The sequence below is a fragment of the Steroidobacter cummioxidans genome (genome assembly GCF_003104955.1).
This window is the reverse complement of the sequence record NZ_LSRW01000044.1, coordinates 57,672-115,342: the sequence shown is the minus strand read 5'-3', so window position 1 is coordinate 115,342 and position 57,671 is coordinate 57,672. Positions and strand designations below refer to the sequence as shown.

The following is a 57,671-nucleotide window of genomic DNA, read 5'->3' as shown; positions in this document are numbered from 1 at the left end:
GCCCAGGCGTCAGTAGATGGCGAAAGTGGTCAACGACGTCTGAATTGGTGGATAGCAGGTCGAGTACTTTGCGGCCGCCCCACACAGCCACGTTTACGCGTCTCCCGCCTGTCGACTTCCGGACTAGCTTCCGGATTGCGTCAAAGCTTCCTGTTTCAGGTGTGCCGCTGGGCTCGATGTTTGTAGCAATGATCCAATTATCCGGCCAAGTGCGCCTTGAATGGGGAGCGCTAAAGGCGGCAATCTCGTCTTGCACCTGCTCGATCAGCCACTTTTGCGGATCTTTTGAGAGATGCGGCCTTAGAAACTTCGATTGAATATACCAAATGCCTTTCCAGTGCTGTTTTGCGCTCGGGTATGGGGCTTCACCTTCGAAAAATCCATCACGCCCACCGTCGGCGCCTGGACCGAAACCGGTCGCGCCGAGCCCCAAGGTTTTCAACGCTAGGAAATTAACGAGATTCTCGAATGCCTGGGAGCCGAGACCAGAAAGGTCATAGAGATTATCCATAGTCTTCCCACGCGATTTGCACTCGCGTTATTAGTATTGTCCCATCAAAGTCTGACAGCCTGGCTGAAGCATGATCGAGTAGCAGTCAGAGTGACCGATCAAAGAATCGCGAGGCTAGCAGCCGGAATTCAAAAATAGCTGACAAACGGTGCGGACTCCAGCATGAATTTTGTGGAGCCATTGATCCGTGGCTCAATACAGCCAAGGATCGGTCCCGGATGCTGTGTTGAATGCGTTCTCAGCCGTTGGAGGCAGATCGACGTCTTTGACACTACGACCGCCGACTTGCCGCCGTTGCATAACGCTGGAATTGTGGCGATATTCGCCATTGATGATTTGTTCTTCGGGAAAGGATTGAGACGGCCCTGGCCTTTGGTGCTTGCGAACTCCGCCGCCTTCTGCGTTCATTGAAAAATGAACATCAGGGCCATTTTCATCCATCGACGGCGACTAAGAGCCGCGTTGCATGCGGCGCTCGCCGTTGGCACGCACGCAGCAGGCGAATCAACCAACTTAGGCGACTCTACCAGCGATTGATCTTCTGTTGAGTTGGTACGCCGTTGACGACGGCCGGTTTGGCAGCGCGTTGCAGGACTTGATCATCGCCGCAGTGATCGCCAGCGAGCGATTGAGGTATCGCCGATACCAAGGCCATGAGAGCCGATAAGAGGCAGGCGAGCGGGGCGCAAGCCCGGTGCGATGATCGACCTTACATGACCACGAAATAGCCGTGGTCGAGCCTGCGCAGCCCGGCGAAGCAGAGGGAGTTTTATAGAGAATTTTATAGAGGCGGAAACTTCGTAATCGCCTCGAATCGCTAAGTCGCGGAATCTACAGCAGGAAAGTGGTGGGCCGTATAGGACTCGAACCTATAACCAACTGATTAAGAGTCAGCTGCTCTACCAATTGAGCTAACAGCCCACGTGATCGTGGTGTGCGGCGTAGTGACTGAGTGTCAGGCGCCGTCTACGAAGACGTAAAAGTGTAACAGATCTTTCCCAACTACCCAACGCAACCGCAGCGATGCGAGTGCTCATCGAGTGGGGTGGACGATGGGGCTCGAACCCACGACGACCGGAATCACAATCCGGGGCTCTACCAACTGAGCTACGTCCACCATTGCATTCGATAGTGGCTCCGCCTCGCCGACCCTACAAGAGGGCCCCAGCCGCTGCGGGGCGCAGAGTATATACGAACTCGCCGCGAACACTAGACGCTAGAGGCAATTCGATCACAACGGCGCGGCGGATGGCGCGCCCGGCAGGACTCGAACCTGCGACCCTCGGCTTAGAAGGCCGATGCTCTATCCAGCTGAGCTACGGGCGCGTCGCGTCAGGCCGATGTCCCTGACCGATTCCCACTACGGCGCCAGACGGCGAAATCAGCGGGAAAGGGTGGATTGGTCGGAGCAGCACGATTAGCGCTGTTCCGGCAACCAGGGGCGCAGATGGTACGGATCCAGCTCAGGTAAGTCGAGGAGTGGTCGGGAAAATTCGCCAAGTGTGGAGGGCAGCGTCCGGCTGCTGAGGGGTGGTGGATCGCAAGTCATTGATTTGTGTACAAGCACGGGGTGGCGACGCGGCTGTAGGGAACGGCGGGCGTGTCTGGCGGCAGTCGCCAGGGAGCCGCTATGGATCGTTGATGTCGATGACGTCGGCAGGGCGAACCGAGGCATACAGCGCGGCAACCAGCTGCGCGCGATTGCGTAGCACCGCGCGCTGATTGATCGAGCCCTTATCGGTGATCTCGCCGTGATCGAGGGAAGGAGCAGAGGGCAGTAAATGTGCGCGCCGGATGTGGCGCGTGCTCATTGCATTTTGCCATGCATGCTCGCGCAGGCCGGCCTGGAGCTTGTCCTTGATGACGGCATCGCGAGCGATCTCTTCGTGCGACGGTGTGTGCGAGAGTCCCAGCGCGCGTGCACACGCCGCCACATCCGGAACGATCAATGCGGTGAGGTAGTCCGCATCGGGGCAGGCAACCACTACGTCTTGTGCGATCGGCGCGAGCTGCGCGATCAGTTCGGCGCGCAGGGGACCGACGCTTACCCAGCTGCCATTCGACAGCTTGAAGTCCTCGCCGATGCGGCCGTCGAATACAAGGCCGCGCGCGGGATCGTTGTGGTCAAGCAGGCGCACGGCATCGCCGAGGCGATAGAACCCTTCGTCATCGAAAGCGGCGGCTGTGAGTGCGGGCTGGCGCCAGTAACCGGGCGTGACACTGGGGCTGCGGACTCGCATCTCGAGTTTCTCGTCCACCGGAGCCAGCTTTACCAGCGAGCCATTGACAGGCAGGCCGACCACGCCGGTGCGACCCATGGCAGGTGTTGTGAAGGTCACTGCGGGTCCGGTTTCCGTCGCGCCTAGGCCGGATAGCATGGGAGTTTTCAATCGACGTTCGTGCAGAGACATCGCGTCGAGTGCATCCCAGGTGTGTTGCGCGAGGGAGGCGCCCGCGAAGAAGTAAGCGCGCAGCCGCCGATAGAAGCGTCGGCGCAACCCATCATCCTCGCGCAGGTGCTGGGCGAGCATTTCGAAGCCCTTCGGCACATTGAAGTACACCGTGGGTGAGATCTCGCGCAGATTGCGAATCGTTTCTGCAATACCTGTCGGCGATGGTTTGCCGTCGTCGATGTAGAGCGTGCCGCCATTGCTCAGCACGAGCCCCAGGATGTGGCTGCCGCCGAACGTATGACTCCAGGGCAGCCAGTCGACGACCACAGGCGGTTCGTTCACAAGGAATGGCATGGACTGGCGCTGCATTACCGCATTGCTGCATACCATGCGGTTCGTCGTTATCACGACCTTCGGCTGGCCGGTGGAGCCGGACGTCAGTAAGAACTTTGTGATGGTGTCGTGGTTCGTGGCCCGATGGCGTGCGTCGAGCTCGCTCGTCACAGGAGACTCGAGCGCGGTCAGGGTTGTCACTCCGCGATCGGCTATCGCTGCATCCCCGACGATCTCGATGTCGCGCGCTACGACTCTCATCAGAGTGCGCGCGAAGGAAGGTGTATCGAACGCAGCGATCAATCCCGGCGTTAGCAAATCGATCACATAGCGCGCCCTGTCAAGATCCGCCGACGCGAGCGAATACGCGGGTGACATCGGACAGAACGGAATCCCCACCCACATCGCCGCGAAGCTGAGCAAGAGATGTTCGATGCTGTTGCCCGACATGATCAGGATTGGTCGCTGTTCCGACAGATTCCTGATCGTCAAGCCGGCTGCCACGCGACGTACGCGATCGAGCATTTCGCAATAGCTGACATTTTTCCAGTCGCCGCCGTGAACGCGTCGAGCGACCAGGGTTCGTTCCGGAGCGACGCCGGCCCAATGTGCTAGCCAATCCATGAGCCGTGCTGGATATTCGGGCAGCGCGCCCTGTGGCTGAAGCAGGATGGAGCCGTTGGGTCTGGGCTCGAATCGTGTGTGGAACGGATCGGCGGTCCAATCGAGCTCATCCTTAGCCATGCCTGTCTCGTCCAATTAGTACGTAACACATACTATTCGTGTTGCTAACGAAATCGCAAGCCGCTACATTCCGCCTGTCTCGGGCTGTTTCGGAAGGATCGATGTCGCGCAACTCGAAAACAAAGATGGATGATCTGCCGGAAGCGCTGGACGGTTTGCTCACCGAAGACCTCGAGGGATTTCTCGGCTATCGGTTGCGCCGCGCGAACGCGGCGATGCACCGGCACTTCATCGCCGCGGTGGAGGATCTGGGCCTCACGCAGAAGCAGGCTGCCGTGTTGTGGCTCATCAATAGCAATCCCGGCGCTGCGCAGGTATCCGCCGCCGATACTCTCGGCATGGATCGTGCGACGACGATGGCGATCGTCGACCGGCTGGAGGAGCGTGGCCTGCTGATTCGGAAACAGTCGAGCGCCGATCGGCGCCGCCAGGAGCTCTATCTCACGCCCGCAGGCCAGAAGATGTTGCGCAAAGCCAAGGCGCGCGTGGCCAAGCACGAAGAACGCTTCACATCGTTGTTCACGGCCGCAGAGCTCGAATTCTTGTTTGAGGCATTAAGGAAGCTGCGCGATGTCACCTGACAACTCTGTGGATCGTATGCTGTCGGTCATTTTCGTGACTGTCCTCGGCCTGATGCTTTGCTTGCCGGCAGGCGCGCAGGCACAGCAGCACATTACAGCGTTCATTGCAGTCAACGTGCTGCCCATGGACTCGGATCGGGTGATGCCTCGCCAAACGGTTCTGGTCGAGAACGGCAAGATCGTCGCGATCGGCCCGAAGCTTGCCGTACCGAAGGGCGCACAGATCATCGATGGCGAGGGCAGCAGGTTTCTCTCTCCCGGGCTCGCCGACATGCATACGCACGTCGATACGGCTGAAGAGCTGGCTGTCTATCTCGCCAATGGTGTAACCACGTTGCTCAACATGGGTGAAGCATCTTCGGCCTTCATGGGGCAGATCCGACCGGCGGTCGAGCGCGGCAAGTTTCCGGGGCCGCAGGTCTACGCCGCATTCGTCGTCGATGGCTCGCCTCGATATGGTCATTTCGTGGTGACTACGCCGGATGAAGCCCGCTGGGTCGTGCGGCTCGCAAAGACCAACGGCTATGACTTCATCAAGGTCTATAACAATCTTTCAGTGGAATGCTTTCAGGCTCTGATCGAAGAGGGCAGGCGCCAGCAGATTGCAGTCGTCGGCCATGGCGTGTCACAGGTCGGGCTCGAGCGTCAGCTCGCGGCGGGTCAGATACTGGTGGCTCACACGGAAGAGTTCATGTACACGGTGTTTTCCAGTTTGAACGATCGACCGCCGAGCCCGGAGCAGATTCCGGGCGCGATCGCTTTGATCAAACGTCATGACGCCTTCGTCACTGCGGACCTGAATACATACGCGACCATCGCCCGCCAATGGGGCCGGCCGGCTGTCGTCGATGCCTTCATGCAATCGCCCGAGGTCCGGTATCTGTCCCCGAATCGGCGCATCGAATGGAGAGCGGCGGGCTATTCGAAGCGAACGGGCGACCTTGCCGCCAAAGTGAGTTTCCTCTCACGGTTCACCAAGGACATGAGCGATGCGGGCGTGTCACTCGTTGTCGGTACCGATGCGCCCACCATTCCAGGTCTCGTTCAAGGTTACTCGCTCCATGACAATCTTGGCGCGCTCGAGCGCGCTGGCCTGACTCGATACCAGGTGCTTTCGGCGGCCACTCGCGTGCCGGGTGAGCTCATTCGCCAATCCGTGCGTTCGGCGGCTCCCTTCGGGACTATCGCTCTCGGCAGTCGAGCCGACCTGATCTATTCCGCAAAGAATCCACTCGACGATCTTTCGGCCCTTCGCGAGCCGCTCGGCGTCATGGCGAATGGGAAGTGGTACTCGCAAACCGATCTTCGGGCGCTTCTCGATGAGGTCGCCAGGAAATACCGAGAGTCGGAATGATGAGGAGAGCGATGTGAGCAATCTTTTTGGCTGCAATCGAGACCAAGGAAACCATCATGAAAATCAGTGTTGAAACCACCGTTGCCGCGCCGATCGACGCGGTCTGGCGTGCCTACACGACTCCGGAGGACATCAAGAAGTGGAATGCTGCGTCTGACGATTGGCACACGACCGCTGCCACCGTCGATCTGCGCGTCGGCGGCGCTTTCTCCTCACGAATGGAGGCGAAAGACGGCAGCATGGGATTTGACTTCGCGGGCACCTACACGAATATCGTGGAGCACAAGCTGATTGAGTACTCCTTCGGTGATCGCGTGGCGCAGGTCGAGTTCACTGACAGCCCGAAAGGCGTCAAGCTGCGCGTAACGTTCGATAGCGAGTCAACTCATTCCATCGAACAACAGCGCGACGGTTGGCAAGCGATTCTGGACAATTTCACTCGCCACGTCGAAGCAACACGGTAACTCGGCGCTCGCGTCGGTCGGTTCGAGCGGGGCACTCGCCGAGTGCTCCGCTGGTTCTGGGCCAGGTGGAAAAGATATATTGGTGCAATCGCCTGTGCTATCGGCTCGCAAATAACTCCTAGCGTCGTGCAGTGCGGGCCTGATCGAATGCCCCTGCATGAGAGTACTCGTTGTTGCCTCGGCACTGATCGGTCTCACGACCTGCCCGTCCATTGCGGACATCGTTCCCGCCAGCACGGCAGCTCAGCTCAAAAACGGTCGCCTCGAAGCGGCCGAGCAAGCATTCTCTGCGTTGCAGTCGTCATTTGAGCAGGGGCGGTCAACGGAGTTCGACCTGCTGGATAGCTACAAAGTCTTCTACAAGGAGGACGCTGCCCTCGCCGCCGCACTGGATGAGTGGATAGACGCATATCCGCAGTCCTCATACGCCTATCTGGCCAGAGGTGTTTACTACCGAAAGCGTGGCGAGGAACGTCGCGGCACGAATTACGTCGCCAAGACGCCACGAGCCGACCTGGCCTACATGAGCAGCATGTTCCAAAAGGCAAAACTGGATCTGGCCAAGTCGCTCCAGCTCAACAACCGATCCTATATTGCAGAGCTGCACTTGCTGAACATCGCCCAGTTCGAAGGCGACGTTCTGGCTGCCAGGCAGGCGCTCAGCAATGCAACGGACCTGCTTCCATCGAACTTCCTGGCCCGCGCTTGCTACACCGTCAGCCTCACGCCCCGATGGGGAGGCTCCTACGCTCAGATCGACGCATTTATTGCTCGCTGCCGTTCACAGGGAGTGGCGGAAGAGACGTTGGCGTTGCTCCAGGCGATCAAACTCGAGGATCAAGGGCACAGAGCCGAAGAGCTCGGCCGGACTGAGGAAGCCATGGCGTTCTACAAACGGGCGCTGCCGTTATCGAGGTCAGGCGGCCCGCGCTTTCGCAGGGATTATCTTCAAGACACCATGAGGTTCTGCCGGCATTACCAATTTGGCGGCGCCGATTGCTCGTAAGGGCTCCAGGTTTGTCGCAGCCGCGGCGCTCCTCATTCACAGCACCGACCCAGGAACACTTGGAGCACAAACAATGTGCTGCATGCGAGTCGCGACATATCCGCGCCTGAGCGCCGGCGAAGCCAGAGTATATGCACGAAGCGCTCTTGCTTTGCTTGTCGCAACGATCCTGGCGGCATGCGCCACCAAGCCCAACTCAGAAGTCGCGCGTACGCAATGCGTAAGCGCACTCGGCTACTGCTCGCGTTCAACCTGCATCGCTGCTGGGGGGCGTTGGAATAAGTATGGTCTCAAAGGAAACGGGATGTGCGATGTTGCCGCGAAGGATGCGGGCGAGAAGTGCGATGCAGATGCAGAGTGTGAAGGGCGCTGCGAATTTGCGCGCGATGTTGCATCAGCTGGCAGTTGGAGTGGGCGGTGCTCGCATTCTTCGACCGACATCTTTCAATGCGGCGGCGAGATTCGGGATGGTGTGGTGGCCCCCATTATCTGCGAGTAGTTCTGCGAAGTATCCGCTCCAGTCGGTGACTGATGAGCCCGGCCCCAGAGCGGGACCGGGCCGAAGGATCAGGCGACCTGGGTGAACCTGCCGTTGTTGAAGTCGTCGATCGCCTGGCGGATTTCCGCCTCGCTGTTCATGACGAAGGGGCCGTAGCCGACGATGGGCTCGTCGATCGGTTCTCCGGTTAGCACCAGCACCACCGCGTCGTCATCTGCGTGAATTGCTACATCTTGGCCGTCACGGTCGAGGAGCAGCATCTCTGCCGCACCTGCCGCTTGCGTGCCATTCACGATCACTCGTCCATCGAGTACCACCAGCATGGCGGTGTGCCCCTCGGGAAGATCGAGCGTGAAATCCGCATTCCGAGTCAGCCGCAGATCCCAGACGTTGATCGGCGTGAACGTTTTCGCCGGGCCTTTTGCGCCCAGAAGTTCTCCGGCGATGATTCGTGCCTTGCCTGCGCTAGCGGGCAGATCGACGACTGGAATATCGGCGGTCACGATCCCCTGATAGGCGGCCGGGGTCATCTTGTTCTTGGCCGGAAGATTGACCCACAGCTGCACCATCTTGAAGGGACCGCCCGTCTTCGCGAAGGTCGGCGAGTGGTATTCCTCGTGCACGATGCCGCCGCCGGCCGTCATCCACTGGACGTCGCCGCGACCGATGGTCCCGCCATTGCCGGCGGAATCCTTATGCTCGACCTCGCCCTCATAGACGATGGTCACGGTCTCGAAGCCGCGATGCGGATGCTTCCCGACGCCGCGCCGGTGAGGGGTCGGCTCGAACGTATGCGGGCCCGCGTAGTCGAGCAGCAGGAACGGGCTGACGTGCGCGCCGAGGTCGTTGTAAGAAAAGAGCGAGCGAACTGGGAAACCGTCGCCCACCCAGTGGCCGCGATTGTTGCCATAGCGGCCAAGGACTTTCTTGCTCATCTGAATCTCCAGTGATGGCCCCAGTGAGGATGGCCAGTGCTGGGGACATAGATAGCATCGGGACGAAGGTTGTAAAAGATTGCGAAACTCGACGCAGCGTCCTATAAAAAGGACGATGCAGGACCTCAACGATCTCTATTACTTCGTGCAGGTGGTGGAACACGGCGGCTTCGCGCCGGCCGCGCGAGCGCTCGGGCTGCAGAAGTCCAAGCTCAGTCGCCGGATGCTGGCGTTGGAGGAGCGTCTCGAGGTCCGTCTGCTCAACCGGTCATCGCGACGGTTTTCGGTGACTGAGCTAGGGCGGGAATACTACGAGCGTTGCGTCGCCATGCTGGTCGAGGCCGAAGCCGCCGATCAGGTGATCGCCGAGGCTCGCGCCGAACCGCGCGGCGTGATCCGGGTCAGCTGTCCGATTGCGTTGCTCGGTTTTCAGCTCGGCGCACAGATAGCGAAGTTCCTGGCCGAGAACCCCGCGGTCGAAATGCAGTTGGAAGCCACCAATCGCAGGGTCGATGTGCTGGCGGAAGGGTTCGATGTCGCTATCCGCGTGCGCTTTCCACCGCTCGAGCCGACCGACCTGGTGATGCGCAAGCTCGACACGAGCACCCAGTGCCTCGTTGCGAGTCCTGCTCTGGTCAGCGCGGGGCTGCGATTCCCTGCCGATCTGCACGATCTGCCCAGCCTCGATCTAGGGCCGCCTCATCGCGATCATCAATGGCAGCTCGAAGCTGCAGACGGCAGAACCGCTACTGTTCCGCATCGGCCGCGCCTGGTAACCGACGACATGGCTGCATTGCGCGAAGCGGCCCTCGGGAGTGTTGGCATCGTCCAGTTGCCGACGATGATGGTCTGGCGGGACATCGACGCAGGACGTCTCGTCCATGTGCTGCCTGAATGGCGGCCACGCGCGGGAATCATCCACGCGGTCTTTCCGTCACGACGCGGGCTGTTGCCATCGGTGCGTGCGCTACTGGACTTTCTTGCGCGCGAGTGCGCCGCTCAGCGGCAGCATGCAGCCAATACGCTTGGCAGGCATGAAGGGTGAGCCACCTCATGAGCGGCTCACAATAGCCGACCACAAGGTCAGGCGCCGGTGTGCTTCGCGATCACCGCATCGATGTCATTCAGCTCGGTCACCTCGGCCAACATGACGTCTGGCGGCCCAGGCGTGTAGTTGGGAAAGTCCGCGGATAGCAGCCGCGCTGCTTCTTCGAAGCTGAACAGTGTCGAGAACTTCTCCGCGTCGGCGCGCGTGTCGAAGAACACACTGCTGATCGCGATGTATGGCAGCAGCGCGGCAGGGTTGCCGACGTTGGCCGTGGGCGAGTACACCATCAGCTTGCGCGGCTTCAACTGCAAATGTTTGAAGGTCTGGCTCAATCCCAACGGCAGGTGCACGTCGAGGAAATGCTGCCGGTCGAAGCTGCCGCCCGGCCGGTTGGGATACATGAAGGCCACCATGTACATCTATGCGAACTCCCGAATGCGTGGCGAGATCATGCGGATGCCGTGTCGTTCGCGATTTGCTCCTGCTGGAGCAGCTCGCGATTGATGCGACGGGCGCGCTGCTGGAGCATGTCACCGCCAAAGGACACAGGCTGCAGCGAGAACAAGTCGACATTGCCGATGCGGCGTTGCTGGGCTTCGAGCACCGGCTTGTCCTGTTCGAAGATCGCCTTGACTCCGCCGACAAAGGCGCGCGTCAGCTCCGGATCGCCGTAGTTCTTGACCGAGCGATAGAAATAGTGCGACGACGTCGCCGTCTCGGGCGTGATGGCGTGCATGTTGCAAACTTCAACGCCTCGTTCGCGACCAAGGCCGGCCTGGCGTGCATTCAGCAGAAACGACGTGAAGGACGGCGCGCCCCAGCTGACTTCCATGTCGAGGTCGATGGGGTCGGGATAGGTGTCGCGGCCCAGTGAAGTCGCGACCATCCAGCGATAGAACGGGCCGCCAGTCGCCATATTGAGCGAACGCATGCGGAACACGATGCGGCGTCCGGCAGTGTTGTGAGTCATGTTTCCATCGATGTAGTCGGTGCCCGGCTTGGCGTTGCGATAGATGCGCATCTCCTCGCCGCCGAACGACTCCGGATGCACGTATTCGGCGTGAGTGATGTCGAACAGATTGTCGTTGATGAGGTTGTAGTTGGCCTGGATAGATTCGAAGTGACCATAGCCGCCATGCCAGTCGACATGATCGCTGCGATAGAAGAAGTCTGGAATGCTCGTCTCGTCTGCCGCGAGCGCGGGATCACCCATCCAGATCCAGATGTAGCCGTGCTTCTCGAGCGTGGGATAGCTCGCGACGCGCGCTTGCGGTGGCACGATGTTCTGGCCGGGGACCAGAGCGCAGGCGCCGGTCGCATCGAACTGCGCGCCGTGATAACCACAACGCAGATGCTCGCCGATCACCTTGCCCAACGACAACGGCGCGAATCGATGCGGGCAGCGATCGTCGAGTGCAACCACCCGTCCCGACGCCGTACGAAACAGCACGATGGGCTTTTCCAGAATGGTTCGCGCAAGCGGCGCGCCCGACAGTTCGTCGGGCTCGGCCGCGATGTACCAGGTATTCCGAATGAACATGGGAGTCACCATTACAGGGTGTAACGCACGCTCAGCCCGTACCAGCGCGGTTTACCCGGCGTGAGCGAGTTGGAGCCGGTGGCGTTGGAGAGGTCGTAGCCGATGGTGTAGTAGCGCCGGTCGGCAAGGTTGTTGACGAACGCGTCCACCTGCCAGTGCGAGTCGGCGCTCTCCCAGCCGACGCGCACGTTGGCGAGCACATACGAGGGCAGGCGCGAAGCATCGAAGTTGCGGATGTTGTCGTAGTACTCGGAGGCGTAGTTCGCGCTCACCTGGGCGGATACGTTGCCACCGAGCACCTCGCGTGCGAACTGATAGCGCGCCAACGCGGACACTTGTTTCTCCGGAGAGAAGCTCGGTTTGGAGTCCTTGAACACGCCGGGCCCGAGTTGGATGTCGTAGAGCCTGGCGTCCAACAGAGCGAAGCTCAGCATCAGATCCAGGCCGTCGGTCGGCGAGGAGGCCAGTTCCAGCTCCATGCCCTTGTATTCGCCGTCGATGTTACGAACGTAGCCGGTGACCTGCGTGAAGAAGAAGCCTTGATAGTCCTCGTAGTCGTAGTAGTAGAACGCGCCGTTGAGGCGAGTGGTGCCGCCGAGCAGGCCGCTCCACTTGAAGCCGGTTTCGTACGACGTGAGTATTTCTTCGTCGTACGGAATGTCCTGTTGCGGGAAGCCGCTGCCGAAGGTGGCGGGCGCGTTGTAACCACCGGCCTTCACACCGCGATTGACGCCGCCATAGAGCATCAAGTCATCGATCGGGCGCCACTCCAGTTGCAGTTTGCCGCTCCACAAGGTTTCGTCCTGCTTGTGGTTCGTGCGCGGTTGCACGTTGAACAGCACCACGCTGGTGTCGAGCGTCTTGGGCGCGGTGTTCAGGAAGAATGTTTCTTCGCCGGTGAAGTTCTTGCGCTCACTGATGATGCGCGCGCCGCCGATCAGGGTCAGCGTGTCGGTGAGGTCGTATTCGACCTGGCCGAACGCGGACGTTGACCGGGTGGTGAGATCGGCCAGTGCCACATCTTCCCATGGGACGCCGGCCAGAGGCTCGAACAGGCTGTTGGGCTCGGCGGGCAGCGAGAACTTGGACTCCAGGTCTACATACAAATAGTACAGGCCGGTGACCCAGCGGCTGCGGCCGCCGGCCAGCTCGCCGTTCAAGCGCAGCTCCTGGCTGAACGTGGTGGCGCTGGCATCGAACAGCACTTCGACGGTCGAGGCCGGGCCGCCGTCGGCGGTGATGCCCTGAAACTTGTCGAAGTCCTTGAAGTCGGTCACCGAGGTCAACGTGACGCCGCCGAAATCCCAGCTGAGCTTACCGGTCAGGCTGTAGGTGTCGGTGGTGTTCAGATCCTTGAACATGAAGTCCATGCTGCAAGAAAGATTACGCCGGTCGTGCTCGGTGCAGCTCGGGCCATACAGATTGCCGCCGGCAGGGCGCAGCAGATCGGCGTCGAACGACAGCGGGTGGTCGATGGGCGTGCCGTCCGGGGCGGCAGCTTCCCGAGTCTCGTTTGCCCCGGCGCGGATCGTGCCGACGTGATTTCCGGCAGCGTCGAACACCGGCACGGTCGGCAGCTCCAGAAACGGGCCCGGGTTCTGCTCGGTGCGCATGTAAGAGGCAGTCAGCAGGAAACTGCGCGAATCGTCTGCACCGAATTGCAGCTGGCCGCGCACGCCGAACGTGTCCTCGTCGAACGTGCCGACGTTGTCGGCCAGATTGGGCTGGCCGTTCAAGGTGGTTGCGCGATTTGGATAGTCGTTGTCGATGATCGGGTCGAAGCGGCTTTGCAAGACCGAGAGTCGACCTGAGATCGAGTCGGTGATGGGGCCGCCGAACGCCGCTTCGATGCGCAGCTGGTCGTACGAGCCGGTGGTCACATCGACGAAGCCCTCAGCCTCGCGGGACGGGCGCTTGGACAAGTAGTGCACCAGACCGCCAGTGGCGTTGCGTCCGAACAGCGTGCCTTGCGGCCCTTTGAGCACCTCGACGCGGTCCAGATCGAAGGTCCCGAACAGCTGACCCTGGCCGAAGGCCACGTAGCTGTCGTCCACATACACCGCGACCGGTGCTTCGGTGTGGTCGTTGAAATCATTCTGCGTGACGCCGCGAATGGTGAACAGCGTTTTCTGGCCACCGTTGTTGCCACCGATGTGCACGCCCGGGGTCATGGCCGCGATGTCGACACTGTCCTCGACGCCTAGCTTCCGCAGCTGGTCGCCGGAGTAAGCCGTTATGGCGATACCAACGTCCTGGATGTTCTGCTCGCGCTTCTGCGCGGTCACAGTGATGACCTCTAGCACGCCTTCTGCATGGGAGGGCAACGTGCAGGCCAATGAAATGCAGACCAAGGAAAAGCAGGCCGGGGTGGCACGACTGGCCAATGGTGCCGGCCTGGATTCGATGCGACCGTTCGGCCGGTAGCGGGATGGCATGCAAACATCCGTCGGTGAGTAAGGAAGCACCGAAGTCTATTTTTGACCACGGAGGGTAAAAACGGTCGCAACGGCGACAGAGTGTTGAAGGATAGAGAACAATGGGCATGGGGAAGGCCGTCAGTCGTTGGGACTTGATGGAAGCATTCGTGCAGGTGGTGCGGGCCGGCAGCTTCTCCGGTGCCGCCGATCGCGCCGACGTTTCCAAATCGCTATTGAGCAAGAAAGTCTCGCAACTGGAGCGGCACCTCGGAACGCAGCTGCTGGTGCGGACTACCCGTCGCATCAATCCCACCGAGGCGGGCCGGGCGCTGTTCGTGAAGTGCGAGCGGCTGTTCAGCGATCTGGAAGATGCCGAGCTGTCCGTTCTGGATCTCGACGTGAAACCCAAAGGGCACGTGCGCGTGGTATGCACCGATGTGTTAGGTGAACAGTATGTGGCACTGGCCGCCGCGGAGATCTGCGCCTTACATCCAAATTTGAAAGTCGACGTGCACGTGACAATGCGCACCGTCGATCTGGTCGCGGAAGGCTACGACCTCGCGATTCGCTACGGCCAACTCGACGACTCATCGTTGAAGGCACGCCGCTTCTACGAGTTGCCGCACGTGGTATGCGCTTCGCCGACTTATCTGTCGCGCTATGGCGTGCCCAGGAGCATCGAAGAGTTGCGACGGCACAATTGTTTGGTAGCGACTTTCGAGCCGTGTGCCAAGTGGTACTTCAAGGTCGATGGCGGCGAGATGGGCATCGACTTGCAAGGCAACTGGCGAAGCAACAGCGGCTCGGCGTTGATTACTGCGGCGGTGGAGGGCGTTGGCATCTGTCGACTGCCACATCTATATGTGCGCGACTATCTGCACCGCGGCTTGCTCGTGCCATTGCTAGAGGAATTCCGTTCCGCGCCGCTGCCCGCCTGGATCGTTTATCCGAGTGCCGCGCGCACGCCGGCACGCGTGCGCATCTTCATTGACTATCTGTGCGACAACATCGACCGCTTGTTACGGCCTAGAGGAGACCAACAACTCGATGGAAGTGCGGGTTCGCTTCTCGTACCTTGAAGCCCCTGGGACGATTCGACTGCACTCGGGGCACGGTGTTGATCTGATTGAAAAGCAATCGTCTTCTCGAAGAGGAGAATGTGATCGCCACAAACCACCAGGAGGTCGCACCGCTCTTTTCCTTCCGAGTTGGCGCCGGTTCTCTCGTCAATAAGCAGGTGGCGTGAGGCCAGAGGTTAAGGAGTGCCTGCTCCATCAACGGACTAGGTGTCTCTCGGATTCCGTTCCTCCGTTGCTCTTACAATTGGCGCATTCATGAGTTGCAGTTTGTAACTACGACGAATGATGAGCCGGAGTCGGAGCCCTTTGCTTGCATGAAGGCCTCGATGCGCGCACCCTGCCTGGCGTGAATGCCACATCAAAAACGAGTGAGATGCCGGCCGGCCCGATCACACTGGGCGAACTGCTCTATGCAGACCCGGGAATCGCTGCCGTGAGTGAAGGGGACTGGCTTGCGCTGGTTCGTGCCATTGCAGCGAGCGAAACTTCTGCGCCCGACCAAGCGACCGAGATGCGCAGCCCCGACCTTCGCGACACAAATGCCTCACGCGACCAGCAGACCATCCCGGTCGCTGAAGGGCATCTGCGCGTCGGGAAACGTGAAGTCGACAGGGGCGGAGTGCGCGTGCGCTCCTATGTCGTCGAGGAACCCGTGCGCGAAGAGGTAACTCTGCGCAACGAGCGCGTCAAGGTGCAACAGCGTTCCGCCGCGATATCGCAATGCCTCTGCGACCAATCCGAAAGCGGGTGAAGAGTGTCTGCGGCAGCCGTCTATTCGCGAGATAGGGCCGCGCCTGATCTTCGGGCATGTAAGCCAATCCAAGGCCCTGCACGGCCGAGGTCAGGCGCAGGGATCGCTCGATGCGGCTCAATCGAGCTTCGCAGACTCGCGCTCGTTTGATTCGCCTCGCCTGTCGCCATTCGAGGGATGAGCCATTCCGTCTGGTTCCGCGCTGAGGGAAAACACGAACGCGCCGACGCGCGCGAAGTCGATGAACTCATCCACCATGTCGCGCAACGGCTCATCCGCGGAGTGCACAATAGCAGCGTGCGCCCGGAGCATACCGCTGAAATATGAAGAACGCTTTGCGATGCCAAGTGCAGTTGCCCACGCAGTCGCGTCGTCTGCTTCGATTCGCTTGCAATCCTGAATGCCGCCAGGTTGATAGTTGTGCCGTATGGCCAGCGGCGGTGTTCTTTGCCTCGAAGTCGTCACATAAGTCGAGCCTCTGGGATGCCAGCCGAAGGTCTGGCCAAGATCACTCAGAAATTCCCAGGTGGTGACGGGACAAAGAAAGCGGCGCGCGTCGTACTGGGGCGATTCTCGGAGTGCAATGATCGTAGTGGTCGACATCGAACTGTCACGCGGCTGCGATCGCGCCCTGAAATATTGAATACTGTCGTGGAACGTCTCTGACCTCTGCAGGAGCTCGGCCGCGAGGGTCCTGTGCAAAGCGAGTCACATGGGAATAGCCGTGCAGCTCTCCGCTCCCGAGATACATCGGTTCAATGACAGTAACGGCCCAAAAGATCGATCCGCCTGGCTGGCGATGCCATCCCTGTTGTGTGGTCGAGCCGTGAAGGCATGCAGCGAGGAGGTCGCGATCCGGTCGAAGAAGCGCTACGTCCTGCGGCAAATAAAACTGCGACACGAGAGACTCCGCCGCGGTGGGTCGTAGGTAGGCTGTGCGCCGCCGGTTGTCATGCGGGCAAGATGACACAGCAAAATCGCTCGATCGAGGGGGATGAGCGTACGAGAGTGTGCGCCTCGTCGAGGCATATAGATAGTGAAATCGTGCTGCCAGCGGTCGGATTGGGAGCGCCGGGAATGGAAATTCGGCGATTACAACGACTTATCGCCTGATGCCTCGGGGTTCAGCAAGTGAGCGCGAATAGGAGTAGGTGCGCGACCCTTTCATGACCTGGTGAAAAATACATGAATTGGATATTGGCTGAGAGCAACTGGGCGCAGTTTCGCGGCACTGTCAAAGCGCGCTGGCTGAAGTTCGACGATGAGCGGTTGTGCGCCCTACGCACAGCCTGCTGCCGTTTTTTTTTTCGTTTCTTTTCTTTTCTTTTGCTGGTCTTCGCGACGCTTCGGGACCGCGAGGAGCGCTGTCGGCATATTTACCTATCAAATGACGACTGAAGGGCGCACACTGCATATCGGCTCGGTTCACGGAGAACGATCTGCGCATTGACCGCCTTGCTGGTTGGTTTGTTCCCATCATGGTTTTGTGGCTCGTAGGTGCCCCGGATGGGAATGCGCTTCGAATTCCGCAGTAATGCCCGACAACGCTCGCCCGCGCGACTACGGCTATGAGCAAAAGAGCGGGCGTTGCATTCTCATCACCGTCCACGCAAACGCCTATTTGGTGGCGCGAGGATCTACGCAACCCTTCATCGAAGTGCTGACGCAAACGTGGCGCAGCGATGAGGCTGCGGAATTGAATCGAGAGGCCGCGGTACTGGCACAAGGAGAGTGGCGGAAGGGTGAGGTCATCCAGCTCAAAGCCTTCTTGCACGGACGGACGGCACGCAGCTGGCAACATGCCGATGAGTGCGTAATGCACCTCGCGGCTCAGTTGCATCGCGACCCTGCGTCGATCCGCGACAAAGCAACCGAACTCGGCTTAGGTGTCGCGGTCGATTGTCGATTCGCGCGGCAATTCAACCTGGGGCGCGAGGAATGATCGAGGTCGTTTGGATTTCATCGCCCTAGATAGAGGAAATGACTGTGAGCAATACTTCAGAATATGCCGGTACGGTGGGAGGGCTCGAGCAATGACAGCCTCTCGCCGAACGTTTGAGTCTTCCTTCGCTGCGCCGGGCACGGTGGCTGAATTTCGTCTGCAAGTGCAAAGGGCCGAGCAAGAGCGTGTGGCCCTTCGAGATAGCGAGCTGGAAGCGCAGGTCTCACCTGCAAAAAATCCGCGGGAGCGCATCGAGGTCTGGGAGCGGCTACATGCATTGCGCCTGCCGCGTGCGTCGAATCATCTGCTCCTCGCAGTGATTGCCAAGCAAACTCAGCTGACCATGGGCGAGGTACATGAGGAGCAAGTTCGCAGAGCTGCGGTCAGGAACAGCAAGCCGCATCCGTAATGCGGCTGGAGAGGCCGCACACGTCGACGTGCTTGCGCGCTCGCAGGCCGCGATGGGGTTCGTGCCCTGGGAGATTACATACCGGTGCCACATTGAATCGCTGCCGTCAGGCGCGGGCGCGCGCACGATCTCATCAGCGTGGGTGACGCTACGAGTTGACAGGGCGGTCGTCGTGCGGACTCCGTGGCGGCTCCATTCGCCTGTCGGCCAAGTTGAACTTGGACTCCAAGCAACTTCGAGGCAACGAGCGCCGAGGTCGTTATTGAACTACGAGGTGGGATTTGGGGTGGACGAAGCGCCGGCGTCGCTATCCAGTCGCATGCATGCTCGAAATGACTTGGTAACCCCGCAAAACCGCAGGTTCAAATCGGGCTAAGTGACTGATTTATAAGGTGACTTGGTCGGGGCAGCAGGATTCGAACCTGCGACCCTCTGCTCCCAAAGCAGATGCGCTACCAGACTGCGCCATGCCCCGACGGGACGCGCATGTTACCAGCTTGGCGTCAGGCCGCTACTACAAGCCGCGTTGCGCCGGTTAAGTCATTGATCTCGCGAGAGAAATACTGGCTGGCCGATTGGCGCCAGCCCAGGCGCTTGCCGCGCTTTCGGCGCGAGTTGGGCGGCAACGCCGGGAAATTCAACCCAGCGCTTTGAACAACAGCTGCACGCCGACCACGATCATCAAGACGTAAATGATCGTGATGAATCGCTCAGCGTCGACGCGGCGGACGAGCCACACCCCGAGCAACGTCGATGCGATCGCGAGCGGCGTCAGCACGGCCGCGGCCATCAAGTTCTCGCGCGTGAACTGGCCCAGTGCCAGGTAAGCGGGAACCTTGGACAAATTGATCACCGCGAAAAAGATCGCCGTGGTGCCCACCAGCACCGGAGGCGACAGGCCCTTCGGCAGCACCCACATCTGGAAGGGCGGTTGGCCGGCGTGCGCGACCTGCGAGGTGAAGCCCGAGGCAAATCCAAGCATCGCGCCGAGTGCGCGAGGTGCACTGCTGGAAACCGGCACGCGACCGCCGCGAGAAATCCACAGTCGATAGCAGGCGAACACAACCGAGATGGCGCCGAGGACCGCGAGCACGATGGTTGCGGAGACTTTCGCTGCCAGAAAATAAGCCGCGACGATGCCGACCATCGCCCACGGGATCATCAGCGCCAGCACCTCACGATCCCAGTTCCGTCGAAACGCCCACACACCGACCGCGTCCTGGACGACGAGCACTGGCAACAGGATTGCCGCCGCCTGCACGGGCGAGATTCGCAGTGCGAGCAGGGGCAGGGCGATGGCGCCCACGCCGGCGAAGCCGCCTTTCGCGAGTCCCATCAGGATCACGGCGGGTATGGCGAGCAAATAAAACGTCGGATCCGTGAGCATTCAACGATTGCTCGTCACGAGCGCGGCTGGAGGGCTGCGCATCTTGCCATGGGTGGGGCCTGAGGCCGAGTGCAATTCATGCAAAGCACAATGCGCGGTGACCAAAATAAAACCGACCCTCGACTGCCTTCGTGACTCCGTGAGGACTAGACTGCCCCGTCCGTTCTCCACCGACGAGACTCTCATGCAGTCGCTTACGCCAGCATCCGCGTCGCGCGAATATCGCGGCAGCGTGCCAATCGATGGCTACGTGCATAAGTTTCGTTTGGAGGCGCGAGAGGAGGCGGCGGCCGAGAAATGGCCGCAGCTCGATACCAAGCCGACCGTCAGTCTCCCTGGGTTGCTCGGCAAATTTGTGCTTTCTGCCATCGCCTTGGCTGGCATCGCCGCCGGCGCGAGTGTGCTGATCTAAAAAAATGCTCAATCGACGTTTGTTTCTCGGCGGTGCGTTCGCCACCGCCGCTACGGTCTCTGCTGGCCTGCATACACGTCCGCTATTGGCAGAGAACGCATCGACAGCGCCGCGCGCATTGGTCGATTGGCACAGTCACTACGTGTCACAGGCGGAAATGAAATTCCTCGCCACGCGCGCTCAGCCGCCCAAATTGGTTACTGGCGCGGATGGGACGATTCAGCTCGACAACGCCACCACCGTATCCGCCATTGGCGGGCCAAGCGCCTTTGCGCCGTCGGACATTCAGGCACGTCTGCGCAATCTGGATCAGAACGGTATCCAGCGACAATTGCTCACGCACACGGTCGCGTTGGGATTTGATGCGAGCCTGCCGATCGAAGAGCAGCGCGCGTTGTATCGTGCATTCAATGACGAGTTGGCCGAAGTCGTCGTGAAGAATCGGCCGCGCTTTCTCGCCGTGGCGGCGTTGCCAGCTTCGGATCCCGTCTGGGCTGCGCAGGAATTGGAGCGCGCACATCGTGAGCTTGGTTTCATCGGCGGCTCGCTGCCACTCAACGCATTCGCCACGCTGGCCGGTGCGAGAACGCTGAAGCCGTTGTTCGATACGGCGCAGAAACACAATAGTCATTTCTTTATTCATCGCGGTCCAGCGAGCGATCGTGTTCCCGGACAGCCGCCCTTGGTGGTGCCGGACGACACGGCGTACGCTCGTTGGAATCTCATCAGCAACTCGCATCTCGCAGCGGGCGCCATCACGCTCGGGTTGACCGACTTTCTCGATGCATATCCGGATGTGAGCGTCGAGATCATCATGCTCGGTGGATTCTTCACCCATTTGTTCGACAGCATCATTCCGGCGGCACGCGCCAATGGCGTGGCGGACCCGCTGCAGAAGCTGCGTCGAATTTATATCGATACGGGCCCGTACTCGGTGCGCAATGCCGGCTGGGTCCGTTACGCGTGCGACAAGATCGGCGCGGATCGCATTCTCTTTGGCACTGACTATGGCGTTGGCGGTGGGCAGCGCGGTGACGTCGGGCCGGCGCTGGCGACGCTAGATGCCACGCTGACGCCCGAGCAACGTCAAACGATCTATTTCGACAACACGCGTGCACTGCTCGCAGCCAAGGGACTGAGCTAGGCGTCGTGGCGTCGTAAGATTCACAACACTGCTCATCCGGAGAATTTCCATGTCACGCCGTATCGTTCATAGCTGTCTGCTAGCCGCAGCGGCTGCGGCACTCACGTTGCTGGGCGGTCCCGTCCAGGCGAAGAACGTCAATCTGCTCAATGTTTCATACGACCCGACGCGGGAGCTCTACGAGGAGTACAACAAGGTCTTCAGCGCCTATTGGGAAAAGAAGACCGGCGACAAAGTGACAATCAAGCAATCGCACGGTGGCTCGGGTAAGCAGGCGCGCTCGGTGATCGACGGCTTGCAGGCCGATGTGGTCACGCTCGCGCTGGCTGCGGACATCGACGGCATCGCCTCGCATGGAAAATTGCTGTCGAACGACTGGGCCGCTCGTCTGCCGCACAACAGCTCGCCGTACACGTCGACCATCGTGTTCCTGGTGCGCAAAGGCAATCCGAAGGGCATCAAGGATTGGGACGACCTGGTGAAGCCAGGCATTTCAGTCATTACGCCCAATCCGAAGACGTCGGGCGGCGCACGTTGGAACTATTTGGCCGCATGGGGCTGGGCAATGAAGCAGCCCGGTGGTAACGAGGCGACCGCGCAGGCCTTCGTGCAGAAGCTCTATAAGAATGTGCCGGTGCTGGACAGCGGCGCTCGTGGCTCGACCACGACGTTTGCTCAGCGCGGCCTTGGGGATGTGTTGCTCGCATGGGAGAACGAAGCGTTCCTTGCATTCAAGGAATTCGGTGCCGACAAGTTCGACATCGTCGCGCCCTCGGTCAGCGTGCTGGCAGAGCCGCCGGTTGCAGTGGTCGATAGGAATGCCGAGCGGCACGGCACGAGCGCGGTGGCGAAGGCCTACTTGGAATACCTGTACGCCGACGCTGGTCAGGAAGTAGCAGCGAAGAATTACTATCGCCCGACCAATCCGGAAATCCTCGCCAAGTATGGCAAGACATTCCCGAAGATCGGCACGCTGGTGACCATCGCGGACTTCGGCGGCTGGACCAAGGCGCAGACCACGCATTTCGCCGACGGCGGCGTGTTCGACAAGATCTACTCGCCCACAACCTGACGCGCGAGGCGCACCTGCCGCCGAGGGGCGGCGTGCAAATGTCGTCAGCCAGTCGGTGCAAACGTATTCAGGCGACGGGGCACCGGGTCGGCGTGCAAAATTATGAGGCCGAAGGCGGCAAGCTCACCAAGATTGCGCCCAAGGTCCTGGTCGAGCAGCAGAAAAATGCTCGGGCGGCGGGTCGGCGCTGAGTTGTGCTATAGAACGTCGCGAGGGATTCAGCCCACGAGGTGAAGGCAGCAACATGAGCAACAAAGAAGCACAAAAATTTCCGCCAGAAGTCTGGAAGCTGTTCGACAAATACGTGCACGGCGCGATCTCGCGGCGTGAGTTCATCGACGGCGCTTCCGCGTTCGCGGTCGCCGGCATGAGCGGCGCGGCGATTCTCGATGCGCTCAATCCGAGGTTCGCCGAAGCCCAGCAGATCGCGCCGACGGACAAGCGGATCAAGGCCGAGTACGTTGAGATTCCCGCGCCGGGGTATGGAAAGTTGCGCGGATATCTGGTGAAGCCGGCGTCGGCGAAGGGCAAGCTGCCCACGGTGCTGGTAGTGCACGAAAACCGGGGTCTCAATCCGCACATCGAGGACGTGACCCGGCGCGTTGCGCTCGAGAACTTCATCGCGTTCGCACCGGACGCATTGTTCCCTCTCGGCGGCTATCCCGGCGACGAGGACAAGGCGCGCGAGCAGTTCCAGAAGTTGGATCAGGCGAAAACGCGCGAGGATTTCGTTGCGGCCGCCGAGTATCTGAAGAAGTTGCCCCAGGGCACGGGCAAGGTCGGCGTCACGGGGTTCTGCTATGGCGGCGGTGTTGCCAATTTCCTCGCCACTCGCTTGCCCGATCTCGCCGCAGCGGTACCGTTCTACGGCACGCCGCCCGAGCCGGCAGAGGCGGGCAAGATCAAGGCGCCGTTGTTGCTGCAATTTGCAGAAACGGATGAGCGCATCAATGCGGCGTGGACCGCGTCGGAAGCGGCACTGAAGGCGGCCGGCGTGAAGTACCAAGCGTACATCTATCCGGGCACGCAGCACGGGTTCAACAACGACACGACCCCGCGCTATGACAAGGAAGCGGCGGATCTGGCGTGGAAGCGCACGATGGATTTCTTCAAGGAAAATCTGCGCGCGTCCTAACCCGCAGTCATCGGTGACCTGCGCCGCCCAATCCAGGCGACGCAGGCCACCGGAAGTCACCTCAGCGCTATCGTGCCGCTGTCGTCGCCGGCAGCGAATTCAACGCTGGCCTCACGCCGCGTGAGAACACGAAGCCATTGAATCGATCCCAGTTGATCGAAAACGTCATCACGCCTCGAAAGTTGTTGTAGCCACTCGCGCGTCGGAGCACGTAACGCCCGCCATACGATTGGCCTCGAACGAGATAGTTGATGGCCTTGGCCACCTCGGCTGGCGGCGTGTAGCCACTACCGGCCGCTTGGGGCGAGGAGGGCAGGCCGATCATCACTTGATCCTCCCGCAGCGGCGGAAAGAAGCGATCCGGATTGCCCGCGACCGGGAAGCCGATCATCAGCATTTCCGCCATGGCCACTTGGAAATCGGCAGTCGCGGAAGCGTAAGCCACGCCATCGAGACCCAGCACCGTGCCGGTGTTGTAGTGCTGCACGTGAATGAAATTCAGAATGTCGCGCACGCCGTGGATCACTGGCAAATACGCGCCTGCCGCGCCTCCGTAAGCCTGGAAGCCCACTTGCACATAGAACGTTTCCGGAGCCATCGACAGGATGAAATCGCTGCCAAAGCGTGACTTCAGCGTGCGCAGTGCCGAGATCAAGTTGATGACCTTCGGCGTCGTGGGCGCACGGAAATCCAGGTCGCCCGCGTTCAAGCTCAGCGAACTGCCCTCGAAATCGATGTCGATGCCGTTCAGTCCGTACTGAGTCACGATGCCCGCGACCGAGTTGATGAAGTTTTGCTTGTCGGCTTCAGTATTTAATTCAACGGTCGTATTCGCGCCGCCGATCGACAGCAGGACTTTCTTACCTTCGCGCTTCAGCTGGGCCACGTCCGACTGGATCTCCGCTGCGGAGGTGCGCGTATCCGGAACGAACTGAATCAGCGAGCGGCTGCCGGGCGCCGATTCGGCGAAGGAGAGATTGACCACATCGAAGTCGCGCGACACATCGCGCAGTTTGATGAACCCCGAGCCGTTCTCGAAGTTGTGCCAATAACCAACGAACGTGCGACCCGGCACCGGCCCGCCGCCGCCACCGCCATTGTTATTCGGCAGCGTCGTCGCGCTGACTTGATTGCTCGGAGCAGACAAGTTGCCCGCAGCGTCGCGCGCGCGGACGGAATAGGTGTATGTGGTGCTCGGTGACAACCCAGTCGATGTAAACGTCGTCGCAGCACTGCCTGTCAGCGTCGTTGCATTCTGAACGATGTCGTAACGAGTCACACCGACGTTGTCGCTCGATGCATCCCAGGCGAGCGAAACACTCGATGACGTCGTGCCCGTGATTCTCACATTCGTCGGCGCAGTGGGCGCCTGAGTATCGCCCCCATTGCCACCGCCGCCAGTGTCGGCACCGATGTTGAGCCACAGCGCTGGCGTGTTGATCGGTTCCCACGTGACGATGGAGGTGTGCGCCTGACGGCACTGATAGATCGTTCCTTGATAAGTGACCTTCGAGTTGACTGCATACGCGGTGTTCGGCGCCCAAGCGGGAATCGATTGCGCCTGAGACACCGAGCAGAACAATGTCATCGCCGCCAGCAACAGCAGCGACAACAACCATTGACGGTTGTGAGCAAGTGATGGGTTCATGAACATCCTCGATTGGGATCGGCGCAGGCGTGCGCCGAAGGGCTGCGCAGGCGTCAGTGCCACGCCAGGGGATGTTCGCGATCGTTCCGCCCACAGATGCAGGCGGGGTTGAGGTCAATTGGCGACGGGGGCGGGCGGGGCCCGGACCGGCCTCCAGCCAGCCCGGTTCTCCGGCGTTCTCGAAGAGCTAAGGCCGCTCGGGTATACTCCGCGGCCCCCGCGAGGGCGGGTCGGCCAAAAGCCGGCCGGCCCAAGGCTCTGGCTCATATATATGTGTATGGGTAAGGAGTCGCGGGGGACGGATTGCGAAAGTGGCGGAACTGGTAGACGCGCTGGATTTAGGTTCCAGTGGGTAACCCCGTGAGGGTTCGAGTCCCTCCTTTCGCACCAACAGGCGCCTTCGGATCGAGGCGGGCGCCGCAGACATTACTCAATTCCTGACTTGAGGCAGGTTTCGACCATGCAGGTTTCAGTTGAATCGACCGGCGCCCTGGAGCGCCGGATGGAAGTGCAGGTTCCGGCCGAACGCGTCGAAAAGGCCGTCGACGAGCGGCTGCAGCGCATGAGCCGCACGGTGCGTCTGAAGGGGTTCCGCCCGGGCAAAGTGCCCGTCAAGGTGGTGCGCCAGCAGTTCGGCCAGCAGGTCCGTCAGGAAGTGCTGGGCGATGTCATGCAGAGCACGTTCAACGAAGCGGTTGTGCAGGAAAAGCTGACGCCGGCCGGTGGCCCGCGCATCGAGCCGATCAACCTCGAGCAGGGCGCGGACCTCAAATACCGCGCGATCTTCGAGGTTCTGCCGCAGATCGAGATCAAAGGCGTCGAGAGCCTGAATGTCGAGCGTCCGGCCGCCACGGTCAGCACCGCTGACGTGGATGCCATGATTCAGAACCTGCGCGAGCAGCGCCCGAGCTACGCGGAAGTGGAGCGCGCAGCCCAGGACACCGACCGCGTCACCATCGATTTCGAAGGCACCATCGACGGCACGCCGTTCGAAGGCGGCAAGGCCGAGAGCTTCCCGGTCGATCTGGGCGCGGGCCGCATGCTGGCCGATTTCGAAGCCGGTCTGCGCGGTGCCAAAGCGGGCGACAAGAAGGACATCGAGCTGACCTTCCCGGCCAACTACGCCGCCAATCTGGCCGGTAAACAGGCCAAATTTGCCGTCACCGTGCACAAAGTCGAAGAGCGCCAGCTGCCCGAGCTGAACGACGAGTTCGCCAAGATCTATGGCGTCGAAGAGGGCGGCATCGAGCGTCTGCGCTCCGAAGTGCAGGAGAACATGGAGCGCGAGCTGGGCGAAGCGATCAAGGCGCGCGTCAAGAAGCAGATTCTGGACGGCCTGCTCGATTCCAATCCGATCGAGTTGCCGAAGTCCATGGTCGACGCCCAGGTGCGCGAGCTGCAGCTCGACGCCGCCCGTCGCATGGGCGCCCGCGATGCCTCGCAGATTCCGCCGCCGGACGGCTTCCAGGACCCGGCGCGCCGCCGCGTGGCCCTGTCGCTGCTGATCGGCGAGATCATCCGTAACGCCAACATCCAGGTCGACCAGGCCCAGGTGCAGACGCGCTTCGAGGAGCTCGCCGCGCAGTATCCGGACCAGGGGCAGGCCCTGCAGCAGTACCGCTCCAACCCGCAGTTCCGTCGGCAGATGGAAGCGGCCGTGCTCGAAGATCAGGTGATCGACTGGCTCACGCAGCGCGCTCAGGTGGCCGACAAGCCGTCGACTTTCAAGGAAATCATGAATTTCGGCGCCTAATTCAGGGCGGGAGCAGCGTGCGGCGGTCGCTTTTGCAGGGGCACTTGCCTCTTCTAAACTAACCCCCACACACTGCTCTCACGTTCCCATCACTACTGAAAGTCAGCACTCATAGATGGCCACCATGAATCTTGTCCCGATGGTCGTCGAGCAGACCGCTCGCGGCGAACGCGCTTATGACATCTACTCGCGGCTGCTGAAGGAGCGCGTGATTTTCATCGTGGGCCCGATCGAGGACCACATGGCCAACCTGGTGGTGGCGCAGCTGCTGTTCCTGGAATCGGAAAATCCGGACAAGGACATTTCGCTGTACATCAACTCGCCGGGCGGCTCGGTCAGCGCCGGATTGTCCATTTATGACACCATGCAGTTCATCAAGCCGGACGTGAGCACCATGTGCGTCGGCCAGGCGGCCAGCATGGGCGCCGTGCTGCTGGCGGGCGGTGCCAAGGGCAAGCGCTACGCTTTGCCGCACTCGCGCATGATGATCCACCAGCCGCTGGCCGGCTTTCAGGGTCAGGCCTCGGATATCGACATCCATGCGCGCGAGGTGTTGGAAACTCGCGAGCGTCTCAACCGTATTCTGTCCAAGCACACCGGCCAGACAGTCGAGCGCATCAGCAAGGACACCGACCGTGACAACTTCATGGGCGGCGAGGCGGCGGTCGGCTACGGGTTGATCGACCGCGTGATGGAAAAGCGGGGCGAGCCGGCGCTGGCGGTAGCCGCGGCAGCCGGTCGCTAAAGGGCCTATTGAAGGCGGCCTCCGACGGCCTCATGAAGGGTCGGGTAGAGGCGCACCGGGTGGGGGTTTCCCTGCTCTCCCCAACGGGGGAGAACCCTGCAAAAAGGCCGGAAAGGGCGTCTTTGCAGCCTGGTGGCGGCGCGTGCTATATAGCCCGGACGCAATAGTGTCGCGACCGTGACGCGATTTCGTAACACGCTGGGACGGCGAGAAGAGTCTGATTCGTCCCGGTTTTCGAGGGTAATGCATGTCCGACGATTCCCGCGGCAAACACGACGACGGCAAGCTTCTGTACTGCTCGTTCTGCGGCAAGAGCCAACACGAGGTACGCAAGCTGATCGCCGGCCCGTCGGTGTTCGTCTGCGACGAGTGCGTGGAGCTCTGTAACGACATCATTCGTGAAGAGCTCGAAGAACGCGCCGAGCGCACACGCGACAAACTGCCGCGCCCGCACGAGATCAAAAAGGTCCTCGACGAGTATGTGATCGGTCAGCCGCGCGCCAAGAAGGTGTTGTCGGTGGCCGTGTACAACCACTACAAGCGACTGCAGACCAAGACCTCGGAAGCGCGCGCCAAAGACGAAGTCGAGCTCGCCAAGAGCAACATCCTGCTGATCGGCCCGACGGGCTGCGGCAAGACGCTGCTCGCCGAGACGCTCGCTCGCCTGCTCAATGTGCCGTTCACGATTGCCGACGCCACGACGCTGACCGAAGCCGGTTACGTCGGCGAGGATGTCGAGAACATCATTCAGAAGCTGCTGCAGAAATGCGATTACGACGTCGAGAAGGCGCAGACCGGTATCGTCTACATCGACGAAATCGACAAGATCTCGCGCAAGTCCGACAACCCGTCGATCACCCGTGACGTGTCGGGCGAGGGCGTGCAGCAGGCACTGCTGAAGCTCATCGAAGGCACGATCGCCTCGGTGCCGCCGCAGGGTGGTCGCAAACATCCGCAGCAGGAATTCCTGCAGGTGGACACGAGCAACATCCTGTTCATTTGCGGTGGCGCGTTCGCGGGTCTGGAAAAGATCATCATGAACCGCACGCAGAAGACCGGCATCGGTTTCACCGCCGATGTTCGTCAGACCTCCGAGCGTCCGCACGGCTCCGACGTATTCCATGACGTCGAGCCCGAGGATTTGATCAAGTTCGGCCTGATTCCGGAATTCGTCGGCCGTCTGCCGGTGGTGGCGACGCTCGATGAGCTGGATGAGGCCGCGCTGGTGTCCATCCTGCTCGAGCCCAAGAACGCGCTCAGCAAGCAGTATCGCAAGCTGTTCGACATGGAAGGCGTGGAGCTGGAATTCCGTACCGACGCGCTCAAGGCGGTGGCGAAAAAGGCCATGCAACGGAAGACCGGCGCGCGCGGTCTGCGCACCATTCTGGAGAATGTGCTGCTCGAAACCATGTATGAATTGCCGTCACTGCGCAACGTGCAGAAGGTTGTGGTCGACGAGCAGGTCATCCTCGGAGAGAGCAAGCCGTATGTGCTGTACGGCAACGCCGACGACGGCCGTCTCGCGGCGGTCGAAGAGCGCCGGCCCACCGGCAGCGATCACTAAATAGCAAACGACCCACCGCTTCGTAGGCGGGGCGGTGGGCGTCTCTCAGTAAAATCGGGCGCAATCAGCCCAACCCTGTAATTCGCGTTCGTCGCGACACGCACCGCCTCACAGTTTTTCCATACATCGGAAAACCCGAGGGCATTTGCGTGGCACAGAACTAGCAGGGCTGCTGCGCTTCCGGTATTTTCGGTTCGACCTGATCTTTCTTTTTTGCGGCGCCGGTAGCTCAGTGCCGGCGCTCACTACAAGGTAAAGCGCGTGAGCACCGATATCCCTGACGCTCCCGAATCCGACAAGACTCCGCCGGCGGCGCTGCCCGTCCTGCCGTTGCGCGATGTCGTCGTTTATCCGCACATGGTCATTCCGCTGTTCGTCGGCCGTGAGAAATCCATTCTCGCCCTCGATCAGGCCATGCGTTCCGGCAAGCAGATTTTGCTGGTGGCGCAGAAGCAGGCCGACGTCGACGACCCAAGCGCACAAGACCTGTACCGCCTCGGTACGGTTGCGACCATTCTGCAGTTGTTGAAACTGCCCGATGGCACCGTGAAGGTGCTGGTCGAAGGCGCCGAGCGCGCCAAGATCGAGAAGCTGGTCACCGGCCAGTATTTCTCAGCCGACATCAGCCCGTTCAAAGACATCGAGCAATACGACGAGCGCGAGATGGATGTGCTCGCGCGCTCGGTCACCTCGCAGTTCGAGCAGTACGTGAAGCTCAATCGCAAGGTGCCGCCTGAAGTGCTTACTGCGCTTGCGGGCATCGAACAGCCGGGCCGCCTCGCGGACAACGTCGCCGCGCACATGTCGCTCAAGCTCGACGCCAAGCAGAAGGTTCTGGAGATCCAGGACGTGCGCAAGCGTCTCGAGCACATCCTCGCGCTGATCGAAGGCGAGATGGATGTACTGCAGATCGAGAAGCGCATCCGCGGCCGCGTCAAGCAGCAGATGGAGAAGAGCCAGCGCGAGTACTACCTGAATGAGCAGATGAAGGCCATTCAGAAGGAGCTCGGCGAAATCGAGGACGCGCCGAACGAGCTCGCCGAGCTCGAGCAGCGCATTCAGAAGGCCGGCATGCCGAAGGAAGCGCGCGACAAGGCGATGAGCGAGCTGAACAAGCTGAAGCTTATGTCGCCCATGTCCGCCGAAGCCACGGTGGTGCGCAACTACGTCGACTGGCTGGTGAAGGCGCCTTGGAAAAAGAAGACCAAGGTGCACAACGACATCAACCTCGCCGAGAAAGTGCTCGACGAGGATCACTACGGGCTGGAGAAGGTGAAGGAGCGCATCGTCGAATACCTCGCCGTCCAGCAGCGCGTGAAGACGCTGAAAGGTCCGATCCTGTGTCTGGTCGGTCCACCGGGCGTCGGCAAGACGTCGCTGGGTCAGTCGATCGCGCGTTCCACGAATCGCAAGTTCGTGCGCATGTCGCTCGGTGGTGTGCGTGACGAAGCGGAGATTCGCGGTCACCGCCGCACGTACATCGGCTCCATGCCGGGCAAGATCATTCAGAACATGGTCAAGACCGGCGTGCACAATCCGCTGTTCCTGCTGGACGAGATCGACAAGATGGCCATGGACTTCCGTGGCGATCCGTCATCGGCGCTGCTCGAGGTGCTCGATCCGGAGCAGAACTCGACGTTCGCCGATCACTACCTGGAAGTGGACTTCGATCTGTCCGAAGTGATGTTCGTGTGTACCGCGAACAGCCTGAACATTCCGGCGCCGCTGCTGGATCGCATGGAAGTCATTCGTCTGCCGGGCTACACCGAAGACGAGAAGGCCGCCATCGCGCAGCGTTACCTGCTGCCGAAGCAGATGAAACAGAACGGCTTGAAGGAAAACGAGCTGAAGGTTTCCGAGAGCACCATCATCGACATCATTCGCTACTACACGCGCGAGGCCGGTGTTCGCAACCTCGAGCGCGAAGTGTCGAAGCTGTGCCGCAAGGCTGTGAAGCAGTTGCTCACCAAGGGCGAGCCGGACCACATCTCGATCACGCCGAAGAATCTGTCGAAGTATCTCGGCGTGCGTCGCTTCCGCTATGGTCGTGCCGAGGAGCAGGATCACATCGGCCAGGTGACGGGTCTTGCCTGGACCGAAGTGGGCGGCGAGCTGCTGACCATCGAGTCCGCGATCGTTGCCGGTAAGGGCAAGCTCACGCACACCGGTCAGCTTGGCGAGGTGATGCAGGAGTCCATTCAGGCCGCCATGACCGTCGTACGCAGCCGCGCAGCCGTGCTGGGTCTCGACCCGGACTTCTACCAGAAGGTCGACGTGCACATTCACGTGCCGGAAGGCGCGACGCCGAAGGATGGCCCGAGCGCGGGTATCGGCATGTGCACGGCGCTGGTCTCGGCGCTCACCAAGGTGCCGGTGCGCTCGGATGTCGCCATGACGGGCGAAATTACTCTGCGCGGACAGGTGCTGCCGATCGGCGGACTCAAGGAAAAGTTACTCGCTGCGCACCGCGGCGGCATTCGCACGGTATTGATCCCGGACGACAACACCAAGGACCTGGCGGAGATTCCGCAGAACATCAAGGACAGTCTGGAGATCAAGCCGGTGAAGTGGATCGACGAGGTGTTGCAGGTAGCACTCAAACACATGCCTGCACCGATCTCGGCCGCTCCAGAGCCGTCGCGCGGCAATGACAAACCGCGTGCGCGGCGCGTCGCCAAGCGCGCTAACAAGCAGCCCAGAGCGCATTGACAAGGTCCGACACGAGGGCCGGAATCAAACAAATTGCATGATTCCGGCCCGCTTCGGCCTGACAACCGTCTAAAATTACCCGACAGCATTCGCGGCATCGCGCTTCCTTTCTCCGCCGCGCGCTGCTATAACGCGCCCCCGTTCCTGATGTGGTCGTCGGGGGCGAGGCTTTCTACAAGAAGGAAACCGGATATGAACAAAGCGGAACTGATCGACGCCGTGAGCACCAAGACGGGCCTGCAGAAGGCCGAGGCCACGCGTGCCGTCGATGCGGTTTTCGATGCCGTCACAGGCGCGCTGAAGGCCGGCGACTCCGTGTCGCTGCTCGGCTTCGGCACGTTCGTAGTGAAGGCCCGTGCGGCCCGCACCGGTCGTAATCCGCGCACCAACGAGCCGATCGAAATCCCAGCGACAAAAGTTCCTGGATTCAAAGCTGGTAAGGCGCTGAAGGATGCTGTAAATTAGCGCGCCTTCGAAACGGGGGGCTTAACCAGCCACTCGGTCATCTGGGTTCTGATTGAGCGGGTTACGCGAGTACTGATAGTACGAACGGGTGCTTAGCTCAGCGGTAGAGCGTCGCTCTTACACAGCGAATGTCGGGGGTTCGATCCCCTCAGCACCCACCAACTCCCTGACAAGAGTTGCACCCGTAAGGGTCGAAGCATTGCAAAGGTTCTAGCGGCTGGAGCGGTAGTTCAGCTGGTTAGAATACCGGCCTGTCACGCCGGGGGTCGCGGGTTCGAGTCCCGTCCGCTCCGCCAGTTCCTTTGTGATGTTTGTTTCGCCACCGACGAGTAACACGCGGTGGCGATTGCTCAGCCCACTGTCACTGCCTTCCTTGCTTCCTGCCCGCACTCGCTCGGGCTTGCAAATTCCACCAGAAAATCGCGCGAAAAATTCGCGCCGATGCGCTTCAAGCTGGTTTGAATTGCCTCCGACTGTCGGCTACGTTTCTGCCAATCACTGCGCGTACGTACTGCGCGCGTTGCGGTGACAACTTGGTTGATTCGCGACAGACAATAAAGGCTTACATGCTAAGGCAATACCAATCTGCAGGGGGCGTTCATGCGCCATCGAGCTCATTTCGGCAACGGTTTCGCCGCTCGGCGAAGGTGACTGTTGGAGTCGCCTTACTGTTGGCGACTGGGGTGAGCCGGGCAGAGCTACCCATCGAGCCTTTTTGGCAATCCAAAGCCAACACCGAGCGTGAGGCTTGGGTGCCGATGCCACTGCCGCCCGGCATCAAGGTCATGCCGACGGAACTGGAAGGGCCCGTGTTTGCGGATGAGAAGGGCATGACCCTTTACGTCTGGCCACAGCAGGGCTTGCGCAACGGCAGCCTCGGCGATCGGGCGAAGAGCGGTGTTTCTACCTGTGACGACACTGTTTATAAGGAAACGTCGGGGCTCATGAGCCCGTACCCGCCAGGCTTCCTGCTGCCTGAATACGAGAAGCGCCGCAGCTGCGAGCAGCGGTGGCCGCCGAAGCTGGCGCCTGCTGACGCCAAGCCCGTCGGCAAGTGGACCATCATCAAGCGCAAGAATGGCCAGACGCAATGGGCCTACGAAGGCTTGCCCGTCTACAGCTCGGATCTCGACCGTGAGCCGGGCGATGTGCTCGGCGGCACCAAAGCCATCATCGTGGGTGAGCAAGGCGCCGTGCGCTTTCCGGTGGGCCCGCCGGCCGACGTGCCGCCCGAGCTGGATATCGTGCCGTTTCGCACCGGCCACATGGTGATAACGAGCAAGGGATATTCGGTCTACAGCTCCGACGCGGATGCTCCGAACAAATCCAATTGCAATGCCGAGTGCCTGAAACTGTGGGAGCCGGTGGCTGCTCCGCAGATCGCGAAGCCTCACGGCGAATGGACCATCGTCGAGCGCTCTCCCGGTGTGGGGCAATGGGCGTTCCGCGGTAAGCCGCTCTACACCTATCGGCTCGAAAAGCAGACTCGCAGCATGACCGGTAGCGACAATCCGGGCTGGCACAACGTCTTCACTCAGCGCGCTTATTCGCCGCCGTCTGAATTCACGCTGCAAGACTCGCGCATCGGCCAGGTGCTTGCGGATGCGAACGGCAAGACGATTTATCTCTATCACTGCAACGACGACGCGCTCGACCAGCAGTCATGCGATCACCCGGACTCGCCGCAACAGTATCGTCTTGCGATCTGCGGAAACTTCGATCCGAAGGTGTGCCAGGAGACTTTCCCGTATGTGAAAGCCCAGCCCGGCGCGAAGGCGGATAGCTCGCTGTGGACGGTGATCAGCATCGATCCGAACACCGGCAAGCGTGCGACACAAGGTCAAAGCGGCGCTATTTCCGTGTGGGCATATCGCGATCGCCCCGTTTACACCTACGGTGGGGACGAGCGCCCGGGCGATGCCAACGGCGACAACTACGGTGAGTTCAACGGTGCCCGCAACGGCTTCAAGGCCTTCTGGGTGCGCGACGACTATCGCCACAACGCGATGGGTAGGGCGTTGAAGGAAGTGACTGGCCGCTGACCAGGGAGCCCCTGGTGACGGTGGGTCAGACTCATTGGATCAAGCGGTCGTGCAGTGGTCACGACCGCGCGGCGCAATTGCAGGTAACGCTCGAGTACGCCAGGTGCGCGAGCGCATGATCTAACGTCGTGCGTCTTGCACGAGTATCTCCAGAAAGACTTTGCGTGCGTCAGCGGGCGTAGCAGGATCGGCGGCAAGCTCCATCATGCGTTCGCTTCTCTGCGCTGTCTGCCTGACGACATAGACGTTGGCTCCGACAAAAGCGAGCAGAATCACGCCGCAACCGACGACTTCTGCGATGCCCGGCCCAGCCAGCAGGGCGTGTGCCGTGAACCCACTGACTTGCTGCGTTATCGAGATGAAACCTCCGATACCGAGGAACGCGAAACCGGCCGCCGCCATTGTGAGTTTGAACCTGGCCAGGGAGCGTCCCAGCCGAAAGAAGCCGAGCGTGACATCCGCCAACTGTCGTACGTGCTGTAGCCAGCGAGGATCAGGTTGGGGAGTCGATACTGCTGGCAACTGTGCCGGGGGAGCCGATGGGTCGAGATTGAGGCTGGGCGTGTAGCTGGGCGTTTCCGTTCGGGCTCTGGTAGAAATGGTCATATGTTTTCCCTAGCGTCTCACCTATACGCAAGTAGCCATTGGCAGATGCTCTCTCGTAGCAGAACATGGCGATCCCCATCCCCAAGCTGAGGAGCAGGGTAAAGGCATCGAACAAAGTCAGCTCGGCTCGAGGCAACACCACAAGCAGGGTATAGCCGAGGCACAGGAACAACCCCAAGGACAGCCACTCATAGCTTCTCAATCGCGATTTTTCAGCCAGGGCAATGGCCTCCATGGTTTGCCTTGCCAGCCGGGTCGCATGATCGGCGCCAGGCCCGGCTGGGTCGCCGCTGCTGCGTAACAGAGATTCGAGCCACGACAGCGCGGCCTCGGTGGCGCTCTGCAATCGTTCCGATCTCGAGTGGGCAGTGTCTGAACTGGTGCTGCTGGTTTTTCTCAGCAGTTCTTCCGCGTCGGCAAGCACCTGTCGCAACTGGTCGGCTTCGTCCCCAAAAGATCCCCGCTGTGGTGATTCTGGTCCAATTCGACCTGGCATGATGCGCGTTCTCCTGCGAATAACCTGAGCATCATCGCGATATCGTTCGGTGCCATTTCGAGCCGATCAAAAGAATATTTCAATAGGCGCCGGAGTGACTCGTCCGATGTGTGTTTCATGCCGCTCAATGCGGTAGATGAGATGAGCGTGCCGAATGGCCTGAGTATCAGGCAGTGCGATGGAATGTTCCAACGAGAGTTTTGCCGCGATGCACAAGTCAACTGATCGAGCGCTTTCCGGGGCAGCTACCGCTCCGGCAAGCGTTCACGGCGAATGGCGCTGTGCTCGGTAATGTCACAAGCGGCGGTGTAACCGTGTATGGATATGAGCTCGCTCCGGCACCGTGACAGGCCTGGGTGATGCCTGCGCGCCGCTCAGGGCATCTGATCGGACGGGCGGTGACCGCTCGCTTGCGCGGTCACCGACAGCGTCGATCCCGCGCTCTATTGCGTGGCCGGCACCTGTTCACATAGCCTCTGCGCCCAAGGGAGGACTTGCCTATGCGCGTGCTGGCGCTCGTGTTTCTTATGTTCATTGTGGGCGCGACTGCGCAAGCCGAATGGCTGGAGGCGAGTAGTGATCACTTTGTCATCTACAGTGATCAGAAGGAGAAGTCGGTCACAGATTTCGCCGCGCGCCTGGAGCGCTTTCACGCGGCCATGGCGTGGGTCTACAAGCAAGAAAAGGCCAAGCCCAGCCCATCCAATCGGGTGACGATTTTCGTCGTATCCGATCGCGCCCAGGTTCGCGAGGTGGTAGGGACCAACAATCGCTACCTCGCCGGCATCTATATTCCTCGCGCCGGCGGATCCGTTGCTGTGATTCCAAAGTTGAAAGGCGCGTCGAAAAGCGACCTGACGGGCGAAACCGTTCTCTATCACGAATACGCGCATCATTTCATGCAGACCAACACGCATCGGGCTTACCCGCGTTGGTTTGTCGAGGGGTTCGCGGAGTTTTTCGCCGGCGTGCGCTTCAAGCCGGACGGCAGCGTCGGGCTCGGCGCGCCGCCGTACTATCGAGCCATGGAGCTGAGTTATGGCCGCCCGGTACCGATCCGCCGGCTGCTCGACTTCGATGGTGGGGTGGGCTCGAAACAGAGCTATGACTCGTTTTATGGCCAGAGCTGGGTGTTGTTCCATTACCTGCAGATGACGCCCGAGCGGGCCGGGCAACTGCCGAAATATAGCCAGTTGCTGGCCACGGGCCGCTCGGCGCTCGACGCGGCTGAAGCTGCGTTTGGCGATCTCGATCGGCTCAACAGGGACATGGAGGCTTATCTCAGGCGGCGCAACGTCAACATACTGATGGTCGGCCAAAGTTCGCTCAGTATCGGTCCGGTCGCGGTACGCAAGCTGCGTCCCGCCGAAGCGCAGATGATGCCGGTCATCATCGAATCGAAGGTGGGCGTCGGCGCCGAAGAGGCCAAGCGCCTCGTGGTCGAGGCTCGCAAGATCGCCGCCCGTCATCCGGACGACCCGACCGTGCAGGCAGCGCTGGCCGAAGCGGAGTTCGACGCGGGCAATGACGACGCCGCAATCGACGCAGCCGACCGGGCTGTCGCCATCGATCCGCAACAGATCAACGCGCACCTGCAGAAAGGTTATGCGCTCGCGCGCAAGGTGCAGAGCGGGGCGCTACCGAAGGAATCCTGGAAGGACGTCCGCAGCCAATTCGTGCGAGCCAACAAGGTTGAAAACGATCATCCGATTCCGCTGGTGTGGTTCTATCTCGGCTATACGAAACAGGGCGAGCTGCCGACCAAGAATGCCATCGACGGCCTGGAGTGGGCGTTGGAGCTCGCGCCCTTTGACGCGTCCACGCGTTGGCTCGTCGCTCAACAGATGATTGCAGATGAGCGCTTCGGCGATGCCGTGCAGACGTTGGCTCCGCTTGCTTACAGTCCTCATCCTGGAGAGCACACCGACAGAGCGCTAGAGCTGCTACAGAGCGTGCAGACGCGGCTCGAAGCAGCAGGTGCCGAGTAGGGCGCTCATAAGCGAATGGCGCGCACGTTGCCGACACGTTGTCCGTCGAGGTCGAGCACTTCGAACCGCCAGCCGTTCCAGTCGTAGCCTTCGCCCGGTCCCGGCAGATGACCGAGTTGATGCAGCAGGAAGCCGCCGAGCGTGGCGAAGTCAGGATCGACCTGCATGCCGGTCACTGCCAGACGGGTCTCGACCTGATCGATTCGCGCGCGACCATGCAGCATCCAGACGCCAGGTTCCGCAGCAGCGCGCGCCAGGTCCTGCGCGCCGAGAATCTCCGGCAGGTGACCGGCGATGGCCGCGAGGATGTCGGCGGGTGTGACGATGCCTTTGAACGCGTCGTGTTCGTCGACCACGATGGCCAGGTGCACCGGGGATTTCTTGAATTCTTCGAGGAGCTTCAGCACCGGCATCGCTTCGGTCACGAACAGCGGGGCTCGCAGCGCCGAGCGCAGATCCCAGTGATCGCCCGGTTCCTGCTGACGCAGCAGATCCTTGGCGTGCACGATGCCGAGCACGGTGTCCTGGTCGCGGCACACTGGAAAACGCGAATGGCCGCTGTCGTAGAGCTGTTGCAACAGCTGCTCCGGCGCGTCGTCGATGTCCAGCCACACCGTATCCACGCGTGGAATCATGATCGAGCGCACCGGTCGGTCCGACAGTCGCAACACTCTTTCGATCATCGAGCTCTCATCGGCGGTGAACGCGGGCTCGGGGCCGCCGGATGAAACGATGGCCGCCACCTCTTCCGATGTGACCGACGTATTTTTGCCGCCCCTGAGGATTCGCAGCACCGCTTGCGCAGTCCGATCGCGCGCGTCCGACATGGTCACTCGCCGCGCGAGATTGCGACGTCCGAGCTGATTGGCCGCTTCGATGAGAATGGAGAAACCGATGGCGGCGTACAGATAGCCTTTCGGAATGTGGAAACCGAGACCTTCCACGATCAGACTGAAGCCGATCATCAGCAGGAATCCCAAGCACAGCACCACCACGGTCGGATGACGGCTCACGAATGCCATCAACGGGCGGCTTGCCAGCATCATCACTCCCATAGCGACGATGACTGCGATCACCATGATGGACAACTCGCCGACCATGCCGACGGCGGTGATGACGCTGTCGAGCGAGAACACGGCGTCGAGCACGACGATCTGAGCGATCACCTGCCAGTACACGGCGTGAATAGGGCTGCCGGTCGCGGCAACCGGGCCGCCTTCCAGGCGCTCGTGCAGCTCCAGGGTGCCCTTGAACAATAGAAACAAGCCACCGAGGATGAGAATGAGATCGCGCCAGGAAATGTCGCTGCCGAACACCTCGAACAACGGCTCGGTCAGCGTGACCAGCCACGAGATCGAGGCCAGCAGTACCAGACGCATCAGCAGCGCCAGCGACAGACCGACCAGACGCGCGCGATTGCGTTGCTGTTCGGGAAGTTTATCCGCCAGGATGGCGATGAAGATCAGATTGTCGATGCCCAGGACAATCTCTAACAGGACCAGGGTCGCAAGACCGGCCCAAGCGGCTGGATCGACCAGCCATTCCAACGTCATCGGGAAACTCCGCGGCGGGATGTCGACGCAGTTCTAATGTTGCTCGCAACGGGCGGCGATGGCTCACCGCCGCCCGGATGAGAGTCGCTGTCGATCAGAAGTCGCCACCGCCGAAGTCGTCGCCGAAGCCGTCGTCGAAGCCGCTGCCTTCGTCCGCCGCGGGCTCATCGGCAGACTCTGCTGGCGCAGCTTCACTTGCTTTCGCATCGCCGGCGAACATGCCAGCGATGGCGTTACCGAGTAACACGCCACCGGCGACGCCCATCGCGGTCTGCGCCGCGCCGGCGAGGAAGCCACCGGACTGACCAGGTTGCATCGGTGCGGCAGGACGTGCGTTGGCAGCGAGTGTGCGAGTCGGCTGGCGGTTGCTCTGTCCGCCGCCGAACAGACCGCCGAACAAGCCGCCACCTGCCGGGCGCTCTCGGGCCTGGCGCTCCAGGTCTTCGATCTTCGCCTGCGCGTGTTGGAGTGCTTGTTCCTGCATCACGATGGTCTGCGCCATGAAATAGGGCGCGGCGGGCTGCTCGGTGATGCGTTGTTTGATCAAAGCTTCGGCGGCTGCGTCGCGCGGCGGCGCTTGCCGTTCTACTTCACCCAGCCGGGTGAACAAGCCCTGGATGATTTGTTGATCCTGGTTTTCCATAGCAGACCTCTTCGTAAGGTGAGTTCAAAGCGATTGCGCGAGGAGCGCCGCGGCCTTGTCGAGATCCCTCGACGGTGCGCGCGTGACCAGCACATAAGCGACGTCGGCGCGTTGCCAATACACGGCGGCGACGTCGTCCCGTTGCGAGAGTGTGGTGGGGATCATGGCGACCGCTCCGGCATGCACCGCGAACAGCGAGATCTCGCCATATGTGGTGGAGTGCAGAGCGATCTCGACGCTGGGGCCGAATGACGACGGGAAGATCTGTACGTCGCGGACACTCCAGTCGCTGGGCAACGCCGGCAACACGATGTGCGTGGCCGAGCGAATTTCCTCGGGGTCGTACTCGAGTGTTTCCGGCTGTGAAATCATGACGGCTCGCAGCGCAGAGGTGCGATGAGCCATGACGGCGTCGTTCACGTAAGCAGGTGTCATCGTCGAGGCGGCCGCGCCAATGCTGGGACTGAGCTGCGCATGAGCGAGCCAACCCAAGGCGATGAGCGCCGTGACCGAGGCAGCGCGCCGGAACTGACGAAACAGGCGATCGCGCGTCAAGCCTCGTTCCAGACGGCGTGCGGCTTTGAGCGTCGGGATGTGTTCCACGTGCGGCTCATCGGCAAAGGCGAGGCGCATTTCGTCGCGGCTTCTCAGATCCGCCATGATGCGTGTGGCATCGTCCGGATGAGTCGACAGATACGCCTCGACCTCGATGCGTCGGGACACCGGCAACTGATTTTCGAGGTAGCCCTGTAGATCGGCTTCGGTGATGGGATCAGTGAGACTGCTCATCCGCTCCTCCGACGATTTTCAGATGCGGGCGTGTCGCCGCGGTTGCAGGTCGTTGCGTGGTGGTGTTGTCGAGCGCCCGAAGCGCAGCCCGCGCCCGGGCCAGCCGCGACATCAAGGTTCCCTGGGGGATATCCAGCACCGCAGCGGCTTCGGCGAAGCTCAACTCTTCGATCGCCACGAGGTGGATGGCGGCGCGCTGATCTTCAGGCAACTCGTCCAGCGCCCGGCGCACTTGCTCCAGGCGGACCAGCTGCTCCTGGGTGCCGACGCTTACCGAATCCTGCAGGCGAGCGGCGCGCTCGATGCGCTCGATCTCCGCCTGACGAGCGCGCCGCCCGTCGACGAAGATGTTGTGCATGATGGACAGCAGCCAGGGCTTGAGCGCTCGGCCCTCCAGGAAGCTGTCCCGCTTTTCATACGCCCGCAGCAGGGTTTCGTGGACCAGATCCTCGGCATTGGTGTCGTCGCGAGTCAAAGAGCGGGCGTACCGACGCAGGGCCGTCAGTTGACCGACCACATCGAACCGCGGCTTGGACAGACTCATGGGACATATACGCAGCTGCGAGGCAAATTAGTCCATGAGCTTGCCTCATTCCCAGCAACGATCTTTGCGTCCCTTGAGTGTCTGCGAGCGAGTGCAGGAGCGCTCGGGGATGCGGCCGGATCGGATCTCCACCAGGCGCTTGCCCGGCTTGCCCTCATCGACGAGCTCGAACGCATCGTAGAGTCGGCCAGTCGCGGTCCGCGCTTCGTAGTGGAGGCGAGCGCCATCCACCCGCAGCACTTGAAACAGTTGAGTGTCCTCAGCGACCGGCGCCATCGTGCTGCGTGCTTGTGGGGACACTCGGTACTGCTTGGCGCCGGTCACCGAGACGACGAAAATCGGTGTCTGGTCGGACTCGGCTGCGCCACGGCGACCATAGGTGTGGTCGTGACCTTGCAGGACCAGATCGACACGATGCCTGCGGATGACTGGCAACAGGTGTTCGGTCAACTTCACGTTGTCGCGATCGGCACGCGGTGAAAAGAAAGGTTGATGCGTGACCACCACGGACCAACGATGTGGATTGGACGTCAACACCGTGTCGAGCCACTGCGCCTGAGCTTCCGCCGTGCCCAGATCGAGCGCTGAAGTGCCGTCGATCACGACGAAGCGCACGCCTTGATAATCGAACCAGTACGTGGTCTGTGGTGCCTTCTGCGTGCCATTCGACGGCAGCGCGAACTGCATCGGCCAGTGCGCACCGAGCACACGGCGAGCTTGAGGCGTGTCCTCGTGTTCTTCGAAATACTCGTGATTGCCGGGTGCCGGCGCAGTCATCAGCATCGTCGGCAACGCGCCGTTCGCTTCGAACCACTCGCCCCATTCGTTATCGTCTTCACCGTCACCGCCGCTGACGAGATCGCCGGCATACAAAGCCAGGCGGGCATCGGGAGCGTGTCGCAGAGCTTCACGTAGTACGCGTGTGCTGAGACTTACGTTCTTATTCTGTGTGTCGCCGAAGTACAGCAGCGTCAACGGCCCGGTCTGCGCCGCTGTGCGCAGTTGCATCCACGCGCTCCAGGTGCGGTTGCCCTGGACGCGCCACGCGTAGAGGGTGTCAGGTTGCAGCTTATCGACATCTACCCGGTGATAGTGGGCAACGCCGTTCTCGGTTTTGAGGACGCGCGTGGTGGCGCGAATCTGGCGGGGTGTTCCCATGTCCGGTGAGTCGCCAGCCACCACGACTTCGAGCGTCGGCGCATCCACCGTCGCATCAGTACGCCACGAGACCGCGAATCCTCGCGTGGCGTCCTGTGCAGGCGAGGCGACCACTCGATCTGGAAACCCGCTGGGGGCATAGCGCATGACGCCTTTCGGTACCAGCGTGTTGGGCTCGGGTGCACGCGTCTGCGACGCGTGGGCCGGCATCTGGACGACAGCGCTCAGCAGCAGGCTTGCGAGTGCAAGCAGCCAGGCATGCGTGCCAGCGGGAGACGGTGAGCGTGCTTCGAGTCTGCAATCGATATCGGACATTTCTCATCTGCGTGACTTGGAACCCACGTTATAGGGTGTCACACAGCGATGACATCTTGATTGCAAAGGCGTCTTTGGGTGGACGATGCCGGGCGCGAGCGATAGCCGCGCCCGGCGTGCTCCATGCTCTGTGCGTCAGCGTTTGCCAAGATTCATCGCAGGGTCGAAGTCGCTTCCCGCGATATCCTTGAACGCGAGCATCTGCGGCAGCTTCGCGGAGGCGCCGTCGTAGAAGCCGGCCTCGCTGGCGAAATCCTTGGGGTTGCGGAAGGTGCCGAACAGGATGTCGAACAGCGGCAGGTCGGAATAGTTGAACTGGTGAACGCCGCGAGCGTGATGAATGCTGTGGCTCTCGGGCCGCTGCAGGATATAGCCCAGCCATTGCGGCGTGCGGACGTTGATGTGCTGGAAGACGGCCAGGAACATCGAGGCATACAGGAAGTACGTGACCGCCTGCGCACCGAGTCCCACCACGGTCAGGCTGAGACTGCTGAGCAACGTGAAGCCGACGATGTCCAGCGGGCTGAAGTAGAAGGCGCCGTAGCTGTCCAGACGCTCGGCGCTGTGATGCATCTGGTGAAAGGAGCGCCAGATCCAGTGCACCCGATGCATGGTCCGGTGCCAGACGTAGACGAAGAACTCATAAGCGAGCACCGCGATGCCGGCCCCGACAAAGGGGTTGAGCGTCTCCAGGTTGAAGAGCTGGTAACGCGCCAGCGTCTCGCCCCACAGCAGGGGCAGATAGGAGGAGGCAAAGAAGTAGACGCCGAACACCAGCAGGGCCCGGGTTCTCCAGCCCTTGACCTGGGGCAGGGGGCGGGCGGGGAACAGCGCTTCGAACAGGATCAAGGCGCCGTACAGTCCCAGTACGGTCAATGAGATAGGGTCCAACAGAATTTCCAGTGGCGTAGGCATGAGGCGCTCCCGAGAGTCGTGGTTCGATCGGGCCCACTTTGGCCGCGGTGGCCGGAAGGCTGCTTGGCGCCTGGATAATTTTTAGGTAATGATTCGCTAACGTTTGCCGGGGCTGCCCAGGCTGTAACCGCGGCCGACAAGTAATTCGGTACGGCGCTCGAATGAAGTACCAGATAGCCGAATACACCGTCGATACGGCCCGCTACCGGATCAGTAGCGGCGACACCGTCGTCCCCGTGGAGCCGAAGGTCTTCGATCTGCTGGTTTATCTGATTCGGCATCGCGATCGGGTGCTGTCTCGGGAAGAGCTGTTCCGGGAAGTCTGGGACGGGCGCGAGGTTTCGGATGCGACGCTGAGCAATCACGTCAAGAGCGCGCGCAAGATCCTCGGCGACAGCGGCGAGCTGCAGAAAACGATTCTCACCATCCGTGGCCGCGGCTATCAATTCGTCGCCCCGGTTACAGTCATTCCAGAAGGCGGGGTTGCCGTGGCAGATGCCCCGCCAGCACCGCCACCTGCGGCCGATCGCGTCGATGCCCCGGTTGCACCATTTTGGCGCTCGCCGTTGGCAATGGCCGGCGTGGTGCTGCTTGCGGCATTGCTCGGTTGGGGGGCGTTCGCATCGTGGCACCCGCGATCGGCACCCGAATTGCCGTACGTCGTGGTCGTGCCCTTCGATGTATCCGGCGATGCGCCCGAAGCCTGGCAGCCGTTCGCGGATCAGGTCACTCGCGAAGTGATCCGCAACCTGAGAAAGATATCGGGTCTGAGAGTGGTGCCACCGCCTTCCGCATTTACCTTCCGCGACAACAAGGCTCGCGATCACATCCGGCGTCAGCTGCCCGAGGTGCAGTATGTGCTCGATGGCGTTGTCAGTATCTCTTCAGGCAACGAGCTGCGCATCACCGTGGAGCTGGAGGACCTGCGCAAAGGACTCGTCGTCTGGGACAAGGATTACGAGAGCCGCACCGACGATACGAATTTGTTCTCGATGCAGTCCGCCATTGCCGGCGCGGTATCGGACTCCTTGAAGGTGGCGGTCCTCGCCGAAGAGCAACGCGCACTGGACGAGTTTCCCACGAGCAACTTGCAAGCGTATGAGGCCTACGTCGCCGGGCGCTATCAGTTGGATCGGCTCAGTCACGACTCCCTGCCGCGGGCGATCGAGCTGTTCGACCAAGCCATCGCGCTCGATCCAAAGTTCTTCGATGCCTATATCGCCCGCAGCGATGCCTACCGGCAGCTGTTTGCTTATTTCGAGCCGCCGATCAACATGCTGCAGAAGGTGGTCGACTCGCTCGCCGAGGCGCAGCAGTTGCGGCCCGACTCCGCCGAGGCGTGGTCTTCCCTGGGGCTGACCTATGTGATGGCGTGGCGCTGGAAGGATGCCTGGATTGCCTTGAGCAAGGCGAAGCGCCGCGACCCGACGCTGGCGCAGACCGAAGTAGGGTTTGCGTTGTACTACTCGGGCCTGGGCGAAGCGGCAAAGGTCAAGCTCGCGCTGGCCGACGCCAATCGTCTCGATCCGCTCAACGTGGAAATGGCGGATTGGGGCAACTGGGCGCTGTTCATGGTCGGGGAAAGCCAGGCGGCGCGGCAGTGGGTGGACAAAAAGATGGAACAACACCCGGACGTCGGGCCTGTGTTTTCAGGTGCGGGCGTCGGCGCTTCCATTGCCGGCGACTACCGACGCGCCGTGCAGCTTGCCGAAAGAGGCGCTGAACTGGATGACTCGCCGGTCGCGTTGATCATGTTGGCACAGGCATATGGTTACGCAGGGCAGAAGGAGAAGGTGCTGCCGCTGCTCGAAAAGGCGGCGAGCGCCGGTACCTATGTATGTCCGTATGAATCGGCCGCTGCTTATCTCAGCATCGGCGACCAGGATCGCGCCATGACGCTGCTCGATGACGCTGTTGCCAAACGCTCGAACTGTCTCATCTTTCTGCGCAATGACCCGCGCATGAAGCCGATCCGACAGCATCCTCACTATCCCGTCTTGCTGAATCGCGTCGGCCTGGATGATGTCGCGGTGGCGTCGTACAAGAGATGACGTTCAGCTAGCGATCATGGACCTCCATCCCGCAACTGGTGTGGGATGGCGAGCGTCACCTGTGCGCCAGTGCTGGAGTCCGAGCGCCCCTCAACATTCAGCCGTGCTCCGATTTTTTTCGCGCGCAGGTGCATGCCGGTCAGCCCACGCCGGCCAGGACCGATGGTTGCAGCGTCGAAACCGCGGCCGTCGTCACTGATGCGAATGACAGCTTGCTGTCGGTCGGCGCGCACCGTGATGCGGATGCAGCTGGGACTGGCATGGCGAACCGCGTTGTTGATCGCCTCCTGGACGATGCGCAGGATCGCCAGTGCCGATTCGGGCCCCAGCCCGGTCAATGCTGGCAGCGGTTGCACGTCCCACTCCAGACGAATGCCCAGTGTCGCGAGGCGCGGTTGCAGACGCAGCCGAAGGTTGCCCAGCAATGGCAGCAGATCGCGCTCGGTCAGATCGAGCGAGTCGATGATCAGGCGCAGGTCCTGCAGCGATTCTTCGATCATGGACGCCAGGTCATCGCGATCGACATCCGGCCGCCGTGCGAGTCGCTTGGCTGTGATGAGCTGGGCGCCGATGCCGTCATGCATGTCCTGAAGGATGCGGCCGCGCTCGCTTGCGATGGCTGCTCGCTGTTCGCGGGCCGCTTCCTCGCGATCGAGGATGAAGCGTTCGGCGAAGAAGAACAGGAGCACGATGCAGAACGGGAGTGCGCCCGACACGCTCCACCGAAAACTGTCCCAGGGCAACCATTCCGAGAGGATCGCCAACGACTGCGCGACTGTCGTCGTCCAGAATGCCGCACTCAATGCCAGCAGCAGCAACTTGACCGAGCGCCGGCGCCACGCGCTGAGCAACAGCGCAGCGATCACGCTCATCTGCAGGAACACGAGGGGCCAGGCAAGGAGCCAGATGCGATCGGTGACGTCAGCTCGGATCATCGCCACAGCTATGGCGATGAAAGTGAACGCCGCCATGCCGTGTATCACCGCGGGCATCCCTGGCACTCGGATGCCGCTGAGTCGGTGGCCGGAGACGCAGAGTAGCCAGTACATGCCAGTGGTCGCCAGAGCGCGAACGCCTTGCTCATGGCCGCGTGAGATCGGCAGCTTCAGCACCGAATACAACATCAGTGTGACGATGCCCACCAGCAACGCAAGTTGAATCGTCGAGAAGCGCCGCTGCCGCAGCGTATAGGCGTAGACGAAGCACAGCGCGCCACTGGTTAGTACCAGCAGCACATATGGCAGATAGACCTGCAGCAACTGGCGTTCGAACCAGAGCGGCTGGAGCGTGACGGCCGGGCCCAGGCGAATCGCGGACAGGCCGCTGCGAATCTGGCGGTCGCCCTGCAGGCGTACTTCCAGCAGGTTTTCGCCATTGCGAAACAATCCGGAGGGCAGCACGACATAGACGGGCGCGTTGTCCATCGGTACGCCCTGGCGTCCAGTCTCGTCGAAGCGTACATCGGGAGTGAGCACCGAGCCGTTGAGCCGCAACTCGCCGATCAACGACAGTCGCGGTAGATATAAGGCTTGCGGCTGGGATGGCACGGGAGAGAGGTCGAAGCGCACGCGGTACCAGGCCATGCCGCTGAGTTGCGGACGAGTCAGGCGCCAATTGTCCGGCAAGAGCACCGGCTCCCAACCCTGCGTCGGTGGGGTTGCCGCGTCGCTGACCACGAACTCGGCGCGATCGAGCAGCCGGTCTTCACTTTCGGCAAGCTGCCGTGCCCAGGCGATGATCGCGAACAGCACCAGACTCAGCAGCAGCCCCGCACGGGCCAGCGCGATGGATCGAGTCATCCGATCAGGCCACGGCGGCGAGCCTGGTTCACCGCCTCGACGCGATTGCGCACCGCCAGCTTGCTGTAAGCGTTCTTGATGTGCGTCGCCGCGGTGTGCGCGGAAATGTTGAGTTGTTCGGCTGTCTCGGCGACCGTGAAGCCTTGTGAAATACGCGTGAGGATGTCTATCTCACGAGGGGTCAGCGCGTCGGGTCCTGTTACTCGTGGCGGCCGTGCGGCCGGCGCGAAACGAGCCAGCAAATGCCGTGCGATCTGCGGTGACAACGGCGAGCCGCCCGCATGCACGATCTGAACCGCACGGGCGAACTCGTCGACGGACGAATCCTTGAGCAGATAACCGCGCGCGCCGGCTTCGATGGCGCGGATGACGTGGCTCTCGTCACCAAACACGGTGGTGACCAGGGCCACGGCCTGCGGAGAGGTTTGCGCCAAAGTAGTGATGAGCTCGATGCCGTCGCCATCGGGTAAACCCAGATCTACCATCATCACGTCGGGCGTACAGCGGGCCAGCAGAACACGAGCTTCCGCCAATGTCCCTGCACTGCCGAGCAACTTCAGTCCGGCGTGTGAGCGTGACATGCATTCGAATTCTTCGCGCAGAGGCGCGTCATCCTCGATGACAACAACGGAGATCGCGGCACTGGTCATGAGTGGCTATTGAGATCCTGCGAAGCGAGGCGCAAACATCTTAACCGACGCGAGGGAGCAGTGTGCTGGCGGTCACTTTCGAGGTGAGATCGAGCGCACGTTCCGACGTAAATACCTTAAACAGGGGATACGCCTGGGGCCACGCATTCCTAGACTCCGCCCCAATTTTGTCACCTCGTGGAGCGGCGTGCTTCCTGTGGTCCTGTGTGTCATTCGATCGTTGGCGTGCACCGGTCTGTCGGTGGCTTGCGCCGTGCCCGTTCTCGCCCTGGCGCAGGTGCCGCCGGATGCCGGCAGGGTGCAGCGGCAACTCGAACAAACATTGACTCCGCCGCCGACACAAACGCCCGCGCCGGCCGAGTCGCAGGTCCCTATCGACCGCACCGGCCCAAGGATCACGCTCAAGCGCGTGTTCATCACCGGCACGACATTGCTCCCGCCCGATGAGCTGGCACGGCACCTAGACTCTTATATAGGTCAGTCGCTCAGCATGGGCGAGTTACAGGCCGCCGCGCAAACGCTGGTGGGCTACTACCGCGAGCGCGGCTGGTTCGTGCGTGTGCTGCTGCCGGAACAGGATGTGAGCAAAGGGACGCTGCACATTCAGATCGTGGAAGGCCGCTTCGGCAGCATGCATTTGCAACCGGAGGGAAAGACCCGCGCCAAGCGCAGCTATGTCGCGCGTGTCGTGGGTCGTCAGTTGCAAGCTGGCGAGCCCTACGCGTTGGCGGAGCTGGAGCGCGGCCTGTTATTAGCTAACGACTTGCCGGGCATCGGCGCAGACGGTGTCCTGCAAGCGGGCAGCACGCCGGGCAGCAGTGATCTGGCATTGAGTGTGAGCGATCGGGCGCTGTTCTCCGGGCAACTCGGTGCCAGCAATTTCGGCAGCCGGTTCACCGGCAGGAATCAGGGCTCCTTGCGCTTGGCCGCCGACAATCCCAGCGGCTACGGCGATCAGCTCAGCTTGACGGGTCTCATCGCCGAGCAGCTGGATTATCAATCGCTGGGTTACAGCTTGCCGCTGGGATACGACGGGCTGCGTATCAGTGTTGGATACAGCCAGCTGCACTACCGCTTGGGCGAGCAGTTCGCCGACCTCGACGCCAAGGGTGACGCGCGCACAGCCACCGCTGCGCTGGCTTATCCGTTGGTTCGCAGTACCGCACGCAATGTCTGGCTCGGTCTCACTTATGTGGCGCGCCACTATGATGACGAGAGTCTCGGCATGAAGTTGCACGACCGTCGCAGCGATGCATACACATTGACTCTGCACGGTGATAGCCGCGATACCTGGGGTGGTGGCGGTATTACCCGTTGGCGCACGGAGTTGACTGGCGGCCGCATTTCGTTGCGCTTGGACGATGACCGTGCGCAGGACGCTGCCGGACCGGATATCGCCGGCGGCTTCACTCGAATCAATGCAGAGCTGAGCCGCGACCAAGTGCTGGCGCCAGCGTACTACCTGCGCGCGCGTTTCGTCGGGCAGTGGGCGGCGAACAATCTCGATTCGGCGCAACAGTTCAGTCTCGGCGGCCCCTACGATGTGCGCGGCTATCCGATGAATGAGGGGAGTGGCGACGGCGGTGCATTGTTACAACTGGAGCTGCATACCCTGTTGCCGCGCCTCGGTCTCGCAGGGTTGGATGGCTATTTGTTCTTCGACAGCGGCGTGGTGCGCCAGCACCAGCAAACATGGGCGAGTTGGGATACTCAGGGCACCGGTCGCAACGTCGCTGCGCTGTACGCCACCGGCGCGGGGATTCGCTGGAATCATCCCAAGGGCCTGGCGTTGGATGCCGCCGTGGCCGTGCCGTTGGGTCACGACCTGGCCGATGCAAATCGCGAGCGCAATCAGGATGGCAGCGAGCGCGGGCTGCGCTTGTGGCTGACTGCCAGTCAATCGTTCTGACCGCCAGGGATGGCGGAAATGCTGGCAATGCAGGAGCAATTGCCAGCGGACCCGCCGCCGGAACAAACATTCAAGGAACCGTCTCATGTGGAAACACGGCAACAGCAACCGCGCGTATCGATTGATATGGAGTGCACGCCACGAAGCGTTCGTGCCGGCGCCGGAAACAACCAGGAGCCGCAAGCGCTCCGCGCGGACGAACGTGCTTCGGGAGGTCATGCACGACACCACCGAACCTCGCGCAGCGTGTGCGCCGTTACTTTTGTTGGCGTTTCACTTTGCCGTTGCCTTGGGCGGGGTGACGATTTCCCTGGACGCCGGCGCCGTTGATTCAGGCGCGCTGCCTGCGAATGCGACGGTGACCGCCGGCAATGTGAGCTTCTCCACACAGGGCGCGCACCTGACGGTCAATCAGCAGACCGACAGAGCGATCATCAACTGGCAGTCGTTCGATATCGGCCAGGATGCCGGCGTTCGCTTCGTGCAGCCCGATGTTTCATCGGTGGCGCTCAACCGCGTCGTCGGCGGCAAGGCCAGTGAGATTCTCGGCCGTCTCGATGCCAACGGTCAGGTGTATCTGGTCAATCCTGCGGGCGTGCTGTTTGGCAAGAGCGCACAGGTCAACGTCGGCGGGCTGGTGGCCTCGGCGATGCGCATCACCGATGAGGATTTTCTCGCCGGCAGGGATCGCTTCACGCTCGACGGGGCCACCGGCAGCGTGGTCAACGAAGGGTCGATCACTGCGGCCGACGGCGGTCGCATCGTGCTGTTGGGCGCGAATGTTTCCAACAGTGGCACGCTTGCCGCTGACGGCGGCAACATAGCGCTCGCGGCCGGACGGCAAGTCACATTCACCGCGGGCGCCAATGGTCATTTGCAATTCGCGGTCGATGCAACCGATGTCGCCACGCTCGTGGCGAACGGCGGAATGATTCGAGCCGACGGCGGACAGATCTTGTTGACGGCGCAAGGCGCGAATGCGCTCGCTGCGGCCGTGGTCAGCAACACCGGCACGCTGCAAGCACGGACGATCGCGGAAAAGGAGGGCCAGATCCTTCTGTTGGCCGACTTGCATGAGGGTGGCACGACGAACGTGGCGGGCACACTGGATGCGAGCGCGCCTGTCACCGGCGACGGTGGTTTCATCGAGACCAGCGGCACGACGGTCAAGATTGCCGATGGCACGAGCATCACCACTCGAGCCCACGCTGGGAGCACCGGCACGTGGCTGGTGGATCCGATCGATTTCACCATCAGCGCGGGCAGTGGGGCACAAACCAGCAGCGGCATCGGCGCCGACACACTCTCCGCCAACTTGCAAAACACCAGCGTCACGCTCGCTACCGACAACAGCGCTGGCTTCGAAGCCGGCGACATCCACGTCGACGCCGCGGTGAATTGGAGCGCGGATACGACGCTCACGCTCAATGCGTACCGGAATATCAATATCAACGCGGCCATCACCGCGACCGGCAGCAATGCCGGATTGGTGCTGAACTACGGTAACTACGCCAGCAGCGGCAGTGTCACCAGCGGCACGGACTACATCGTCAACGCGCCGATCACGCTTGCCGGCAGCAACGCCAGCCTGAGCATCAACGGCAATGCCTACACATTGATTCGTTCGATGGCGGACTTGCTGGCGATCAACACCAATCTCGCTGGCCGCTATGCGCTGGTGCAGGATCTCGATGCCAGCGGCAGCACTTACGTCGTCACTCCGATCGCCAACAGCAGCGTGTTCCAAGGTACGTTTGCAGGGCTGGGACATACGCTGTCGAACCTGACCCTCAGTACCACCGGGCAGAATCCCACGGGACTGTTCGGCATGACCGGCGCCAGCGCCCTGATCCGCGATTTCGGTCTGCTGGGCGGCTCGGTGAGGAGCACGGCCCGGCGGATCGCCGGCCCATTGGTGGGCCAGAACTCCGGCACCGTGAGCCGGTGCTATGCCACGACGGACGTGCTCGACAGCGGCTGGCTCGGCGGCGGCGGCCTGGTGGGATATAACGGCGGCACGGTGCGCCAATCGTATGCCACAGGCTCGGTCAACGGCAGCACGAGTGCTGGCGGCCTGGTAGGCGCAAACGGCGGTAACGTGAGCCAGTCCTACGCCACTGGCTCGGTCAGCGGCGCCGACGCCGGCGGCTTGGCGGGTTACAACGACGGCACCATCGGCGATTCCTACGCCACCGGCTCGGTGAGCGGCAGCAATTCCTCCGGCGGCCTGGTGGGTACGAACTACTACGCAGGCGTGGGATACATCGGTGCCATCAGCCAGTCCTATGCAACGGGCTCGGTCAACGGTGGCAACGCCGGCGGCCTGGTCGGATCTCTTACTGGCGGTGCGGTGAGCGATTCCTATTGGGACAGTGCCAGCACCGGCCGCGGCAACGCCGTTGGCACGACGGGCAGTGGCACGCTCAGCAACGTGACTGCCATCGATGCCTCCAATCGCTACCGTATTGCTTCGTACACCTCCTTCGGAAGCTGGCACGAGATCCGCAGTGCCAGCGGAGTCTGGGTCGCCTACGACGCTGGCCTGCCGCAGTGGGTGATGATCGAGGGCGCCACGCGGCCGTTCCTGTATTCGGAATGGTCCAGCACCATTACAAACATTCATCAGTTGCAGCTGATGGCGTTGAATTCCGGCGCCACCTACACGCTGGCGCGCGACATCGATGCCAGCGCGACCTCCGGTGATAACGCCAGCGACATGTGGAGCACCGGCGGGTTCTCGCCCATCGGCAATGGGTCAGTTGCTTTCACCGGCAGCTTGCAAGGCAACGGTCGCGTCATCGACGGGCTGACCATCGATCGCACCTCGTTGAACCACGTCGGGCTGTTCGGTTACGTCGGCTCGGGTGCCGCGATTCGCGATGTGCGGCTGACCGGAGCATCGATCCAGGGCCACGAGGCCGTCGGGGCACTGGTGGGCTACAACTTTCGAGGAGTGGTGAGCAATGTCGATGTGAACGGCGGGTCCGTGACGGGAGGCGCTTCTGTTGGCGGTCTGATTGGCGTCAATGCCGAAGGGATGGTGAGCAACTCGCGTGCCGGAGCGACAGTCATCGGCCCCGACCGCACCGGTGGCCTGGTGGGCAGCAATTTCGGTAACGTGAGTCAATCCCACGCCACGGGCAACGTGACAGGCAACGTCGGCGTTGGCGGTCTCATCGGGTACCAGGGAGCCGGCGTGGTGAGCCAGTCCCATGCTGCTGGGGAAGTCAGCGGCATTCTGCAAGTCGGCGGTCTCGTGGGGTTCCACGCGGGCACGATGACTGAGTCCTATGCCACGGGGGCGGTCAGCGGCACGACTGCAACGGGCGGGCTCGCGGGCTCTACCTCTGCAAACAGTACGATCAGCGGATCTTATGCGACCGGAGCCGTGACCGGCGATACGTCCCTCATCGGCGGTCTCGTGGGCGAGAATTACGGCACGCTAAGTCAGTCCTATGCGACCGGAACTGTCCACGGCGCGGCTCAGATCGGTGGCCTGGTGGGTCGCAATTTCGGCACGCTGAGTGAATCGTATGCGACTGGCGCGGTGAGCGGCGTTGAGTACGTCGGCGGCCTCGTGGGTTTCAACAGGGGCAGCGTCGGCAATTCTTTCTGGCTGTCCAGCAATACCAGCATCGGCATTGGTGAGTCGGTTGGTGGTGTGGTGGATGGCTTCACGCGAGGGCTGAGCGCTGCCGAAGCTACCAGCCTCAGCACATACCTCGACGCGGGTTGGAACATCGCGAACCACGGCGGCACGAGTTCCGTCTGGCGCATCTATGACGGCAACACCATGCCGCTGCTGCGTAGCTTCCTGACGGCCGTGACTGTCACCGCCGGGACCGGTGAGGCGCCCGACAAGATCTACGACGGGCAATTGGCCGCCGGTAGTTACGGCTACACCACCGACGTGCCGGGTGCTGTGCTGGAGGGCACTGCCACTTACACCACCACCTCGGCCAATGCCGGCACATATCGCACTTCCGATGGCAACCTGTTCTTCGGCGGCTTGTACTCGGGCCAACAGGGATATGACATCAGCTATGCCAGCGACACGCTGACCATCACACCGAGAAACCTCACTGTCACGATCACCGCCGACGACAAGATCTACGATGGCACCAGCGCCGCGACCATCCAGGGTACGTTGAGCGGCGTGGTCGCAGGGGATGCGGTTGCGTTGTCCTCTTTCGGCGCGTTCGACGACAAGAATGCCGGTGTCGGCAAGACAGTCAACGTTAGCGCTTCGCTCGGCGGCGCAGATAGCGGCAACTACACCCTGAGTTATAACGATACGACGCAGGCGGACATCCAGGCGAGAGCCATCACCGCCAGTATTACTGCTGACGATAAGACATACGACAGCACCATGGCCGCCGTCACCAGCGGCACACTCGGCAGCGGTGTGATCGGCGGTGACGATGTGACACTCAGTACCAGCGGCAGTTTCAGCGACAAGAATGCCGCCGCTGGCAAGACCGTCAACGTGAGCGGCACGCTCGGCGGCGCCGACGCGGGGAACTACATCCTGACATATGACGCCACCACGCAGGCGGACATTCTGGCGCGGGCCATCACGGCCGACATTACCGCCGACGACAAGATCTATGATGGCACCACGGTGGCGATTGCCAGCGGTACCCTCAACGGCGTGATCGGCGGTGACCAGGTCACGCTTGCCGCGAGCGGCAGTTTCAGCGACAAGAACGCCGCGACGGCCAAGACAGTCGACGTGAGCGGCGCGCTCAGTGGCGCCGACGCTGGCAACTACACGCTGACTCATAACACCACGACGCAAGCAGACATTCAGGCGAGGGCCATCACCGCGAACATTACGGCGGATGACAAGACGTATGATGGTACGGCCGCCGCCGTTACTGGCGGCACACTCGCTGGAGTCGTTGGCGGTGATGACCTGAGCCTTGCGACGAGCGGCAGTTTCAGCGACAAGAACGCTGCGACGGGCAAGACTGTCAACGTGAGCGGCGCGCTCAGCGGCGCCGACGCTGGCAACTACACGCTGACTCATAACACCACGACGCAAGCGGACATTCAGGCGAGGGCCATCGCTGCGAACATTACGGCCGACGACAAGACATATGACAGCACCATCGCCGCCGTTACCAGCGGCGCGCTCAGTGGTGTGCTGGGCGCTGACGACGTTACGCTTGCCACCAGCGGTCACTTCAGCGACAAGAACGCCGCCGCGGGCAAGACGGTCAGCGTGAGCGGCACGCTCGACGGCGCCGATGCTGGCAACTACACGCTGACCTACAACACCACGACGCAAGCGGACATTCTGGCGAGAACCATCGCCGTGAATATTGCGGCCGATGACAAGATATATGACGGCACCATCGCCGCTGTTACTAGCGGCGCGCTCAGTGGTGTGCTTGGCGCTGACGATGTCACGCTTGCTACCTCCGGTCACTTTGGCGACAAGAACGCCGCCGCGGGCAAGACGGTCAGCGTGAGCGGTACACTCAGCGGTGTCGATGCTGGCAATTACACGCTGACCTATAACACCACGACGCAAGCAGACATTCAGGCGAGAACCATCACCGCCAGTATTACGGCGGATGACAAGACGTATGACGGCGTCGTCGCCGCCATCACCAACGGCACACTCAGCGGTGTGATCGGTGGTGACGATGTCACGCTTGCCACGAGCGGCAGCTTCAATGACCCGAACGCGGGCATTGGCAAAACGGTTACTGTCACTGGCTCGATCAGCGGCGTCGACGCCAACAACTACGTGCTCACGAGCAACACCGCTGTGCTTGCCGACATCGTGCCCAAGTCTCTTCTGGTCACCGTCAACGACGTCACCAGGGTCTATGACGGCCGGACTTGGACTGGGGGCAATGCAGTGAGCTATGACGGCTTCATCAGCGGGGAGGATGCCTCTGTGCTCGGTGGCCAACTCACTTGGGGCGGCAGCGCGCAGGGTGCGCGCGACGCCGGCAACTATAGTCTCAGCGCCAGTGGATTGAGCTCAGCCAACTACGCGATCAACTATCAGGACGGCGCGCTGACGATCGACCCCAGATCCATCACGGTGACCGCGGCAGGCGGCCGGTCCACCTATGGTGATAGTAGCCTCGTTGATCCAGGGCTGGCTGCGATCGGCCTGGCTGACGGCGAGGACGTAAACGTGCTCACCGGCCTTGCCAATAGCTTCGACATCAACGGCACCACGAATGCCGGCACCCATGTGCTCTCCGTGGCCGGCACGCTGACGAATGGTAACTATGTCGTCAGCCAGAGGATCGACGGCACGTGGGTGGTCGATCCAAAGACCATCACCGTGACGGCGAACGGCGGCCGTTCCACCTACGGTGAGAGCGGTTTGATCGCCCCGGGCTTCTCGGCCACCGGCTTGGTGAACGGAGAGGACGTGAGCGTGCTCACCGGCTTGGCGAACAGCTTCGGCATCGGCAACACCATAAGTGCCGGCAGTCACGTGCTCAGCGTCACCGGCATACTCACCAATGGCAACTACATCGTGACCGAGCGCCACGACGGCAGTTGGGTGGTCGACCCGGCGCGGCTCGTCGTGACGGCTAACGACGCGCGCAAAGTTCCGGACGGCGCTGCTTTCCAGGGTGGCAATGGAGTGAGCTACCAGGGTTTCGTAAACGGCGAGGATGCGTCGACGCTCGAAGGTGAGCTCGTCTACGGCGGCAGCTCTCAAGGCGCAATCTCTCCGGGCCGCTATGTGATCCGCGCTGCAGGCCTGGCCGCGAGCAACTACGAAATCGAGTATCGCGACGGCAGCTTGATCATCGACGCTCCACGAAGTGTGCCGGGCGCCGGTGAATTCGAGCGCATCACTCGCAATTCCGTCGACAACGCGCTCGCTGTACCAGGGCCGTGGAGCACTGCAGGGCTGCCGCTGCGCGTGGCGGCTGACTACATATATATGGAGCCGTGACCGTTCGCTCAACGGAAAGTAAGGCGTGCGCTGACGGAAGACCGACGGCAGTTCAGGGCGTCTCCAGCTCTCATCGGCCCGCGGCGATGCTTGATACCGAGCTGACGAAACCAGCATCTATGATGCATCTCCTCGGCGCACGGGCTCCCTATGAAACCGCGATGTGCGATCGTCGAGTGCTACAACCGCCATGACGAGGTGTACCTCACCACGGCGGCGCTCATGCATCGCCTCGGCTACGAGGTGCACGTGTTCAACACCATGAGGAATCGGATGAAGAACTCGTTCGTTCATGCGCCGGCGCTGGCGCGACACGTGCATTCCCGTCTGTCTTCTGCCGGCGTGCTGCGAGCCGCGTGTGCTGGCAGGTTCGACGTTGTTATATTCAACACGCTGGAAGGAACGGCCGTCCTGGAGTGTGCAGAACAGATCATCCAGAGCACGCCCGTACTGGGATTCATCCACAACGCCAGCTTCCTGGCGAACAAGCCAGAGTATTCTGCGGTCATCAATGACGATCGCTGCAGGCTCCTGGCGCTTGCGCCCTACATCGCGGGCTACGTGGCCGGTATCGCGGATCTGAGCTGCATGTACCCGGTGTTCTTCTATGAGCGCACGGTGCCGCGCCTCGCCAGCAACGGCAAACGACGCTTCTGTGTGCAAGGATACTTCGATCCCCGACGTCGGCAGTACAGCCAGCTCATTGACGCGCTGGAGCAACTGCAAGCTGAGGGAAGGAACGACTTCGAGGTCTATGTGATGGGACGGTGGTTCTCGAAGGACTTCGGGGCTTTCAACGCCGAGGTCGAGCGTCAAGGGCTGGCCCACTACGTACGCTACACTTGGAAGGGCATTGGCTACAGAAGCTACTTCCGCCTGCTGAATAGCGTGGACTTCATCATGCCGCTGGTCAGCCCGCAGTCTCATCCCGAGTACTTCCGCGGCAAATCTACGTCATCCGTCGCGGCGGCAATCGGCTTCGGCAAGATTCCAGTCGTGCACCAGCGGCTTGCCGAACTCTATGGCATCGAGCGATCTTCACTGACGTATACGGATGACCTTGCCGGCACGATGCGCTCCGCATTGGACCTGCCGGCCGATGAATTGGCGGCACTGCAGGCTCGCATGTTGCAGGTCAAGGCGGATTATTGTGAGTATTCCCTGCACCAGATGGAGCAATCCATCGCGCAGGTCAGTGCCGCCGCTGGCTAGGATCGTAGCAGGGCTTTCACTGCCGGC

47 protein-coding genes and 7 tRNA genes (2 of these 54 cut by a window edge) are annotated in these 57,671 nt (G+C 61.5%); 30 read left to right on the top strand and 24 right to left on the bottom strand.

The annotated features are described in order from the left end of the window. The 6 genes from D0550_RS20865 to D0550_RS20845 form a co-directional block, all read right to left on the bottom strand. A protein-coding gene (locus D0550_RS20865) for an NACHT domain-containing protein (RefSeq protein WP_116811113.1) crosses the window boundary here: on the bottom strand, nt 1-511 show its 5' portion. Its footprint begins 3,530 nt before the window's first position; 511 of the gene's 4,041 nt are visible here — the first part of the coding sequence; its start codon is at nt 509-511; the stop codon falls past the left edge of the window. Nucleotides 512-703: 192 nt separating this feature from the next. Next, nucleotides 704-952 carry a hypothetical protein gene (locus D0550_RS34635; RefSeq protein WP_153067252.1) on the bottom strand — a complete coding sequence of 83 codons (249 nt, stop codon included), beginning with the start codon at nt 950-952 and terminating at the stop codon, nt 704-706. Between the two features lie 404 nt (nt 953-1,356). Beyond that, nucleotides 1,357-1,432: transfer RNA gene (locus D0550_RS20860), tRNA-Lys, on the bottom strand. Between the two features lie 120 nt (nt 1,433-1,552). Further along, a tRNA-His gene (locus D0550_RS20855) sits at nt 1,553-1,628 on the bottom strand. A 132-nt stretch (nt 1,629-1,760) separates the two neighbouring features. Further along, nucleotides 1,761-1,837 (bottom strand) — tRNA-Arg (locus D0550_RS20850). Nucleotides 1,838-2,139: 302 nt separating this feature from the next. Next, the gene (locus D0550_RS20845) at nt 2,140-3,981 is read right to left on the bottom strand and encodes a feruloyl-CoA synthase (RefSeq protein ID WP_116811112.1); all 1,842 of its coding nucleotides are present in this window, start codon (nt 3,979-3,981) and stop codon (nt 2,140-2,142) included. Between the two features lie 101 nt (nt 3,982-4,082). Here D0550_RS20845 and D0550_RS20840 point away from each other — a divergent pair, with 101 nt between their 5' ends. The 4 genes from D0550_RS20840 to D0550_RS20825 all read left to right on the top strand — a co-directional run bounded on the left by D0550_RS20840 (nt 4,083) and on the right by D0550_RS20825 (nt 7,386). Then, nucleotides 4,083-4,562, top strand: coding sequence for a MarR family winged helix-turn-helix transcriptional regulator (locus tag D0550_RS20840; RefSeq protein WP_116811111.1), 480 nt, complete (start codon nt 4,083-4,085; stop codon nt 4,560-4,562). Continuing rightward, complete coding sequence (locus D0550_RS20835) at nt 4,552-5,916, top strand: amidohydrolase family protein (protein ID WP_116811110.1); 1,365 nt, start codon at nt 4,552-4,554, stop codon at nt 5,914-5,916. Before D0550_RS20840 ends, D0550_RS20835 begins: the two co-directional genes overlap by 11 nt. 56 nt (nt 5,917-5,972) lie before the next feature. Continuing rightward, nucleotides 5,973-6,380, top strand: coding sequence for an SRPBCC family protein (locus D0550_RS20830; RefSeq protein ID WP_116811130.1), 408 nt, complete (start codon nt 5,973-5,975; stop codon nt 6,378-6,380). A 157-nt stretch (nt 6,381-6,537) separates the two neighbouring features. Then, nucleotides 6,538-7,386: a DUF4034 domain-containing protein gene (locus D0550_RS20825; RefSeq protein WP_116811109.1), complete on the top strand. Its 849-nt coding sequence runs from the start codon at nt 6,538-6,540 to the stop codon at nt 7,384-7,386. 567 nt (nt 7,387-7,953) lie between these two features. On the opposite strand, the gene D0550_RS20820 is transcribed toward D0550_RS20825, so the two are convergent. Then, on the bottom strand, nt 7,954-8,820 hold the full coding sequence (locus tag D0550_RS20820; RefSeq protein ID WP_116811108.1) for a pirin family protein: 867 nt from the start codon (nt 8,818-8,820) through the stop codon (nt 7,954-7,956). A 115-nt stretch (nt 8,821-8,935) separates the two neighbouring features. On the opposite strand from D0550_RS20820, the gene D0550_RS20815 reads away from it, so the two are divergent. Continuing rightward, entirely contained in the window at nt 8,936-9,865 is a 930-nt protein-coding gene (locus tag D0550_RS20815; protein WP_116811107.1) for a LysR substrate-binding domain-containing protein, read from the top strand. A gap of 38 nt (nt 9,866-9,903) precedes the next feature. Here the strand turns inward: D0550_RS20815 and D0550_RS20810 are convergent, their stop codons facing one another. From D0550_RS20810 to D0550_RS20800, 3 genes are read right to left on the bottom strand one after another with little or no spacing between them, the layout of a single operon-like run. Continuing rightward, nucleotides 9,904-10,287 (bottom strand): hypothetical protein, encoded by a 384-nt coding sequence (locus D0550_RS20810; RefSeq protein ID WP_116811106.1) that lies wholly within the window; start codon nt 10,285-10,287, stop codon nt 9,904-9,906. A 29-nt stretch (nt 10,288-10,316) separates the two neighbouring features. Next, entirely contained in the window at nt 10,317-11,408 is a 1,092-nt protein-coding gene (locus tag D0550_RS20805; protein ID WP_116811129.1) for an aromatic ring-hydroxylating oxygenase subunit alpha, read from the bottom strand. An 11-nt stretch (nt 11,409-11,419) separates the two neighbouring features. Continuing rightward, on the bottom strand, nt 11,420-13,732 hold the full coding sequence (locus D0550_RS20800) for a TonB-dependent receptor (RefSeq protein WP_161965954.1): 2,313 nt from the start codon (nt 13,730-13,732) through the stop codon (nt 11,420-11,422). 212 nt (nt 13,733-13,944) lie between these two features. Between D0550_RS20800 and D0550_RS20795 the strand changes: the two genes are divergently transcribed. Both D0550_RS20795 and D0550_RS20790 read left to right on the top strand, forming a co-directional pair. Further along, nucleotides 13,945-14,904 (top strand): LysR family transcriptional regulator, encoded by a 960-nt coding sequence (locus D0550_RS20795; RefSeq protein ID WP_116811104.1) that lies wholly within the window; start codon nt 13,945-13,947, stop codon nt 14,902-14,904. A gap of 310 nt (nt 14,905-15,214) precedes the next feature. After that, nucleotides 15,215-15,655: a DUF2382 domain-containing protein gene (locus D0550_RS20790; RefSeq protein ID WP_206606437.1), complete on the top strand. Its 441-nt coding sequence runs from the start codon at nt 15,215-15,217 to the stop codon at nt 15,653-15,655. Nucleotides 15,656-15,772: 117 nt separating this feature from the next. Here D0550_RS20790 and D0550_RS20785 read toward each other — a convergent pair whose 3' ends face one another. Beyond that, complete coding sequence (locus tag D0550_RS20785) at nt 15,773-16,258, bottom strand: hypothetical protein (protein ID WP_116811103.1); 486 nt, start codon at nt 16,256-16,258, stop codon at nt 15,773-15,775. A gap of 582 nt (nt 16,259-16,840) precedes the next feature. Here D0550_RS20785 and D0550_RS20780 point away from each other — a divergent pair. The 3 genes from D0550_RS20780 to D0550_RS20770 all read left to right on the top strand — a co-directional run bounded on the left by D0550_RS20780 (nt 16,841) and on the right by D0550_RS20770 (nt 18,006). Continuing rightward, nucleotides 16,841-17,053 carry a hypothetical protein gene (locus D0550_RS20780; protein WP_116811102.1) on the top strand — a complete coding sequence of 71 codons (213 nt, stop codon included), beginning with the start codon at nt 16,841-16,843 and terminating at the stop codon, nt 17,051-17,053. Between the two features lie 136 nt (nt 17,054-17,189). Then, nucleotides 17,190-17,597, top strand: coding sequence for a hypothetical protein (locus D0550_RS20775; RefSeq protein ID WP_116811101.1), 408 nt, complete (start codon nt 17,190-17,192; stop codon nt 17,595-17,597). Nucleotides 17,598-17,688: 91 nt separating this feature from the next. Next, nucleotides 17,689-18,006 carry a hypothetical protein gene (locus D0550_RS20770; protein ID WP_153067251.1) on the top strand — a complete coding sequence of 106 codons (318 nt, stop codon included), beginning with the start codon at nt 17,689-17,691 and terminating at the stop codon, nt 18,004-18,006. Nucleotides 18,007-18,404: 398 nt separating this feature from the next. On the opposite strand, the gene D0550_RS20765 is transcribed toward D0550_RS20770, so the two are convergent. Next, nucleotides 18,405-18,481: transfer RNA gene (locus tag D0550_RS20765), tRNA-Pro, on the bottom strand. A gap of 162 nt (nt 18,482-18,643) precedes the next feature. After that, nucleotides 18,644-19,393 (bottom strand): sulfite exporter TauE/SafE family protein, encoded by a 750-nt coding sequence (locus tag D0550_RS20760; RefSeq protein WP_116811099.1) that lies wholly within the window; start codon nt 19,391-19,393, stop codon nt 18,644-18,646. A gap of 184 nt (nt 19,394-19,577) precedes the next feature. Here D0550_RS20760 and D0550_RS20755 point away from each other — a divergent pair, with 184 nt between their 5' ends. Genes D0550_RS20755 through D0550_RS20740 form a run of 5 tightly spaced genes read left to right on the top strand, consistent with a single transcriptional unit; the run spans nt 19,578 to nt 23,156 of the window. Next, nucleotides 19,578-19,805 (top strand): hypothetical protein, encoded by a 228-nt coding sequence (locus D0550_RS20755; RefSeq protein WP_116811098.1) that lies wholly within the window; start codon nt 19,578-19,580, stop codon nt 19,803-19,805. A 4-nt stretch (nt 19,806-19,809) separates the two neighbouring features. Then, entirely contained in the window at nt 19,810-20,949 is a 1,140-nt protein-coding gene (locus D0550_RS20750) for an amidohydrolase family protein (RefSeq protein ID WP_116811097.1), read from the top strand. A gap of 49 nt (nt 20,950-20,998) precedes the next feature. Beyond that, entirely contained in the window at nt 20,999-22,021 is a 1,023-nt protein-coding gene (locus D0550_RS20745) for a sulfate ABC transporter substrate-binding protein (RefSeq protein WP_116811096.1), read from the top strand. A gap of 38 nt (nt 22,022-22,059) precedes the next feature. Further along, nucleotides 22,060-22,212, top strand: a complete 153-nt coding sequence (locus D0550_RS34950; protein ID WP_161965953.1) for a hypothetical protein — start codon at nt 22,060-22,062, stop codon at nt 22,210-22,212. Nucleotides 22,213-22,265: 53 nt separating this feature from the next. Continuing rightward, nucleotides 22,266-23,156: a dienelactone hydrolase family protein gene (locus tag D0550_RS20740; protein WP_116811095.1), complete on the top strand. Its 891-nt coding sequence runs from the start codon at nt 22,266-22,268 to the stop codon at nt 23,154-23,156. Between the two features lie 67 nt (nt 23,157-23,223). On the opposite strand, the gene D0550_RS20735 is transcribed toward D0550_RS20740, so the two are convergent. Beyond that, nucleotides 23,224-24,804 (bottom strand): chitinase, encoded by a 1,581-nt coding sequence (locus tag D0550_RS20735; protein WP_206606436.1) that lies wholly within the window; start codon nt 24,802-24,804, stop codon nt 23,224-23,226. Between the two features lie 305 nt (nt 24,805-25,109). On the opposite strand from D0550_RS20735, the gene D0550_RS20730 reads away from it, so the two are divergent. From D0550_RS20730 to D0550_RS34945, 10 genes are all read left to right on the top strand, one after another. Further along, a tRNA-Leu gene (locus tag D0550_RS20730) sits at nt 25,110-25,194 on the top strand. A gap of 70 nt (nt 25,195-25,264) precedes the next feature. Beyond that, nucleotides 25,265-26,557: a trigger factor gene (tig, locus tag D0550_RS20725; protein ID WP_116811093.1), complete on the top strand. Its 1,293-nt coding sequence runs from the start codon at nt 25,265-25,267 to the stop codon at nt 26,555-26,557. A 115-nt stretch (nt 26,558-26,672) separates the two neighbouring features. Further along, the gene (gene clpP, locus D0550_RS20720) at nt 26,673-27,302 is read left to right on the top strand and encodes an ATP-dependent Clp endopeptidase proteolytic subunit ClpP (RefSeq protein WP_116811092.1); all 630 of its coding nucleotides are present in this window, start codon (nt 26,673-26,675) and stop codon (nt 27,300-27,302) included. Nucleotides 27,303-27,549: 247 nt separating this feature from the next. Then, complete coding sequence (gene clpX, locus D0550_RS20715; RefSeq protein WP_116811091.1) at nt 27,550-28,866, top strand: ATP-dependent Clp protease ATP-binding subunit ClpX; 1,317 nt, start codon at nt 27,550-27,552, stop codon at nt 28,864-28,866. A gap of 357 nt (nt 28,867-29,223) precedes the next feature. Continuing rightward, a complete protein-coding gene (lon, locus tag D0550_RS20710; protein WP_116811127.1) occupies nt 29,224-31,575 on the top strand; it encodes an endopeptidase La in 2,352 nt (783 codons plus the stop codon). Nucleotides 31,576-31,767: 192 nt separating this feature from the next. Next, nucleotides 31,768-32,040 carry an HU family DNA-binding protein gene (locus D0550_RS20705; RefSeq protein ID WP_116811090.1) on the top strand — a complete coding sequence of 91 codons (273 nt, stop codon included), beginning with the start codon at nt 31,768-31,770 and terminating at the stop codon, nt 32,038-32,040. A gap of 86 nt (nt 32,041-32,126) precedes the next feature. Next, a tRNA-Val gene (locus tag D0550_RS20700) sits at nt 32,127-32,201 on the top strand. Nucleotides 32,202-32,259: 58 nt separating this feature from the next. Continuing rightward, nucleotides 32,260-32,336: transfer RNA gene (locus D0550_RS20695), tRNA-Asp, on the top strand. Between the two features lie 387 nt (nt 32,337-32,723). Then, complete coding sequence (locus D0550_RS20690; RefSeq protein WP_161965952.1) at nt 32,724-34,082, top strand: COG4315 family predicted lipoprotein; 1,359 nt, start codon at nt 32,724-32,726, stop codon at nt 34,080-34,082. Nucleotides 34,083-34,217: 135 nt separating this feature from the next. After that, the gene (locus D0550_RS34945) at nt 34,218-34,565 is read left to right on the top strand and encodes a hypothetical protein (RefSeq protein ID WP_161965951.1); all 348 of its coding nucleotides are present in this window, start codon (nt 34,218-34,220) and stop codon (nt 34,563-34,565) included. A gap of 10 nt (nt 34,566-34,575) precedes the next feature. Here D0550_RS34945 and D0550_RS20680 read toward each other — a convergent pair whose 3' ends face one another. Beyond that, the gene (locus D0550_RS20680; RefSeq protein WP_153067250.1) at nt 34,576-35,184 is read right to left on the bottom strand and encodes a hypothetical protein; all 609 of its coding nucleotides are present in this window, start codon (nt 35,182-35,184) and stop codon (nt 34,576-34,578) included. Nucleotides 35,185-35,684: 500 nt separating this feature from the next. On the opposite strand from D0550_RS20680, the gene D0550_RS20670 reads away from it, so the two are divergent. Beyond that, nucleotides 35,685-37,172, top strand: coding sequence for a hypothetical protein (locus D0550_RS20670; RefSeq protein WP_116811085.1), 1,488 nt, complete (start codon nt 35,685-35,687; stop codon nt 37,170-37,172). 5 nt (nt 37,173-37,177) lie between these two features. Here D0550_RS20670 and D0550_RS20665 read toward each other — a convergent pair whose 3' ends face one another. The 6 genes from D0550_RS20665 to D0550_RS20640 form a co-directional block, all read right to left on the bottom strand. Continuing rightward, on the bottom strand, nt 37,178-38,725 hold the full coding sequence (locus tag D0550_RS20665; protein WP_116811084.1) for a TerC family protein: 1,548 nt from the start codon (nt 38,723-38,725) through the stop codon (nt 37,178-37,180). 94 nt (nt 38,726-38,819) lie between these two features. Continuing rightward, complete coding sequence (locus D0550_RS20660; RefSeq protein ID WP_116811083.1) at nt 38,820-39,368, bottom strand: DUF2076 domain-containing protein; 549 nt, start codon at nt 39,366-39,368, stop codon at nt 38,820-38,822. Nucleotides 39,369-39,392: 24 nt separating this feature from the next. Further along, nucleotides 39,393-40,157: an anti-sigma factor family protein gene (locus D0550_RS20655; protein WP_116811082.1), complete on the bottom strand. Its 765-nt coding sequence runs from the start codon at nt 40,155-40,157 to the stop codon at nt 39,393-39,395. Further along, nucleotides 40,141-40,701, bottom strand: a complete 561-nt coding sequence (locus D0550_RS20650) for a sigma-70 family RNA polymerase sigma factor (protein WP_116811081.1) — start codon at nt 40,699-40,701, stop codon at nt 40,141-40,143. The genes D0550_RS20655 and D0550_RS20650 overlap by 17 nt, the downstream gene beginning before the upstream one ends. A 45-nt stretch (nt 40,702-40,746) precedes the next feature. After that, nucleotides 40,747-42,069: a purple acid phosphatase family protein gene (locus D0550_RS20645; protein ID WP_349770727.1), complete on the bottom strand. Its 1,323-nt coding sequence runs from the start codon at nt 42,067-42,069 to the stop codon at nt 40,747-40,749. A 240-nt stretch (nt 42,070-42,309) separates the two neighbouring features. Further along, a complete protein-coding gene (locus D0550_RS20640) occupies nt 42,310-43,089 on the bottom strand; it encodes a sterol desaturase family protein (RefSeq protein WP_116811079.1) in 780 nt (259 codons plus the stop codon). A gap of 161 nt (nt 43,090-43,250) precedes the next feature. On the opposite strand from D0550_RS20640, the gene D0550_RS20635 reads away from it, so the two are divergent. Continuing rightward, a complete protein-coding gene (locus D0550_RS20635; RefSeq protein WP_116811078.1) occupies nt 43,251-45,140 on the top strand; it encodes a winged helix-turn-helix domain-containing protein in 1,890 nt (629 codons plus the stop codon). Between the two features lie 14 nt (nt 45,141-45,154). Here D0550_RS20635 and D0550_RS20630 read toward each other — a convergent pair whose 3' ends face one another. Together D0550_RS20630 and D0550_RS20625 are read right to left on the bottom strand one after the other, a co-directional pair. Then, nucleotides 45,155-46,939: a sensor histidine kinase gene (locus D0550_RS20630; RefSeq protein WP_116811077.1), complete on the bottom strand. Its 1,785-nt coding sequence runs from the start codon at nt 46,937-46,939 to the stop codon at nt 45,155-45,157. Beyond that, a complete protein-coding gene (locus D0550_RS20625) occupies nt 46,936-47,589 on the bottom strand; it encodes a response regulator (protein WP_116811076.1) in 654 nt (217 codons plus the stop codon). Before D0550_RS20625 ends, D0550_RS20630 begins: the two co-directional genes overlap by 4 nt. 187 nt (nt 47,590-47,776) lie before the next feature. On the opposite strand from D0550_RS20625, the gene D0550_RS20620 reads away from it, so the two are divergent. From D0550_RS20620 to D0550_RS20610, 3 genes are all read left to right on the top strand, one after another. After that, the gene (locus tag D0550_RS20620; protein WP_116811075.1) at nt 47,777-49,498 is read left to right on the top strand and encodes a ShlB/FhaC/HecB family hemolysin secretion/activation protein; all 1,722 of its coding nucleotides are present in this window, start codon (nt 47,777-47,779) and stop codon (nt 49,496-49,498) included. Between the two features lie 85 nt (nt 49,499-49,583). Next, on the top strand, nt 49,584-56,432 hold the full coding sequence (locus tag D0550_RS20615) for a YDG domain-containing protein (protein WP_116811074.1): 6,849 nt from the start codon (nt 49,584-49,586) through the stop codon (nt 56,430-56,432). A 150-nt stretch (nt 56,433-56,582) separates the two neighbouring features. After that, nucleotides 56,583-57,644, top strand: coding sequence for a hypothetical protein (locus D0550_RS20610; protein WP_116811073.1), 1,062 nt, complete (start codon nt 56,583-56,585; stop codon nt 57,642-57,644). Here D0550_RS20610 and D0550_RS20605 read toward each other — a convergent pair. Further along, nucleotides 57,641-57,671 carry the 3' portion of an AMP-binding protein gene (locus D0550_RS20605; RefSeq protein ID WP_161965950.1) on the bottom strand. The gene runs 1,310 nt beyond the window's last position, so only the last 31 of its 1,341 coding nucleotides appear in the window; its start codon lies beyond the right edge, outside the window; the stop codon is at nt 57,641-57,643. The genes D0550_RS20610 and D0550_RS20605 overlap by 4 nt on opposite strands.

What these genes read in the sequence shown, in the direction of transcription:
- D0550_RS20845 (WP_116811112.1), bottom strand. Translation starts at nt 3,981, where the DNA reads ATGGCTAAGGATGAGCTCGATTGGACCGCCGATCCGTTCCACACACGA.
- D0550_RS20805 (WP_116811129.1), bottom strand. Translation starts at nt 11,408, where the DNA reads ATGTTCATTCGGAATACCTGGTACATCGCGGCCGAGCCCGACGAACTG.
- D0550_RS20610 (WP_116811073.1), top strand. Translation starts at nt 56,583, where the DNA reads ATGAAACCGCGATGTGCGATCGTCGAGTGCTACAACCGCCATGACGAG.
- D0550_RS20795 (WP_116811104.1), top strand. Translation starts at nt 13,945, where the DNA reads ATGGGCATGGGGAAGGCCGTCAGTCGTTGGGACTTGATGGAAGCATTC.
- D0550_RS20760 (WP_116811099.1), bottom strand. Translation starts at nt 19,393, where the DNA reads ATGCTCACGGATCCGACGTTTTATTTGCTCGCCATACCCGCCGTGATC.
- D0550_RS20680 (WP_153067250.1), bottom strand. Translation starts at nt 35,184, where the DNA reads ATGCCAGGTCGAATTGGACCAGAATCACCACAGCGGGGATCTTTTGGG.
- D0550_RS20775 (WP_116811101.1), top strand. Translation starts at nt 17,190, where the DNA reads ATGCCCGACAACGCTCGCCCGCGCGACTACGGCTATGAGCAAAAGAGC.
- D0550_RS20625 (WP_116811076.1), bottom strand. Translation starts at nt 47,589, where the DNA reads ATGACCAGTGCCGCGATCTCCGTTGTTGTCATCGAGGATGACGCGCCT.
- D0550_RS20815 (WP_116811107.1), top strand. Translation starts at nt 8,936, where the DNA reads ATGCAGGACCTCAACGATCTCTATTACTTCGTGCAGGTGGTGGAACAC.
- D0550_RS20665 (WP_116811084.1), bottom strand. Translation starts at nt 38,725, where the DNA reads ATGACGTTGGAATGGCTGGTCGATCCAGCCGCTTGGGCCGGTCTTGCG.
- D0550_RS20840 (WP_116811111.1), top strand. Translation starts at nt 4,083, where the DNA reads ATGTCGCGCAACTCGAAAACAAAGATGGATGATCTGCCGGAAGCGCTG.
- D0550_RS20835 (WP_116811110.1), top strand. Translation starts at nt 4,552, where the DNA reads ATGTCACCTGACAACTCTGTGGATCGTATGCTGTCGGTCATTTTCGTG.
- D0550_RS20640 (WP_116811079.1), bottom strand. Translation starts at nt 43,089, where the DNA reads ATGCCTACGCCACTGGAAATTCTGTTGGACCCTATCTCATTGACCGTA.
- D0550_RS20810 (WP_116811106.1), bottom strand. Translation starts at nt 10,287, where the DNA reads ATGTACATGGTGGCCTTCATGTATCCCAACCGGCCGGGCGGCAGCTTC.
- D0550_RS20655 (WP_116811082.1), bottom strand. Translation starts at nt 40,157, where the DNA reads ATGAGCAGTCTCACTGATCCCATCACCGAAGCCGATCTACAGGGCTAC.
- D0550_RS20750 (WP_116811097.1), top strand. Translation starts at nt 19,810, where the DNA reads ATGCTCAATCGACGTTTGTTTCTCGGCGGTGCGTTCGCCACCGCCGCT.
- D0550_RS20705 (WP_116811090.1), top strand. Translation starts at nt 31,768, where the DNA reads ATGAACAAAGCGGAACTGATCGACGCCGTGAGCACCAAGACGGGCCTG.
- D0550_RS20820 (WP_116811108.1), bottom strand. Translation starts at nt 8,820, where the DNA reads ATGAGCAAGAAAGTCCTTGGCCGCTATGGCAACAATCGCGGCCACTGG.
- D0550_RS34950 (WP_161965953.1), top strand. Translation starts at nt 22,060, where the DNA reads ATGTCGTCAGCCAGTCGGTGCAAACGTATTCAGGCGACGGGGCACCGG.
- D0550_RS20755 (WP_116811098.1), top strand. Translation starts at nt 19,578, where the DNA reads ATGCAGTCGCTTACGCCAGCATCCGCGTCGCGCGAATATCGCGGCAGC.
- D0550_RS20740 (WP_116811095.1), top strand. Translation starts at nt 22,266, where the DNA reads ATGAGCAACAAAGAAGCACAAAAATTTCCGCCAGAAGTCTGGAAGCTG.
- D0550_RS20615 (WP_116811074.1), top strand. Translation starts at nt 49,584, where the DNA reads ATGTGGAAACACGGCAACAGCAACCGCGCGTATCGATTGATATGGAGT.
- D0550_RS20735 (WP_206606436.1), bottom strand. Translation starts at nt 24,804, where the DNA reads ATGAACCCATCACTTGCTCACAACCGTCAATGGTTGTTGTCGCTGCTG.
- D0550_RS20670 (WP_116811085.1), top strand. Translation starts at nt 35,685, where the DNA reads ATGCGCGTGCTGGCGCTCGTGTTTCTTATGTTCATTGTGGGCGCGACT.
- clpP (WP_116811092.1), top strand. Translation starts at nt 26,673, where the DNA reads ATGGCCACCATGAATCTTGTCCCGATGGTCGTCGAGCAGACCGCTCGC.
- lon (WP_116811127.1), top strand. Translation starts at nt 29,224, where the DNA reads ATGGTCATTCCGCTGTTCGTCGGCCGTGAGAAATCCATTCTCGCCCTC.
- D0550_RS20645 (WP_349770727.1), bottom strand. Translation starts at nt 42,069, where the DNA reads ATGCCGGCCCACGCGTCGCAGACGCGTGCACCCGAGCCCAACACGCTG.
- D0550_RS20785 (WP_116811103.1), bottom strand. Translation starts at nt 16,258, where the DNA reads ATGTCGACCACTACGATCATTGCACTCCGAGAATCGCCCCAGTACGAC.
- D0550_RS20830 (WP_116811130.1), top strand. Translation starts at nt 5,973, where the DNA reads ATGAAAATCAGTGTTGAAACCACCGTTGCCGCGCCGATCGACGCGGTC.
- clpX (WP_116811091.1), top strand. Translation starts at nt 27,550, where the DNA reads ATGTCCGACGATTCCCGCGGCAAACACGACGACGGCAAGCTTCTGTAC.
- D0550_RS20825 (WP_116811109.1), top strand. Translation starts at nt 6,538, where the DNA reads ATGAGAGTACTCGTTGTTGCCTCGGCACTGATCGGTCTCACGACCTGC.
- D0550_RS20660 (WP_116811083.1), bottom strand. Translation starts at nt 39,368, where the DNA reads ATGGAAAACCAGGATCAACAAATCATCCAGGGCTTGTTCACCCGGCTG.
- D0550_RS20635 (WP_116811078.1), top strand. Translation starts at nt 43,251, where the DNA reads ATGAAGTACCAGATAGCCGAATACACCGTCGATACGGCCCGCTACCGG.
- D0550_RS20770 (WP_153067251.1), top strand. Translation starts at nt 17,689, where the DNA reads ATGACAGCCTCTCGCCGAACGTTTGAGTCTTCCTTCGCTGCGCCGGGC.
- D0550_RS20650 (WP_116811081.1), bottom strand. Translation starts at nt 40,701, where the DNA reads ATGAGTCTGTCCAAGCCGCGGTTCGATGTGGTCGGTCAACTGACGGCC.
- D0550_RS34635 (WP_153067252.1), bottom strand. Translation starts at nt 952, where the DNA reads ATGGATGAAAATGGCCCTGATGTTCATTTTTCAATGAACGCAGAAGGC.
- D0550_RS20630 (WP_116811077.1), bottom strand. Translation starts at nt 46,939, where the DNA reads ATGACTCGATCCATCGCGCTGGCCCGTGCGGGGCTGCTGCTGAGTCTG.
- D0550_RS20745 (WP_116811096.1), top strand. Translation starts at nt 20,999, where the DNA reads ATGTCACGCCGTATCGTTCATAGCTGTCTGCTAGCCGCAGCGGCTGCG.
- tig (WP_116811093.1), top strand. Translation starts at nt 25,265, where the DNA reads ATGCAGGTTTCAGTTGAATCGACCGGCGCCCTGGAGCGCCGGATGGAA.
- D0550_RS20780 (WP_116811102.1), top strand. Translation starts at nt 16,841, where the DNA reads ATGAATTGGATATTGGCTGAGAGCAACTGGGCGCAGTTTCGCGGCACT.